Annotated in this window: 57 protein-coding genes (2 of these 57 only partly in view); 26 read left to right on the forward strand and 31 right to left on the reverse strand. The window is 73.4% G+C overall.

What is annotated here, in order from left to right; all coding sequences use genetic code 11:
- The 3 genes from ACH4D3_RS17990 to ACH4D3_RS18000 form a co-directional block, all read right to left on the reverse strand.
- Window positions 1-1276, reverse strand: the 5' portion of a protein-coding gene (locus ACH4D3_RS17990) for an MFS transporter (protein ID WP_398323072.1). The gene continues 179 nt to the left of window position 1, outside the view; the window shows 1276 of its 1455 coding nt (coding positions 1-1276); it begins with the start codon at window positions 1274-1276; the stop codon falls past the left edge of the window.
- A complete protein-coding gene (locus ACH4D3_RS17995; RefSeq protein ID WP_398323074.1) occupies window positions 1269-1715 on the reverse strand; it encodes a MarR family winged helix-turn-helix transcriptional regulator in 447 nt (148 codons plus the stop codon). Before ACH4D3_RS17995 ends, ACH4D3_RS17990 begins: the two co-directional genes overlap by 8 nt.
- A 119-nt stretch (window positions 1716-1834) precedes the next feature.
- Complete coding sequence (locus tag ACH4D3_RS18000; protein ID WP_398323076.1) at window positions 1835-2743, reverse strand: NmrA/HSCARG family protein; 909 nt, start codon at window positions 2741-2743, stop codon at window positions 1835-1837.
- Between the two features lie 104 nt (window positions 2744-2847).
- On the opposite strand from ACH4D3_RS18000, the gene ACH4D3_RS18005 reads away from it, so the two are divergent.
- The 6 genes from ACH4D3_RS18005 (at window position 2848) to ACH4D3_RS18030 (ending at window position 7485) form a co-directional block, all read left to right on the forward strand.
- The gene (locus tag ACH4D3_RS18005) at window positions 2848-3411 is read left to right on the forward strand and encodes a TetR/AcrR family transcriptional regulator (protein ID WP_398323078.1); all 564 of its coding nucleotides are present in this window, start codon (window positions 2848-2850) and stop codon (window positions 3409-3411) included.
- A gap of 209 nt (window positions 3412-3620) precedes the next feature.
- Entirely contained in the window at window positions 3621-4850 is a 1230-nt protein-coding gene (locus tag ACH4D3_RS18010; protein ID WP_398323080.1) for an N-acetylmuramoyl-L-alanine amidase, read from the forward strand.
- Window positions 4844-6139, forward strand: a complete 1296-nt coding sequence (locus ACH4D3_RS18015) for a hypothetical protein (RefSeq protein ID WP_398323082.1) — start codon at window positions 4844-4846, stop codon at window positions 6137-6139. The genes ACH4D3_RS18010 and ACH4D3_RS18015 overlap by 7 nt, the downstream gene beginning before the upstream one ends.
- A 272-nt stretch (window positions 6140-6411) precedes the next feature.
- Entirely contained in the window at window positions 6412-6639 is a 228-nt protein-coding gene (locus tag ACH4D3_RS18020) for a hypothetical protein (protein WP_398323084.1), read from the forward strand.
- 95 nt (window positions 6640-6734) lie between these two features.
- Window positions 6735-7007, forward strand: coding sequence for a hypothetical protein (locus tag ACH4D3_RS18025; RefSeq protein WP_398323085.1), 273 nt, complete (start codon window positions 6735-6737; stop codon window positions 7005-7007).
- 76 nt (window positions 7008-7083) lie between these two features.
- Window positions 7084-7485, forward strand: a complete 402-nt coding sequence (locus tag ACH4D3_RS18030) for a DUF2809 domain-containing protein (protein WP_398323087.1) — start codon at window positions 7084-7086, stop codon at window positions 7483-7485.
- Here the strand turns inward: ACH4D3_RS18030 and ACH4D3_RS18035 are convergent.
- The 3 genes from ACH4D3_RS18035 to ACH4D3_RS18045 are packed head-to-tail and all read right to left on the reverse strand — an operon-like array spanning window position 7472 to window position 9773.
- Window positions 7472-8329, reverse strand: a complete 858-nt coding sequence (locus ACH4D3_RS18035) for a biotin-dependent carboxyltransferase family protein (protein ID WP_398323089.1) — start codon at window positions 8327-8329, stop codon at window positions 7472-7474. The two genes, ACH4D3_RS18030 and ACH4D3_RS18035, sit on opposite strands and share 14 nt — an antisense overlap.
- Window positions 8326-9024 (reverse strand): allophanate hydrolase subunit 1, encoded by a 699-nt coding sequence (locus tag ACH4D3_RS18040; RefSeq protein ID WP_398323091.1) that lies wholly within the window; start codon window positions 9022-9024, stop codon window positions 8326-8328. The genes ACH4D3_RS18035 and ACH4D3_RS18040 overlap by 4 nt, the downstream gene beginning before the upstream one ends.
- On the reverse strand, window positions 9021-9773 hold the full coding sequence (locus tag ACH4D3_RS18045; protein WP_398323093.1) for a LamB/YcsF family protein: 753 nt from the start codon (window positions 9771-9773) through the stop codon (window positions 9021-9023). Before ACH4D3_RS18045 ends, ACH4D3_RS18040 begins: the two co-directional genes overlap by 4 nt.
- A gap of 253 nt (window positions 9774-10026) precedes the next feature.
- Here ACH4D3_RS18045 and ACH4D3_RS18050 point away from each other — a divergent pair, with 253 nt between their 5' ends.
- The 4 genes from ACH4D3_RS18050 to ACH4D3_RS18065 are packed head-to-tail and all read left to right on the forward strand — an operon-like array spanning window position 10027 to window position 13442.
- A complete protein-coding gene (locus tag ACH4D3_RS18050) occupies window positions 10027-10746 on the forward strand; it encodes a DUF969 domain-containing protein (protein WP_398323095.1) in 720 nt (239 codons plus the stop codon).
- Window positions 10743-11717 (forward strand): DUF979 domain-containing protein, encoded by a 975-nt coding sequence (locus ACH4D3_RS18055; protein WP_398323097.1) that lies wholly within the window; start codon window positions 10743-10745, stop codon window positions 11715-11717. Before ACH4D3_RS18050 ends, ACH4D3_RS18055 begins: the two co-directional genes overlap by 4 nt.
- Window positions 11718-11766: 49 nt before the next feature.
- Complete coding sequence (gene pcp / locus ACH4D3_RS18060) at window positions 11767-12417, forward strand: pyroglutamyl-peptidase I (RefSeq protein WP_398323099.1); 651 nt, start codon at window positions 11767-11769, stop codon at window positions 12415-12417.
- The gene (locus tag ACH4D3_RS18065) at window positions 12417-13442 is read left to right on the forward strand and encodes a DUF2891 domain-containing protein (protein WP_398323101.1); all 1026 of its coding nucleotides are present in this window, start codon (window positions 12417-12419) and stop codon (window positions 13440-13442) included. The genes pcp and ACH4D3_RS18065 overlap by 1 nt, the downstream gene beginning before the upstream one ends.
- A gap of 8 nt (window positions 13443-13450) precedes the next feature.
- Here the strand turns inward: ACH4D3_RS18065 and rpmF are convergent, their stop codons facing one another.
- The 5 genes from rpmF to ACH4D3_RS18090 all read right to left on the reverse strand — a co-directional run bounded on the left by rpmF (window position 13451) and on the right by ACH4D3_RS18090 (window position 21626).
- Window positions 13451-13621 carry a 50S ribosomal protein L32 gene (rpmF, locus tag ACH4D3_RS18070; protein WP_356858087.1) on the reverse strand — a complete coding sequence of 57 codons (171 nt, stop codon included), beginning with the start codon at window positions 13619-13621 and terminating at the stop codon, window positions 13451-13453.
- 86 nt (window positions 13622-13707) lie between these two features.
- Window positions 13708-14919 (reverse strand): MalY/PatB family protein, encoded by a 1212-nt coding sequence (locus tag ACH4D3_RS18075; RefSeq protein WP_398323103.1) that lies wholly within the window; start codon window positions 14917-14919, stop codon window positions 13708-13710.
- On the reverse strand, window positions 14916-16568 hold the full coding sequence (gene malX, locus ACH4D3_RS18080) for a maltose/glucose-specific PTS transporter subunit IIBC (RefSeq protein WP_398323105.1): 1653 nt from the start codon (window positions 16566-16568) through the stop codon (window positions 14916-14918). The genes ACH4D3_RS18075 and malX overlap by 4 nt, the downstream gene beginning before the upstream one ends.
- Window positions 16569-16748: 180 nt before the next feature.
- On the reverse strand, window positions 16749-17750 hold the full coding sequence (locus ACH4D3_RS18085) for a helix-turn-helix domain-containing protein (protein WP_398323107.1): 1002 nt from the start codon (window positions 17748-17750) through the stop codon (window positions 16749-16751).
- A 120-nt stretch (window positions 17751-17870) separates the two neighbouring features.
- Complete coding sequence (locus ACH4D3_RS18090; protein WP_398323109.1) at window positions 17871-21626, reverse strand: S8 family serine peptidase; 3756 nt, start codon at window positions 21624-21626, stop codon at window positions 17871-17873.
- A 295-nt stretch (window positions 21627-21921) separates the two neighbouring features.
- On the opposite strand from ACH4D3_RS18090, the gene ACH4D3_RS18095 reads away from it, so the two are divergent.
- On the forward strand, window positions 21922-23250 hold the full coding sequence (locus ACH4D3_RS18095; protein WP_398323111.1) for an SGNH/GDSL hydrolase family protein: 1329 nt from the start codon (window positions 21922-21924) through the stop codon (window positions 23248-23250).
- A 21-nt stretch (window positions 23251-23271) separates the two neighbouring features.
- Here ACH4D3_RS18095 and ACH4D3_RS18100 read toward each other — a convergent pair whose 3' ends face one another.
- The gene (locus ACH4D3_RS18100; protein ID WP_398323113.1) at window positions 23272-23883 is read right to left on the reverse strand and encodes a TetR/AcrR family transcriptional regulator; all 612 of its coding nucleotides are present in this window, start codon (window positions 23881-23883) and stop codon (window positions 23272-23274) included.
- Window positions 23884-23967: 84 nt separating this feature from the next.
- Between ACH4D3_RS18100 and ACH4D3_RS18105 the strand changes: the two genes are divergently transcribed.
- On the forward strand, window positions 23968-24915 hold the full coding sequence (locus ACH4D3_RS18105) for an aldo/keto reductase (RefSeq protein ID WP_398323115.1): 948 nt from the start codon (window positions 23968-23970) through the stop codon (window positions 24913-24915).
- A gap of 12 nt (window positions 24916-24927) precedes the next feature.
- Here the strand turns inward: ACH4D3_RS18105 and ACH4D3_RS18110 are convergent, their stop codons facing one another.
- The 3 genes from ACH4D3_RS18110 to ACH4D3_RS18120 form a co-directional block, all read right to left on the reverse strand.
- Entirely contained in the window at window positions 24928-25461 is a 534-nt protein-coding gene (locus tag ACH4D3_RS18110; protein ID WP_398323605.1) for a TetR/AcrR family transcriptional regulator, read from the reverse strand.
- A 22-nt stretch (window positions 25462-25483) separates the two neighbouring features.
- Complete coding sequence (locus tag ACH4D3_RS18115) at window positions 25484-26320, reverse strand: alpha/beta fold hydrolase (RefSeq protein ID WP_398323117.1); 837 nt, start codon at window positions 26318-26320, stop codon at window positions 25484-25486.
- 102 nt (window positions 26321-26422) lie between these two features.
- Window positions 26423-26653: a hypothetical protein gene (locus ACH4D3_RS18120; RefSeq protein WP_398323119.1), complete on the reverse strand. Its 231-nt coding sequence runs from the start codon at window positions 26651-26653 to the stop codon at window positions 26423-26425.
- 198 nt (window positions 26654-26851) lie between these two features.
- Between ACH4D3_RS18120 and ACH4D3_RS18125 the strand changes: the two genes are divergently transcribed.
- From ACH4D3_RS18125 to ACH4D3_RS18145, 5 genes are all read left to right on the forward strand, one after another.
- A complete protein-coding gene (locus ACH4D3_RS18125) occupies window positions 26852-27820 on the forward strand; it encodes a PmoA family protein (RefSeq protein WP_398323120.1) in 969 nt (322 codons plus the stop codon).
- A gap of 199 nt (window positions 27821-28019) precedes the next feature.
- Entirely contained in the window at window positions 28020-30245 is a 2226-nt protein-coding gene (locus tag ACH4D3_RS18130) for an MMPL family transporter (RefSeq protein ID WP_398323122.1), read from the forward strand.
- Between the two features lie 92 nt (window positions 30246-30337).
- Window positions 30338-31525: a sensor histidine kinase gene (locus tag ACH4D3_RS18135; protein WP_398323124.1), complete on the forward strand. Its 1188-nt coding sequence runs from the start codon at window positions 30338-30340 to the stop codon at window positions 31523-31525.
- Window positions 31522-32193, forward strand: coding sequence for a response regulator (locus ACH4D3_RS18140; RefSeq protein WP_398323126.1), 672 nt, complete (start codon window positions 31522-31524; stop codon window positions 32191-32193). The genes ACH4D3_RS18135 and ACH4D3_RS18140 overlap by 4 nt, the downstream gene beginning before the upstream one ends.
- Before the next feature lie 42 nt (window positions 32194-32235).
- Window positions 32236-33243, forward strand: coding sequence for a homoserine dehydrogenase (locus ACH4D3_RS18145; RefSeq protein WP_398323127.1), 1008 nt, complete (start codon window positions 32236-32238; stop codon window positions 33241-33243).
- Window positions 33244-33276: 33 nt separating this feature from the next.
- On the opposite strand, the gene ACH4D3_RS18150 is transcribed toward ACH4D3_RS18145, so the two are convergent.
- Both ACH4D3_RS18150 and ACH4D3_RS18155 read right to left on the reverse strand, forming a co-directional pair.
- Window positions 33277-34266 (reverse strand): NAD(P)-dependent alcohol dehydrogenase, encoded by a 990-nt coding sequence (locus ACH4D3_RS18150; RefSeq protein WP_398323129.1) that lies wholly within the window; start codon window positions 34264-34266, stop codon window positions 33277-33279.
- A gap of 131 nt (window positions 34267-34397) precedes the next feature.
- Window positions 34398-35012, reverse strand: a complete 615-nt coding sequence (locus ACH4D3_RS18155; RefSeq protein WP_398323131.1) for a dihydrofolate reductase family protein — start codon at window positions 35010-35012, stop codon at window positions 34398-34400.
- A 91-nt stretch (window positions 35013-35103) separates the two neighbouring features.
- Between ACH4D3_RS18155 and ACH4D3_RS18160 the strand changes: the two genes are divergently transcribed.
- Window positions 35104-35850, forward strand: a complete 747-nt coding sequence (locus ACH4D3_RS18160) for a DUF1838 domain-containing protein (protein WP_398323133.1) — start codon at window positions 35104-35106, stop codon at window positions 35848-35850.
- 61 nt (window positions 35851-35911) lie between these two features.
- Entirely contained in the window at window positions 35912-36517 is a 606-nt protein-coding gene (locus ACH4D3_RS18165) for a DUF998 domain-containing protein (protein WP_398323135.1), read from the forward strand.
- Between the two features lie 6 nt (window positions 36518-36523).
- Here the strand turns inward: ACH4D3_RS18165 and ACH4D3_RS18170 are convergent, their stop codons facing one another.
- A complete protein-coding gene (locus ACH4D3_RS18170) occupies window positions 36524-36886 on the reverse strand; it encodes a hypothetical protein (RefSeq protein ID WP_398323137.1) in 363 nt (120 codons plus the stop codon).
- Between the two features lie 101 nt (window positions 36887-36987).
- Between ACH4D3_RS18170 and sigJ the strand changes: the two genes are divergently transcribed.
- Complete coding sequence (sigJ, locus tag ACH4D3_RS18175) at window positions 36988-37893, forward strand: RNA polymerase sigma factor SigJ (protein WP_398323139.1); 906 nt, start codon at window positions 36988-36990, stop codon at window positions 37891-37893.
- 51 nt (window positions 37894-37944) lie between these two features.
- Window positions 37945-38547, forward strand: coding sequence for a GPP34 family phosphoprotein (locus ACH4D3_RS18180; protein ID WP_398323141.1), 603 nt, complete (start codon window positions 37945-37947; stop codon window positions 38545-38547).
- 27 nt (window positions 38548-38574) lie between these two features.
- Here ACH4D3_RS18180 and ACH4D3_RS18185 read toward each other — a convergent pair whose 3' ends face one another.
- Window positions 38575-38958, reverse strand: coding sequence for a toxin Doc (locus ACH4D3_RS18185; RefSeq protein WP_398323143.1), 384 nt, complete (start codon window positions 38956-38958; stop codon window positions 38575-38577).
- Complete coding sequence (locus ACH4D3_RS18190) at window positions 38958-39197, reverse strand: hypothetical protein (protein ID WP_003978454.1); 240 nt, start codon at window positions 39195-39197, stop codon at window positions 38958-38960. Before ACH4D3_RS18190 ends, ACH4D3_RS18185 begins: the two co-directional genes overlap by 1 nt.
- A gap of 149 nt (window positions 39198-39346) precedes the next feature.
- Between ACH4D3_RS18190 and ACH4D3_RS18195 the strand changes: the two genes are divergently transcribed.
- Together ACH4D3_RS18195 and ACH4D3_RS18200 are read left to right on the forward strand one after the other, a co-directional pair.
- On the forward strand, window positions 39347-40417 hold the full coding sequence (locus ACH4D3_RS18195) for an NAD(+)/NADH kinase (protein ID WP_398323145.1): 1071 nt from the start codon (window positions 39347-39349) through the stop codon (window positions 40415-40417).
- A gap of 265 nt (window positions 40418-40682) precedes the next feature.
- Complete coding sequence (locus tag ACH4D3_RS18200) at window positions 40683-41633, forward strand: alpha/beta hydrolase (RefSeq protein WP_398323147.1); 951 nt, start codon at window positions 40683-40685, stop codon at window positions 41631-41633.
- Between the two features lie 59 nt (window positions 41634-41692).
- Here the strand turns inward: ACH4D3_RS18200 and ACH4D3_RS18205 are convergent, their stop codons facing one another.
- From ACH4D3_RS18205 to ACH4D3_RS18215, 3 genes are read right to left on the reverse strand one after another with little or no spacing between them, the layout of a single operon-like run.
- Window positions 41693-42439 carry a class I SAM-dependent DNA methyltransferase gene (locus ACH4D3_RS18205; RefSeq protein ID WP_398323149.1) on the reverse strand — a complete coding sequence of 249 codons (747 nt, stop codon included), beginning with the start codon at window positions 42437-42439 and terminating at the stop codon, window positions 41693-41695.
- A 42-nt stretch (window positions 42440-42481) separates the two neighbouring features.
- Window positions 42482-43486, reverse strand: a complete 1005-nt coding sequence (locus ACH4D3_RS18210; protein ID WP_398323150.1) for a MerR family transcriptional regulator — start codon at window positions 43484-43486, stop codon at window positions 42482-42484.
- 3 nt (window positions 43487-43489) lie between these two features.
- Window positions 43490-44161 carry a HEAT repeat domain-containing protein gene (locus tag ACH4D3_RS18215; protein WP_398323152.1) on the reverse strand — a complete coding sequence of 224 codons (672 nt, stop codon included), beginning with the start codon at window positions 44159-44161 and terminating at the stop codon, window positions 43490-43492.
- 98 nt (window positions 44162-44259) lie between these two features.
- On the opposite strand from ACH4D3_RS18215, the gene ACH4D3_RS18220 reads away from it, so the two are divergent.
- Window positions 44260-45078 (forward strand): SAM-dependent methyltransferase, encoded by an 819-nt coding sequence (locus tag ACH4D3_RS18220; protein WP_398323154.1) that lies wholly within the window; start codon window positions 44260-44262, stop codon window positions 45076-45078.
- Between the two features lie 31 nt (window positions 45079-45109).
- Here the strand turns inward: ACH4D3_RS18220 and ACH4D3_RS18225 are convergent, their stop codons facing one another.
- Complete coding sequence (locus ACH4D3_RS18225) at window positions 45110-45802, reverse strand: haloacid dehalogenase type II (protein WP_398323156.1); 693 nt, start codon at window positions 45800-45802, stop codon at window positions 45110-45112.
- A 117-nt stretch (window positions 45803-45919) separates the two neighbouring features.
- On the opposite strand from ACH4D3_RS18225, the gene ACH4D3_RS18230 reads away from it, so the two are divergent.
- Together ACH4D3_RS18230 and ACH4D3_RS18235 are read left to right on the forward strand one after the other, a co-directional pair.
- Entirely contained in the window at window positions 45920-46468 is a 549-nt protein-coding gene (locus tag ACH4D3_RS18230; protein WP_398323158.1) for a CGNR zinc finger domain-containing protein, read from the forward strand.
- 404 nt (window positions 46469-46872) lie between these two features.
- A complete protein-coding gene (locus ACH4D3_RS18235) occupies window positions 46873-47625 on the forward strand; it encodes a phosphatase PAP2 family protein (RefSeq protein ID WP_398323607.1) in 753 nt (250 codons plus the stop codon).
- A 42-nt stretch (window positions 47626-47667) separates the two neighbouring features.
- On the opposite strand, the gene ACH4D3_RS18240 is transcribed toward ACH4D3_RS18235, so the two are convergent.
- The 7 genes in view from ACH4D3_RS18240 to ACH4D3_RS18270 are tightly spaced (at most 7 nt apart) and all read right to left on the reverse strand, a layout consistent with a single transcriptional unit that may run on beyond the window.
- The gene (locus ACH4D3_RS18240) at window positions 47668-48993 is read right to left on the reverse strand and encodes a glutamate-1-semialdehyde 2,1-aminomutase (protein WP_398323160.1); all 1326 of its coding nucleotides are present in this window, start codon (window positions 48991-48993) and stop codon (window positions 47668-47670) included.
- Between the two features lie 7 nt (window positions 48994-49000).
- Window positions 49001-49552: a dTDP-4-dehydrorhamnose 3,5-epimerase family protein gene (locus tag ACH4D3_RS18245; protein WP_398323161.1), complete on the reverse strand. Its 552-nt coding sequence runs from the start codon at window positions 49550-49552 to the stop codon at window positions 49001-49003.
- Window positions 49549-50784 carry a polysaccharide pyruvyl transferase family protein gene (locus ACH4D3_RS18250; protein WP_398323163.1) on the reverse strand — a complete coding sequence of 412 codons (1236 nt, stop codon included), beginning with the start codon at window positions 50782-50784 and terminating at the stop codon, window positions 49549-49551. Before ACH4D3_RS18250 ends, ACH4D3_RS18245 begins: the two co-directional genes overlap by 4 nt.
- Window positions 50781-51728, reverse strand: coding sequence for a glycosyltransferase family 2 protein (locus ACH4D3_RS18255; protein WP_398323165.1), 948 nt, complete (start codon window positions 51726-51728; stop codon window positions 50781-50783). Before ACH4D3_RS18255 ends, ACH4D3_RS18250 begins: the two co-directional genes overlap by 4 nt.
- Complete coding sequence (locus ACH4D3_RS18260) at window positions 51725-53014, reverse strand: hypothetical protein (protein WP_398323167.1); 1290 nt, start codon at window positions 53012-53014, stop codon at window positions 51725-51727. The genes ACH4D3_RS18255 and ACH4D3_RS18260 overlap by 4 nt, the downstream gene beginning before the upstream one ends.
- Before the next feature lie 5 nt (window positions 53015-53019).
- Window positions 53020-54303: a DUF4910 domain-containing protein gene (locus ACH4D3_RS18265; protein WP_398323169.1), complete on the reverse strand. Its 1284-nt coding sequence runs from the start codon at window positions 54301-54303 to the stop codon at window positions 53020-53022.
- Window positions 54291-54363, reverse strand: partial view of an NAD-dependent epimerase/dehydratase family protein gene (locus ACH4D3_RS18270; RefSeq protein ID WP_398323171.1) — the final stretch only. The gene runs 953 nt beyond the window's last position; 73 of the gene's 1026 nt are visible here — the last part of the coding sequence; the start codon falls outside the window, past its right edge — the gene reads right to left on this strand; its stop codon occupies window positions 54291-54293. The genes ACH4D3_RS18265 and ACH4D3_RS18270 overlap by 13 nt, the downstream gene beginning before the upstream one ends.

Raw genomic sequence — 54363 nt, forward strand, 5'->3', positions numbered from 1 at the left:
CGTAGGCGAAGGTGCGCAGCAGACCGGCGGAGGAGGCGGTGCGCTCCGGATCGGCCTGGAAGTAGACGGAGTTCTGCAGGGCCAGGCTGTTCAGTCCCTGCGGGACGCCGAAGACCAGCGCGACCAGCAGCAGCGTCCACAGCGGGCTGTCCCCGCCCAGCGTGAGGATCACCAGGCACGCGGCGATCTGTCCGACCGCGCCGAGCAGCAGTTTCCCCCGCACGCTCGTGCTGCGCCCCGACACGACGGAGACGCCTGTCGCCAGCAGGAACATGGGGATCTGGGCCAGACCGGCGTGGAAGGGGGTCAGCCCGAAACCCTCCTCGGTCCACTGCGTGAAGCCGTAGAGGAAGGAGTACGAGACGACGTAGGCGACGAGCGCCCGCCCGTAGGTGGCGAGCAGCGGGGGGTTGCCGCCGAGTACCCGCAGGTCGATGAAGGGCGTGGCGGCCCGCAGTTCCCGTGCGGCGAAGGCCGCTCCCGCGGCGGCGGCGAGCGCGAGCAGGTACCAGTCGCGCAGGTGCAGGTTCATCAGGAAGAGCAGCAGCGAGACGAGCATCGCGGCGAACAGCCCCATGCCGGGCAGATCGAGCCGGGCGGCCAGGCTCGCGCGCGGTGTGGATCCGCCCGTGGATCCGCTCGTGGATCCGCCCGAGGGGTCCTCCGCGGGCTCCGCCTTGGGCAGTCGCAGCAGCCCCAGCAGCACGGCCGCGAGGGCCAGCGGCACGTTCAGCGCGAACGTGGCACGCCAGCCGCCCACCGCGATCAGCAGCCCGCCCAGCAGCGGCCCGACGACGGCGACGGTCTGGTTGGCGACCGCCAGCGCGGTCAGCACCCCGCCGGGGCTGTCCCGTCCGGTGCGCTCGGCCTCGCTGCGCACCAGCGCCATGGCCGCGGGGTATCCGGCGCAGGTGCCGAACCCGAGCAGGACCCGCGCGCCGATCAGCACACCCAGGCTGGGCGTCAGGGCGCCCACGACACCGGCGACGCCGACCAGACCGGTGCTGAGCAGGAAGAGCCGGCGCGGCCCGAAGAGGTCGACGAGCCGGCCGACGACCGGCTGCCCGAGCGCCGTGGCCAGGTAGAGGGCGGAGACGAGCCAGGCGGTCTGCGAGGCCGGTGCGCCGAGCGCCCTGCCGATCGGGACGAGGGCGACCGCGATGATCGTCGAGTTGACCGGGTTGAGCACCGAACCCAGCAGCATCGGCGGCAGCAGTCCGCGGTCGAAGCCGGGCTTGTCCGTGCCGAGGGCCGGGCCCGCCTTCGCGTCAGTCACGGGTCAGTCGCCCCAGCACCGCCATCGCCGCGATCACGGTCCGGCGTTCCTCCTCGGTGCAGCGCTCCTGCAGCCGCCCGGCGAGCCATTCGGTCCGGGCCTGCCGGCCCTCCGCCACGCGGCGGACGCCCTCCGCGGTGAGCGTGATCAGCAGGCGCCGTCCGTCGTGCGGGTCGGGGTGCCGCTCCACCAGCCCCATGGAGGCGAGCGCCGCGACCGTCGCCGTCATCGACTGGTGCCTGACCCCTTCGGTCGCGGCGAGTTCACTGGCCGTGACGCGGCCCCGGTCGGACAGCCGGGCCAGCACCGAGGCCTGGCCCAGAGTGAGGTCCTCGACCTCGGAGGCCTTGAGGATGCGCCGGCGCAGCCGGCTGATGACGGCGCGGACCTCCCGCGACGCCTGGACCGCCGAGGGGGAGGGGCTCTCGTTCTCGCTCATGCCTCCAGGCTAATGTCCACAGGATGAGCTGTACAGCTTCACCTGTATATTGCTTCTCCGGTGGCGCCCTGTGGTCCCGTGCCGCCCCGTGGTGCCGTGCCGCCCCGTGTTCCCGTGCGTCAGGCCGAGGCCGGCACGTGCGCCCTCGCCCAGGCCCTGAAGGGGGTGAGGGGAATGCCCAGGTCGCGGGCGAAGCGGGGGAGAGCGGGCTGGGGATGCTCGTTGAGGGACGACTGTCCGAACCCCATGTCGGGCATCCCGGCGGCGACCGCCTCCTCCTCGGTCATGTCGGGCGGGGTCAGGGTCGTGCCAAGGTGCCCGGAGAGGATCTCGGCGATCTCCGTCATCGTCAGCAGGTCGCTCGCCAGCTCCAGTTCGACCCGGTCGAACCGCTCCGGCTCCGCCACCGCGGCCGCGACGGCCGCACCGATGTCGTCGACCGCGACCAGGGACAGCCGGGTCGAGGGCTTCAGGAGGCTCACCAGGCCACCCCGTACGCCCCGCGGGAAGACGATCGCCTCCGAGGGGAGCAGGTTCTCCATGAAGTAGCAGGGCTTGACGATCGTCCAGTGCGCGAACCCCGCCTCGCGCACCCGGTCCTGGATCCCGGCCTTCGCGGAGTAGTAGGGCTCCATCCACTCCCAGCGGTCCTTCACCCAGCTCGTGTGCTGCCCGGCACCGGAGACGGAGGTGTGCACGAACTGGGGCACCCCCGCCTCCCGGGCGGCCTCGATCAGGAGGGCGGCCTGGTCGACCTCCCCCTCGAAGCCGCGCCGGGCGAAGTCGGGCATCTGGACGGAGAAGACGGCGCGGGTCCCGGCGGCGGCCCGGACCATCGAGTCGCGGTCGTCCAGGTCCCCGGCGACCAGCTCGGCGCCGAGTGCCGCGACCGCCGCGGCCCGCTCGGACGAGGGGTTGCGGACCAGGGCGCGGACCGGAACGCCGGAGGCGAGCAGGGCGCGGGCGGTCGCGCCGCCCTGCCGGCCGGTCGCTCCGGTGACCAGGACGGGTGCTGAGGAAAGAGGCATGGGTGAGTCTCCCGGGTGAGGGGCGAATAAGTGGCGGGGTCCGCCATTTAGCTGCGGGGTACGATACGGAGGACCCCGCCGTTTAGCAATGCCGAGAGGACGCCATGCCCCACCACCAGCGCGCGGACGCACGGCGCAACTACGCCCGGATCCTGGCCGTGGCCGAGCGCGAGGTCGCCGCGCACGGCGCCGATGCCTCCCTGGAGCGGATCGCCCGGGTCGCGGGTGTCGGCTCGGCGACGGTGCGCCGGCACTTCCCCGGACGCGGCGCCCTGCTGGAGGCGGTGTTCCGCGAGCGGATCGAGTCGCTGTGCGCCCGCGCGGCCGCGTCGGCGGACGCGGTGGACGCCCGCGCCGCCCTCCTGGACTGGCTGGACGGGTTCACCGAGTACGCCGCGTCCGCGCGGGGCATGGCCGAGGCGCTGGCCCAGGACCGGCTGCTGGAGCCGGAGCGGGTGAGCACCTGCTCGGTGAAGCTCGAAGGGGCGGTCGAGCCCCTGCTGCGGCGCGCCGCCGAGAGCGGGGCGGTAGCGCCGGACGTCACCGCCGCCGACCTGCTCGCACTGGTCACGGGCATCGCCCTGGCCACGGAGGGCCATGCCGACCCCGCCACCGAGGGGCGCCGCCTGCTGGAACTGACCGTCCGGGGCATCAGCCCGGCGAGGTGAGCGCGCCAGCCGGGTCTTTCGCTCCGGCTGCAATGACTTGCTCACGACAAGGTGGGGGTTCATCATGCGACCACCGGTGCGCGGGCAACTTCCGTGCGGGGCAGGCAGGTTCGGCCCGCCCGTCCGGTCGGCCGCGCCGCCCGGTGCCCGCGAGGCCGTCATCGCCCACCCCCCACCTTCGGGCGCCGGAGAGAGCGGAGCGCCCCCACATGTCCTCCGGACACCCCGTCAGACGTGCCCGAACCGCGCTGTGCGCCGCGGCCGTCGCGGCGGCCCTGGCCCTGACCGGCCAGCCGTCCCCGGCCGCCGCCGCACCCACCGCCCCGCCCGGCACCTCCGTCAACGCGGCGTTCGCCCGCGCGGCCGACGCCTACGACGTCCCCCGGGACCTCCTGGTCGCCGTCGGCTACGGCGAGACTCGCCTCGACGACCACGCCGGACTGCCGAGCCAGGACCACGGCTTCGGCATGATGCACCTGGTCAGCAACCCCGAACGGCGGCTCGGCGCCTGGCACCCCGGCACCGCCCGCTACGGCGCCCCCGACGGCAAGGTCGCGGCCCGCCTCTACGCCGACGCGGTCTACGGCCTCCTCGGCGACGGCGTACGGACCCGCGTCGGGAGCGGCGAACCGGTCGCCCTCGCCCCGCGCACCGTACGGCCCGAACGCGGCCCGTACGCCGGGACCGACACCGGCGCGGGGCTCGCCGCGGCCGCCGAGTACCCTTCCGCGCTGTGGAACCCGGCCTACTCCGGCAACTACGCCACGGGCCGCAGCTCGCCGATCACCACCGTGGTCGTGCATGTCACCCAGGGCTCGTACGCGGGGTCCATCAGCTGGTTCCAGAACCCGTCCGCGCAGGTCAGCGCCCACTACGTGGTGCGGTCCTCCGACGGGCTGATCACCCAGGCGGTCCGCGAGGGCGACACCGCCTGGCACGCCCGCTCGGCCACCCCCTACTCCGTCGGTGTGGAGCACAAGGGCTATGTCGACGACCCCGCCTGGTTCGACGCCCTGTACCGCTCGTCGGCGGCGCTGACCCGCCATCTCACCGACAAGTACGGCATCCCGAAGGACCGCGCGCACATCGTCGGGCACAGCGAGGTCCCCGGCAGCGACCACACCGACCCCGGCCCGAACTGGGACTGGGCGTACTGCATGAGCCTGGTCCGGGCCGATGACGGCGCCACCGGTACCCCGTTCCCCACCTGGGGCACGGACGTGAGCGTCCGTCAGCAGCCGACGACCGACTCCGCACGGGTGGCGAGCCTGCCCGGACCGACCTCCGTCCGCGTGGCCTGCCAGGTCCACGGCGGCCTCGTCGAGTACGACGGCTACAGCAACGACGCCTGGTCGTACCTGCCCGACCACGGCGGCTACGTCTCCAACATCTTCATCGACGTCGACGACGCCTGGCTCCCAGGAGTGCCCACATGCTGACCCCTTCGTCCCGGCGCCGCGGATCCGCTCCACGGCGCAGACCCCGCACCGCACGCGCACTGACCGGCACGGTGTGCCTGCTCGCCCTCGCCGGTACGACGCTCGCCGCCGCGCCCGCCCCGGCCGCCGACCCCGTGCCGCCCGCTGAGGTGTCCTGGCGCGCGGACCTGTCCAGGACCGGCGCCGACGACGTCAACGTCCGGTACGACGCGGGCGCCCTGCGGGTGCGGGACGGCTCCCTCAGCCCCGCCTCCCTCGGCCGGGACCGCGGCTATGCCTCCGCCGTACTGGACCCGCACCACGTCGACCGCCCCGTCGACCGGGTCGCCGTGGACCTCGACGCCACGGTGCCCGACGCGGCGGGCGTCGAGGTCGACGTGCGCGGGCGCGCGGCCGACGGCACCTGGACCGAGTGGCGGCGGGCGGCGGCCGGCGCCCCGGCCGAGCTGCCCCGTGACGTGGTCGACGTCCAGGCCCGGCTCACCCTGTGGAACGCCAGGGGCGGGCCCACCGCGGTCGTGCGCGCGGTGACCCTGACGGCCGACGAGGCGGGCACCGCCCCCGCCGAGCCCGCACCGGCCACCAGGGCCGCCGCCTTCTCCGCCCGCGTCTACGCCACCCGCGAGGGCCTGGTCGGGCACACCACCGCCAACGGTCACGTCATCCGGGCGAACGACCACTTCGTGGCCCTCCCCTCCCGCCGGGCCCTGTCGCCGAACGGCAGCGCACAGTACTCGGTACAGGTGTGCGGACCCGCCCGCTGCGAGACGGCGCCGGTGTGGGACGTCGGCCCGTGGAACACGCACGACGACCACTGGAACCCCTCGGCGCAGCGCGAGCAGTGGAAGGACCTGCCGCAGGGGCTGCCCGAGGCGCAGGCCGCCTACGAGGACGGGTACAACGGCGGCCGCGACGAGTTCGGCCGGCAGGTGGCCAACCCGGCCGGCATCGACCTGGCCGACGGCACCTTCTACAACGTCGGCCTGAACGACAACGGCTGGGTGACCGTCACCTACCTGTGGACCGAGGGCGGCGGCGACACCACGTCCTTCCCGACCTGGGGCACCGACGTGAGCGTGCGGCAGCAGGCGACGACCGACTCCACCCGCGTGGCGAGCCTGCCCGGGCCCACGACCGTACGGGTGCGGTGCCAGGTCCACGGCCAAGTCGTGAACTACGACGGCTACAGCAACGACGCCTGGTCCTACCTGCCCGACTACGGCGGCTACGTCTCCAACATCTTCATCGACGTGGCCGACGCCTGGCTCCCGGGCGTCCCCACCTGCTGACCGTCGAGCAGCGCGGACCCCAATGCCCGGCAGCGTGCCGGCTCGTCGTGGCGGGCGCCAGGCGCAGCCGCGGGAGCCGGCGCGAGCGTCACCCGCCCTCTGCCACCCTGGCAATCCAAGGATTTCCAAGCCTTGTTAGGGATATCCGGGGTGGCTAGCCTGACGGCTACGGCCCCGACAACCCCGTCACCGATGCGGCCGTAGAAGCGGGCGCCTGGAAGAAGTGCGACCACTGCGACTACAAGGGCGCCCCCGAAAGCATCCGCAACCACATGGCCAAGGTGCAGAAGGCCGAGAACACCCAGCGAGAGTCCCTGGAGAAGTCCGTTCGCGCGCTCGGCGGAACCTGGGACCCGAGCCGCGGAATGCAGACCCTGCGGGACGCCGATTACCACCCCTCCGAGAAGTACATCCGAGAGGTGTACCGACGACTGGTGGACAGTGGCCTGCTGGAGAAGGTGGATGAGCACCGGGCCATCTACTTCGTCGTCGAGAAGTAGGCCCACGCCGTTGCGTCAACGCTGTGATCTGCGGGACAGACCTCCGAGCGGTGCCAGGTCCCAGTCTCAATGTGTTTCGTCGGCGAGTCCCGCGGATGGACGCCGCGGTGCTGCTGGCCGGGCACGTCCGGAGCATCGCCAAGCAGGCCCGCGCGGCCCGTCCGGGCGGCTCGCCCGAGGCGGACCTGCTGGCCGTCCTCGGCCGCCTGGTGCACCAGCACGCCGACCGCTTCCCCGCGCTCGCCGAGGCCATTGCCTCGCAGGACGGCCGGGATCAGGCGCTGGACTTCGGCCTGGAGCGGATCCTGGACGGTCTGGAGGCACTGATCACGCGCCGCGCCGGGCAACTTGGGGAAGATCAGCCTTGACCCGTGCCCGAGGTCCACGCGCGTCCGCCACCTGCCGTGGTGAATCGGCGACGGTACCCGACCGCACAATGGGCGCATGGTTTCCTCTTCTCGGGCCCGCGTCGTCGTGCGGGACGATCCGCGGCGGACGCGGTCGGCGGCGGCGGTGTCCGCGGCGTTGATCGTCGGCGCCGGACTGGCGCTCAGGGCCTTGGCGGCGGGCGAGGTGGCCAAGTACGGCGGAGACGCGCTGTACACCCTGCTGCTGTTCGCCCTCGTGTTCGTGGCGGCGCCGAGGACGGCACCGGTGAAGGCCGCCGCCCTGGCTCTGGCGGTGAGTTGGGGCGTGGAGTTCCTCCAGCTCAGCGATGTGCCGGCGTACCTCGCCCGGGAGAGCACGGCGGCCCGTCTGGTGCTGGGCTCCACCTTCAACGCACCGGATCTGTTCTGGTACGCGGTGGGCGCGGCGGCCGGCCTGCTGGCCCTCAGACGAGCGTGAAGCGCACCGGAGTTCCGGCCACGGCCTGGGCGGCCGCGGCCAGAGCCGGCTCCGGGACGACCGCGACGACCGGGTAGCCGCCCGTCGTCGGGTGGTCGTGCAGGAAGATCACCGGCCGGCCGTCCGGCGGGACCTGCACGGCGCCCAGGACCATGCCCTCGCTGGGCAGTTCGTCCGTGGACAGGCGCTGGAGCGGCGGGCCCTCGGTGCGCAGGCCGATGCGGTTGCTGTGCGGGGAGACGCGGTAGGCGGCCGAGGTGAGCGTGCGCAGCGCGGCCGGGGTGAACCAGTCGGCGCGCGGGCCGGGGCGGACCGGCAGGACCAGTTCGGCCGGCGGTCCCGGCCAGGGGGCGGCGAGGGGCGGCGGCGCGGGCCGCGCGGGTGTGCCGACCGCCAGGACGTCCCCGTCCCGCAGGGGCTGCGGACCCAGCCCGGACAGCAGGTCCGTCGAGCGGCTGCCCAGGACGGGTTCGGCGGCGATGCCGCCCGCGACGGCCACGTACGAGCGGACGCCCGCGGTCGCGGCTCCCACGTTCAGGACCGCACCCGCCGGTACCCGCACCGGCGCGCCCCAGGCGGCCGGGCCACCGTCGACCGTCACCGCGCAGGGCGCCCCGCCGACCACGGCGGTGACGTCCCGGTCGGGCCGCAGGGCGCAGCCGGTCAGGGTGGTCTCCAGGACGGCGGTGTCCGGGTCGTTGCCCAGGAGGCGGTTGGCGAGCCGCATCGCGGGCGCGTCCAGCGCACCGGAGCGGGGCACGCCCAGGTGGGCGTGGCCGGGCCGGCCCGCGTCCTGCACCGTCGTGAGCGCCCCGGAGCGCACCGTCGTGAGTCTGGTGGTCATGCCCCGGCCTCCGGGCTCGTCCTGTCCGCCGGGCCGTCGCCGGTCCCGCTCCCGGTGCCGTCCGCCGTGACAAATCGCACACGTGTCCCCGGCGTGAGGAGCGCCGCCCGCTCCCGCGCCGGGTCCCACAGCGGCCGTGGGTCGGGCATGGTGCCGATCAGCTGCCAGCCGCCCGGCGTGGCACGGGGGTAGACCGCGCTGTAGGGACCGGCGAGGGCCACCGCGCCGGCCGGGACGCGGGTCCTGGGCGTGGACCGGCGGGGGACGTGCAGCCGAGGGGGCAGTCCGGTGAGATAGCCGAACCCGGGGGCGAAGCCGCAGAACGCGACCCGGTAGGTGTGCGAGCGGTGGAGGGCACCGACCTCGTCGGGACCGACGCCCCACAGCGCCGCCACGTCGGCCAGGTCCGGCCCGTCGTAGCGCACGGGTATCTCCACCACGGCGCCCGTGTCGTCCGCGACCGGCGGCACCTGCCAGTCGGCGACCCGGCGGGCCAGCGCGTCCGGGTCCGGCACTCCGTCCAGCAGGACGGTCCGCGCGCCCGGCACGACCTCGGTGACCGGCGGCAGGGCCCCGGTGGCGCGACGGCGCAGCACTTCCGCGTGGAAGGCCGCGGTGTGCTCGGCGTCGCGCAACTCGACCAGGAGGGCGTGCTGGCCCGCCGGGCGCGCCGTGAGGGACCGTCCGTCCGTCATGCGAACGCCCCGATCCCCACCCCGGCCGTCTCCAGCGCCTCGCGCACCCGGGCCGCGATCCGGGCGGCGTTCGGTGTGTCGCCGTGCACGCACAGGGAGCGGGCGGCGACCGCGACGGCCGTACCGTCCACGGCCTCGACGGAGCCCTCCACGGCGAACGCCAGCGCGCGGCGCACCACCGCGCCCTCGTCCGTCACCACCGAGCCCGCCTCGCTACGGGGGACCAAGCTCCCCCCGGGGGTGTACGCGCGGTCCGCGAAGGCCTCCGGGACGCCGGTGAGGCCCGCCTCCGCGGCGGCCGCGAGCAGCCGCGAGCCCGGGAGGCCGAGCACGGGCAGCGCGCCGCCCGCCAGCCGCACCCCGGCCACGACGGCTCGGGCCTGACCCTCGTCGTGGACGGTGCGGTTGTACAGCGCGCCGTGCGGCTTCACGTAGGCCACCGGGGCGCCGGCGGCCTCGGCGAACACCCGGAGGGCGCCGATCTGGTACGCCACCTCGGCCGCCAGCTCGTCGGAGGGCACGTCCATGGCGCGTCGGCCGAAGCCCGCCAGGTCCCGGTAGGACACCTGCGCCCCGATCCGCACCCCGCGCTCCGCGGCGAGGCCGCAGACGCGGCGCATCACCGAGGGGTCGCCCGCGTGGAAGCCGCACGCGACGTTGGCGCTGGTGACGACGGAGAGCAGGGCGTCGTCGTCGGTGAGGGTCCAGCGGCCGAAGCCCTCACCGAGATCTGCGTTGAGGTCGATCACACCTTGAAACTAGACGATCGTTGAACGATCCGACAAGGGACACTCGCTCGACCGCCCGCTCGACCGCCCGCTCGACCGGGCTCTGGCCCGCGCCCGGCGACGAAGAGGATTCACCTCTTGTTAGATCGTTCAACGATCGCTAGTGTCCGTGCATCTGCCACACATCTGGAGCTATGGTCCCCGGGACCCATGAGTCACGTTCCGAAGCTCCGGATCCGTGCCCTGCCCCCTCATGCCTGAAGAAGGCCACCGAATGATCGTTCTCCTCGGTGTGGTCGTGGTGATCCTCGGATTCGTCACGCGCCGCAACCCCGTCCTCGTGGTGGGCGTCGCCGGTATCGTCACCGGACTGCTCGGCAAGATGAACCCGCTGGAGGTCCTCGCGGCCTTCGGCCGGTCCTTCGCCGACAGCCGCTCGGTCACCGTCTACGCCATCGTGCTCCCGGTGATCGGGCTGCTCGAGCGCTACGGCCTGCGCGAGCAGGCCCGCAACCTCATCGGCCGCCTGGGCAAGCTCAGCGCCGGCCGGTTCCTCACCGTCTACCTGCTGGTCCGGCAGGTCACCGCGGCCTTCGGCCTCAACAGCATCGGCGGCCCCGCACAGACCGTGCGGCCGCTGGTGGCACCGATGGCCGAGGCCGCCGCCGAACGCTCCACCGGGGCCAGACTGCCGGACAGGCTGCGCGAGAAGGTCCGCTCCTACTCGGCCTCGGCCGACACCGTGGGCGTCTTCTTCGGCGAGGACTGCTTCATCGCGATCGGCTCCATCCTGCTGATCACCGGCTTCGTGAACTCCACGTACCACCAGGACATCGAGCCGACCCAGCTCGCCCTGTGGGCGATCCCGCTGGCCGTCTGCGCCTTCCTCATCCACGGCGCCCGGCTGCTGCTCATGGACAAGCAGCTCGAACGCGAGATGGCGCAGGCCGCCGCCGAACACGACCTGCCGCTTCCCGAGGGGGCCGACAAGTGATCAAGGTCGAATGGCTGTACTGGCTGATAGGCCTCGTCTTCGTCGTCATGGCTGTACAGATGGCCACCGACCGCAGCAACCCCAAGCGGTGGACGTCCGCCGCCTTCTGGGGCCTGCTCGGACTCACCTTCCCCTACGGCACCGGCGTCGCCAACGCCACCGCCGGCAACGGCGGCTGGACGCTGCCCGCCGAGCCGCTCGGCGTCGCCGTCCTCGCCCTGATCGTGCTCGCCGGTTTCAACTTCCTCGGCAAGGGCGTCCCGGTCACCACCACCGGCGAGCAGCGCGAGGCCGCCGCCGCCCGGCTCGGCAACAAGATCTTCGTCCCCGCGCTGACCATCCCGCTCGTCGCCATCGTCTGCGCCTCCGTGCTCGACGAGTCCGGGCTCTTCGAGTCGGGCAAGGCCACGCTCCTCGGGCTCGGCGTCGGCTGCATCGCCGCGCTCGTCGTCGGCATGCTCGTCACCGGCGAGAAGAAGGTCTCCGTCCCGATCCACTCGGGCCGCTCCATGCTGGAGGCGATGGGCGCCGCCCTGCTGCTGCCCCAGCTCCTGGCCGTGCTCGGCTCGATCTTCGCCGCCGCCGGGGTCGGGGACCAGGTCGGCGACATCATGAACAAGGTCCTGCCCGACGACTCGAAGTACTTCGCGGTCGTCGCGTACTGCGTGGGCATGTTCCTGTTCACCGTCATCATGGGCAACGCCTTCGCCGCCTTCCCGGTGATGACGGCGGCGATCGGCTGGCCCGTACTCATCCAGCAGATGCACGGCAACGAGCCCGCCGTCCTCGCGATCGGCATGCTGGCCGGCTTCGCCGGCACCCTGTGCACCCCGATGGCCGCCAACTTCAACATCGTCCCGGCCACCCTGCTCGAACTGAAGGACCAGTACGGGCCGATCAAGGCACAGCTCCCGACGGGCATCGCACTGCTCGGCTGCTGCACGGTGATCATGGCGCTCTTCGCCTTCTGACCCCCGCCCCCTCGCGCCCGCCATCCGACCCGCACGGCAAGGAACGCCCATGACCCGTGTCCTCATCACCGGCTTCGCCCCCTTCGGCGGGGAGCGGGTGAACCCCTCCTGGCAGGCGGCCTCCCTGGTGGCCGCCGAACCGCCCGCCGGGCTCGCGGTCACCGCCGCCGAACTGCCCTGTGTCTTCGGCAAGTCCCTCGACGCACTGCGCGACGCCATCCTGGCGGACAGCCCCGACCTGGTGCTCTGCCTGGGGCAGGCGGGCGGACGCCCCGGGGTCACCGTCGAGCGCGTCGGCATCAACGTCGACGACGCACGCATCCCCGACAACTCCGGCGGGCAGCCCATCGACGAACCCGTGGTCCCGGACGGCCCCGCCGCCTACTTCTCCACCCTCCCCGTCAAGGCGTGCGTCGCCGCGATGCGCGAGGCGGGGGTCCCGGCCGCCGTCTCCAACACGGCCGGCACCTTCGTCTGCAACCACGTCGCCTACGGCCTCGGCCACCTCATCGCCACCGAGTTCCCGCACATACGGGGCGGCTTCGCGCACGTGCCCTGGGCGCCGGAACAGGTACCCGACGGCACCGCGCCCGCCCTCCCGCCCGCCACCGTCGCCCACGGCCTGCGCGCCCTGCTGGCCACCGCCGCCCGCACCCCCGACGGGCAGGACCTGAAGGTCACCGAAGGAGCCACCCACTGATGCCGCTCAGCACCCACGCGGCCGCCTTCGCCCAGCTCGCCCTGGCGAACATCACCCGCGAGTACCCCAACTTCCCCGCCCACCTGATCACTTCCGCCGACGAGCGGCTCGAACCCCGCTCGCTGCACCCCGCCTTCTACGGCGCCTACGACTGGCACTCCTCGGTGCACATGCACTGGCTGCTGGTCCGCCTGCTGCGCCGGCACGGCGGCACCCCCGCGCTGCCCGGCACCGAGCAGGCCGTCGCCGCGCTCGACCGGCACCTCACCCCGGGCAACCTCTCCACCGAGGCCGCCTACCTGCGCGAGCACCCCTCCTTCGAGCGCCCGTACGGCTGGGCATGGCTGCTCGCGCTCGCCGCCGAGTGCCGGGCGCACGGGGACGCGGCGGGCCAACGGTGGGCCGGGGCACTGGAACCGGCCGTGGACGCCGTCGACGCGCTGCTGGCCGACTGGCTGCCCAAGGCCACCTATCCCGTCCGCCACGGCAATCACCCCAACAGCGCCTTCGCGCTGGGCCTCGCCCTCGACTCGGGCGAACTGTCGGCCGGGACCGAACGGGCCGTACGGGAACGCCTGCTGAGCTGGTTCGCCGACGACCACGACGCGCCCGCGCACTGGGAACCGTCCGGGCAGGACTTCCTGTCCCCGGCGCTCACCGAGGCCGACGCGATGCGCAGGGTCCTCGCGCCGGAAGGGCTCGCGCGGTGGCTCGACCGCTTCCTGCCCGGGCTCGGGACCGGCGCCCGCTGCGCACTGCTGGAGGTGCCGGTCGTCTCCGACCACGCCGACCCGCAGATCGGTCATCTGCTCGGACTGACGCTCAGCAGGGCCGCCGCGCTGCGTGCCCTGGCCGACGCCCTGCCCGACGGCCCGGTCCGGGCCCGCCTGGACGAGGCGGCCGGGGCGCATCTCACGGCCGGCCTGCCGGCGGTGGAACGCGGTGACTTCACCACCGACCACTGGCTGGCGACCTTCGCCGCACTGGCCCTCGACCCATTGGCCCCACCGGCTGTACGTCACTGACGTCCGCCTCAGTCCTCCGGGCGCAGGAGGCCGCGGCGGTAGGCGGGCACCAGGTGCCGCGGAACCCGCAGGGTCACCCCGTCCACCGTCACGGGCACCAGATTCGGCGTACTCGCCTTCCACTGGGCCCGGCGGTGACGGGTGTTGCTGCGGGACATCTTGCGCTTGGGAACGGCCATGGTGAGGCTCCTTTCGGGCGTGGAACCCCGACTCTACATGAAAACGATGTTCATGTTGACCGTGTCATGTCCCGGAACGCCCCTGCTCATCGCCGCTCCGTGCGGGTGAGGCGGCCCAGCGCCCGCACCAACGCCCCGACGCCCGCCTCCGCCTTCGACCGGGGACACCCGACGTTGAGCCGTACCCGTCCCGGGGAGCCGTAGGCGGCCCCGGGCATGACCGCCACCTTCTCGACCTCCACCAGTTCGCGTTGCAGCTCCTCGTCGTCGACGCCCAGCGGGCGCAGGTCGATCCACGCCAGGTAACCCGCCTGCGGGGGCCGCCAGTCGAGCTCCGGGAACGCCTCCCGGAGGCGGACGGCGACCATCGCGAGGTTGCCCGCGAGATACGTCCGCAGCGCGTCCAGCCAGGGCGCCCCCTCGCGGTACGCGGCGATGTGGCCGACCAGCGACAGCACCGCGGGGGAGGAGAGCCCGTCCGCGTCCTTGAGCTGCCGCAGGTAGGCCTCGCGCGACGCCGGGTCGCCGATGATGCCGTAACTGCCGGTCAGTGCAGGAATGTTGAAGGACTTGGACGCCGAGGTGAGCACGGCCCAGCGGCCGTCGCCGCCGTGGCGGACCCAGGGACGGTGGAGGTGCGGAGCGTGGGCCAGGTCGGAATGGATCTCGTCGCTCACGACCGCCACGCCGTGTCGTGCGCACAGCCCGGCCATCCGGTCCAGCTCCGCGGCCGACCACACCCTGCCCGTCGGGTTGTGCGGCGAACACAGCAGCAGCACGGCCGTGTCGGGGAGCGCCAGCAGCCGTTCCAGCTCCGGCCAGTCGTCCAGGTGGCACTCCAGGAGCCGCCGGCCGCTCGCCGCGACCGTCCTCGGGAACGCGTCGTACATCGGGGTGTGCGCGACCACCCCGTCACCCGGCCGCGACCACAGGTGCAGCAACCGCGAGACCTGGTAGATCACGGAGGGCGCGTAGACGACCGACCCGGGGTCCACGGCCGTGCCGTGCCGTGTCGCGTACCAGTGGACGACCGCGGACAGGAAGTCGTCCTGGCGCCAGCGGGAGTAGCCGAGCACCCCGTGGTCCAGACGGCCGCGCAGCGCCGCCAGTACCTCGGGGGCGGTCTCGAAGTCCATGTCGGAGATCGTGAACGGCAGCAGGTCCGGCACACCGAACCGGTCCTGCACGTAGTCCCACTGCGTGCACCAGGTGCCGCGCCGGTCCACCGGAGTGTCGAAGTCGTACGGCGCGGACGCGGGTGCGGGCCCCGGTGCGGCGCGGGACGAGTGCGCGGTCACGGCCGGCCCGCCGGGACCATCGTCGCGATGGCGTCCTTCACGGACTGCACCTGCGGACCGATGATGACCTGGACGTTGTGCCCGTCGAGCTTGATGACGCCCACGGCGCCCAGCTTCTTCAGCCGTGCCTCGTCCACGACTTCGGCGTCCGCCACCGTCATGCGCAGGCGGGTGATGCAGTTGTCCAGGGACCGGATGTTGCCGGCGCCGCCGATCGCGTCGAGCATGGCGGCCGCGTCGTACTTCCCGGCGACCAGCTCACGCACCGGCTCGGGAGCCGCTCCGCCGCCCCGGTCCTCCTCGTGTGCCGCGTCCTGCGCCCCGTCGTGCTTGTCGTGCTCGTCCCGCTCGTCGTCCGCCGGCGGGTCCTCCCGGCCGGGCGTCTTGAGGTCGAAGCGGGTGATGGCCCAGCGGAACAGGAAGTAGTACGCGGCGAACCACACCGCCGCGATCACCGGCACCAGATACCACTTGGTCGTCGAGCCCTGGAGCACACCGAAGACGAGCCAGTCGATGACGTTGCCGTCCGTGTTGCCGATGAACACGCCGAGCACGGCCGCCGTGAGGAAGCCCAGTCCCACCAGGACCGCGTGGATGAGGTACAGCCACGGGGCGACGAACAGGAACAGGAACTCCAGCGGCTCCGTGATGCCGCCGACCACGCAGGCCACCACACCGGACACGAGCAGGGCCTTGATCTCCGGCCGCATCTCGCGCCTCGCGCAGTGGTACATCGCGAGCGCGGCGCCCGGCAGGCCGCCCAGGTAGGCCGCCATCTTGCCCTGGGAGAGGAAGTGCGTGGCGTCGGTGACGGCCGAGCCCGGCGCCGCCGAGCAGTCCAGCTGGGCGTAGAACAGGTTCAGCGCGCCGGAGACGTGGTCGCCGCACACGGTTCCCGAACCGCCGACGTCCGTGAACCGGAACATGGCGACGAGGATGTGGTGCAGGCCGATCGGGCGCAGCAGCACCTCGCCCATGCCGAAGAAGAACGGTCCGAAGACGCCCGTGTGCCCGATGCCCCGTCCGACCGCGCTGATCCAGCCGTTGAAGGTCGGCCACACCAGCGGGATGAGCAGGCCGAGCACGCTCAGGACCAGGGCCGAGACGATCGGGACGAAGCGCAGCCCGCCGAAGAAGGCCAGTGCGTCGGGCATCCGCTGGGTGCGAAAGCGCCGGTGGAGCAGGCTGACAACGATGCCAACGGCCACGGCGCCGAGCAGTCCGGTGTCGATGGACTGCACGCCCAGCACGTCGGCTATGCCGTAGTGCGCGATCGCCTTCTCGTCCTCGAAGTCGACGCCCTTGGCGGTGAGGTAGAAGTTCACCGCGAGGTTCATGGCGACGAATCCGACGAAACCGGAGAAGGCGGCCACACCCTTGTCCTCGCGGGCGAGGCCGAGCGGGATCGCCATGGCGAAGAGGACGGGCAGGAAGGTGAAGGCGACCAGGCCCGTGTTGGCCATCCAGGTGAAGACGAGGTGGAAGCCCTCGCCCTTCAGGAAGGCAACGTTGTCAGTGACCGCGTCACTCGACAGCGAGGAGCCGATGCCCAGCATGATGCCGCAGAACGCGAGCAGGGCCACCGGGAGCATGAACGTCTTGCCGAGCCCCTGGAGGAATTCCCAGAGTGCGGCCTTGGTCTTCTGCATGTGTACGGAACTTTCGGGCCTGGGGGACGGACCCGTCCGCTCGTCGTGACGACGCGGCGCGGGCCGGCGGGCGGAACGGGCGGCTGGGGAGGAGACGCCGCCGCAGGGATCACATCACAGCGGGTCGGTGACTGTCCACGGTGTCCCGTCGCCCATGCCTGCGCCCCATGCCTTTGCCCGTCACAACCATCCCCGCCGCGCCGCCTGCCAGGCGAGCTGCATGCGGGTGGCGGCGTTGGCGCGTTCCATCATGCCCTGGATACGGCGCTGGACCGTGCGGCGGCTGAGCTGCATCTGGGAGGCGATCGCCTTGTCGGCCACGCCCGCCACCAGCAGCGACAGCAGCCTGCGGTCGGTGGGGGCCAGCGCGTCGGGCGCTGCGGGGCCGTCGGTCCCGGAGAGTTCGCCCGAGTCGTCGACGTCCAGCGGGACGGCGTCCTCCCAGTACCGCTCGAACAGCGCGACCAGGGCCGCCAGTAGATTGCTGTCCCTGACCAGCGCCGTCGTGGGTTCCTCCGGACTGCCGTGCGGCCCGCCGGCGACGAGCGGGAAGACGGCCACCGCGCGGTCCGCGATCGCCAGGCGCAGCGGCAGATGGGGCACGGCACGGGCGACCTCACCGGCCCGCACGCCCGCCACGACGTTGTCGACCGCGCCCTCGTCGTCGAAGAACGCCTTCTCGTACAGCACCCGGTAGCGCACGCCCCGGGCCAGCGCCTCGAACTCCTCGGTGTTGCTGCCCGAGGGCATGGCCACGTACTGCGCCTTGCAGAACCAGAGCATCTCCTCGCGCACGCTGGTCTGGATCTGCCGCAGGTGCTGGCGCAGCGCCTCGGCACCGGTGATGACCTCCAGGAGCTGCCCCGCGTCCCGCCTGCGCATGGTGTCCCGGTAGGACTCGATCAGCCGGGCCGCCTCGTGCTGGGCGAGGTCCAGGTCCTCGGCACTGCGCTTGAGCCGGGGCAGCAGCGCGACGTCGGGCGGCGCCGCCTGGTAGAGCCGCGGGACGCCGTCGGTGGGGCTGGCGAAACCCTTCGCGGTGAGCGACTCCAGGACGCGGTCCATCCGCTCGACCGGCACGCCGTCACGCTCCGCCAGGTCGGCGGCGCCGGCCCGGCCGAAGGCCACGAGCAGCGCGTACACCGACTCCTCGTCGGGCGACAGCCCAGCGATCTCCAGCACCGCGAACGCCCTCCCCGGATCCTGGGCCGTAACGGTTGAACACCGTACTGCACAGGTGGGGAGGGCGCGGCGGGGGTGTGCGGCGTCACCTGCCGCACACCCTTCGTGCCGGACGGGCCGCTACCGGCGTACCGCGTAGGCGCGTTGCACCGTCTGCCGGACCGAGTCGCCCGCCGAGTCGCGCGCCGTGACGCGGAGCGTGACCCACGACTCCCCGTGGGCGGGCGGCGTGAGCGAGGCCCGGAACGCGTTGTGGCCGTGCGCGTGGGTGCGCGCCGCCGACCAGGTGCGCCCGTCGTCGTAGGACGCCTCGACCCGGACGCTCACACCGCGCGGAACGGGCAGCCCTTCCTGGGCGCGCACCCGCACGTCGACGTGGTGCGAACGGGTGCCGCGCACGGAATTGCGCACGTCGACCGGTACGTCGTAGTCCAGTTGCAGCAGCGACAGCGGTGCGGCGGCGTCCGTGCGACCCGACTCGAAGGACCAGGAGGTACTGGTGGCCACGCCCCTCGTCCAGGCCTCGGAGTCGCGTGCGGTCTCCATGTCCAGCCGGTAGCGCGCCCGTTCGGCCGGCACGGCCACGTTCTGCCAGGCGCTGTCGACCCCGTCGACCCGCTCGCCGTCCCGGTACAGCACGGCGCTCGCGGTGTCACCGCCGGAGCTGGGCGACCAGTGCCCGGCCTGCGAGTCGGTGAACTCCGGGACCCTCAGCCGCAGTACGTTGCCGTCCCGCACGGTCGGCGTCGTGGTGCCGGCCGGGATCGACGGCCGGACGACCGCGCCCTGCCAGGTCTCCCCGGGCTGTCCGCCGGCCCGGTAGGTGCGCGGATCGTCCCGCATACCGGCGATGAGCGGCTGGTCCACGTCGAACGTCGTGGTGTGGTGCACCCGGTGCTGCCAGGTGGTGTCGCCCGCGCTCACGTACTCGGTGCGCTCGAAACCGAGCGGCACGAACCGGGTGTACTGCAGCCAGGCCGTGTCCTGGTACGGCCGCCAGCCGAAGCGCTGCTCGCTCGCCCACCCCGTGACACCGTTGTCGGCGTATGTGGTGCGGACGACCGCGCTGTTGCGCGCGGACACCGTGTGCACGACCTTCCGGGGCACCTGCTGCTCGGACACCTGCATCACGTCGTACAGGTACGGGCTGCGCGCGGTTCCGGTGAACCGCACCGAGGTCGAGCCGCGGGCGATGCGCGCGAGCAGCTCGGCGCCCGTGTCCTTGCCGATGCGCAGCGTGGGCAGGGCGTTGCGGTCGCCCGTCGGCCGCCAGCGCGTCCAGCCGGTGTCGTTGAAGTGGACGAGGATCACCGCGCGGACCCCGGCCGCGGCCGCCCGTTCGACCAGGGCGCGCTCGCCGGCTCCCGTCGGGTTGTCCACCACCGCGACCTTGCCGCGGGCGCGGGTGAAGTCGGCGTCCGCCGCGTCACCGGCGTCGACCGCGGTCAGGGTCGCGCCCCGCTCGGGGAAGAGCGGCGACGCGGGCATGTAGTACGCGCCCAGGTCGAACCGGGTGCGGGACACCTTCGCCTCGATGAGCGGGGCGACGAGCTGCCAGCGGGAGGCGAACTCGAAGGTGCCCTCGGTGACCTTGGCCGTGGGACTGATGTACAGCCGCTTGGCGATGTCGAAGTACATCGTGCCCTGTGTCAGGCTGCGGCCCCCGATCTCACGGTAGGTCTGGTAGCTCAGGATCCCGCGCTGCTCCGCGGGCCGGGGCGTTCGGATCTCCACGGGAACCGTCTTGCGGGCGTCCAGGGTGACGGTCATGTCCTTGGTGACCTTGACCTCGGGCAGCACCACGTGGCGCAGCTCCTGGCCGTCGTCGGCCGACGTGGTCCAGCTGGTGTTGAGCTGGTACACGCCCTCCTCGACCTCGGCGACGGCGGCCGCGGGGTCGCTGTAGCCGACGAAGCCCTCGGCACCCCAGATGGTGGGCAGGCCGTCGACCTGCCGGCCGTCCTTGTCGATCGTCTTCACGGTGATCCGGTGCGTCGGCCCGTGCACCACCAGGCTCAGCGTGGTGTGCGCGGCCACCGAGCCGTCGGCGGCCGTCGCGGTGACGTAGCCGTAGAACTTGCCCTGTCCGGCGCGGGCGGGATCGACGGTCAGCGGCACCTCGGCCGAGGCACCGGCGGGCACGCGCACGGAGTCGGAGCCGAGCCGCGCCGATCCCTCGGCAGGCGCCTTGCCGCCTTCCGTGGCCAGCTCGACGGCGAGCGAGAGCGTGACGTCCCGGTCCGAGGAGTTGGTGTACCTGACCCCCGACGTCACGGGCTCGGTGTCCTGCGAGGTGAACGGCCCCATGACGAGGGTGCCGGTGGCGGTCACCGCGCCCAGTCCCGCGGCGCGCACGTCGATCCGTCCGCCGCCCTGTTCGGTGACCTTCTGGCCGTCCACCGTGACCGCCGTGCTGATCAGCGCGTCCTTCAACTGCGCGCCGGTCCACTCGGGATGGCGCTGGGCGAGGAGCGCGGCCGCGCCCGCCACATGGGGGGTGGCCATCGAGGTGCCCGAGGCGGCGGTGTAGTGCTCGTCGACCGGGTCGCCCATCGCCGACCCGGCCGCGCGGGCCGCCACGATGCCCACACCGGGGGCCGTGACGTCCGGCTTCACCGCGTCGTCACCGAGGCGCGGGCCGCGGCTGGAGAACGGGGCGAGGGAATCGTCCCGGTCGACGGCCCCGACGGTGAGCGCGGCGTCCGCGGCCCCGGGCGAGCCGACCGTGCGGGGACCCTGCTCGCCCTCGTTGCCGGCCGCGACCACGAACAGTGTGCCGGTGCGCCGGCTGAGGTCGTTGAGCGCCTGGCTCATCGGATCGGTGCCGTCGGTGGCCCCGGCGGAGCCGAGGCTCATGTTGACGACGTCGGCGCCCTGGTCCGCCGCCCACTCCATGCCCGCGATCACCTGCGACTCGCTGCCGAAGCCGTCGTCGCCGAGCACCTTGCCCACCAGCAACTGCGCGGCGGGCGCGACACCTCGGCGGCTCCCGCCGGAGGCGGCGCCGCTGCCGCCGACGATGGAGGCGACGTGGGTGCCGTGCCCGAAGACGTCGTTGGTGCCGGAGCTGCCGGAGAAGTCCTTGGCCGCCGCGACCCGGCCGGCGAGATCGGGATGGCTCTGGTCGGCACCGGTGTCCAGGACGGCGACCTTGACGCCGTCGCCCCGGTAACCGGCCGACCACACGTCCGGAGCGCCGATCTGGGCCGTGCTGCGGTCCAGGGACGCGGCCACCCGGCCGTCCAGCCACACCCGCGGAGTGGTGGCCGCGGCCTTGGCGCGCTGCCCGCCGGCCGGGACGAGCCGCTTCCAGAACCGGCCGAGGTCCGCCTCGTCGACCCGCACGGCGCGTGCGTCGATGCTGTCGAGTTCACGGACCGACGCGTCCCGCCCCAGGTCGGTCAACGCGTTCACGGAGGAGGCCGCCACGCCTTCGGCCTGCTCCACGATGAGCGGCAGCGCGTCGGTGTGCGCGGTGTCGTACCGCTGCGCCAGGAGCGCCGTCACGTCGAACAGGTCCCGGTCCAGGCGTCCGGCGGCGACCAGGGCGTCGGCGTCGGACGGGAGGACCGTCACATGGCCGTCCTGCTCAAGGGTGCGGAAAAGGATGCCCCGTCTCCCGGGCCCCGGCGTGACGGACGCCGCCTGGCGTCCGTCCGCGGCCCGGGTGACGGTCACGCTGTCACCGGTGATCAGCTTGACCGTCGCGGTGCCCCGGTCCGTCGCGGTGCCCCGGTCCGTCGCGGTGCCCCGGTCCGTCGCAGGCGCGACGGCGTCCTGACGCGGGGTGCCCGCGAGTGCGGGTACGGGGGCCACGGCGCCGGCGGCCAGCGCCAGACCGGCCGATATCGCGGCCAACAGGCGGATCCGTCTCATCAGTGCGCTGCCTTCCCATGCGTTCGATGCGAGTTGGTGCGTTGGCCAGAATGAGCTTGGCGAAGACGGGGTGTCATGCGATTCGGGTGGCACAGGTGGGACATGTCGCAAGGGCGACACCGGGGCGCCGCCGCGGTGTACGGCGGATGCAATCGGGTCTCGGGGGCGCGGGGTTGGCGTGCCGGGCGGTGCGCGGGGCACCGCGAGGCACCGCCGGGCCGCGAGTGGCGTGAGCCGGGGAACGGCCGGGGAGGATCCAGCCCTGCACCCCGTCACGTCGGAAAGGCAGGTACCGATGCGCCGTCTCCTTGCCCGAGTACTCGACCCCGCCCGCGCGCCCCTGGCCAGAGGCGTTGCGGCCGCCCTGGCACTCACCCTGGCGTCCTCCGTCCTGGCCGCGTCCACCAGCACCGCCGCCGCTCCCGCCGGTACCGGGCAGGCCGGCCGGCCGGGCGGCAACGCCTGGTTCACGTCCTGGGCCGCCTCACAGCAGAACGCCGCGCCCACACCGCTGCGCGACCAGTCGATGCGCATGATCACCCACCTGAGCCAGGGAGGTGACGCGGTCCGGATACGCGTCCAGAACACCTTCGGCGGGACGCCGCTCACCGTCGACGCGGCGACGGTGGCCCACAGCGACGGCAAGGACGCCGCGACGGAGGGGCGCCCGCGTCCCGTGACGTTCGACGGCCGGCGCCGGGTCGTCGTCCCGCCCGGCGGTGAGGTGTGGAGCGACAGCACCGGGCTCCGCACCGCCGCCCAGGACGACATCGCGGTGTCGCTCTCCGTCTCCGGCACGGTGGCTCCGGGGCGCCACGACAGCGCCTTCCGCACCAACTACCTGACCCCGCCCGGCTCCGGCGACCACACCGCCGACCGGGACGGCACCGCGTTCACCGAAACGACCGGCTCCACGCTCCTGGTCAGCGCGGTCGACGTACGCAACCCGCGCCTGCGGGGGAGCCTGGTCGCCTACGGCAGTTCGGTGGTCGACGGAACCGGGTCGACGAACTGCGGACCGGGCTGCAGCCGCCCGGGCGCCGATCTGAGGTGGACCGACGACCTCGCCCGGCGGATCGCCTCCGAACTGCCCCCCACCCGGCAGTTCGCCGTCGCCAACGCGGGCATCGGCGGCACCACGAGCGCCGCGACCTGCCCGGGCATCGGTGAGTCCGTCCGCGGTCTGGACGCCGCCGCCCGGCTGGAGCGCGACGTGCTGTCGCTGCACGGGGTCACGGGAGTCCTCTACTACTACGGGACCAACGACCTCCCGGCCGGCTGCGACGCCGCCCGGATCGAGGCGAGTTACCGGGAGGTCTTCCAGCGACTGCGCGCGGCGGGCATCAAGGTGTACGTCACGCCCATCACCCCTCGCCCCGGCTACACCGACCAGCACAACCGCGACCGGCACGCCGTCGGCACGTTCGTCTCGAAGTGGAACAGCTGCGGCGGCACCTGCGACGGGATCCTCCCCTTCGACCAGGTGCTCGAAGACCCGGTACGGCCGAACAGCATCAACCCGCCGTACGACACCGGCGACGGCGTCCACGCGAACATCGCCGGCCAGCAGGCCCTCGCCGACATCGTTTCCCTCCCGATGCTGGCGGCCTCGGCCCGCCGGTGACCGGTGACCCGCCGGCGCGGGTCATGAACTCCCCGGCGGCCTGAGGGCGTCGACGACGAGATCGAGCAGGCGCTCCGTGCGCTCCGGCTCGTCGTCGACCGTCGAGAGGAACACGCCGATCAGCATCGCGGTGACGTCGTCGGGTGCCACGTCCCCGCGCAGCGAGCCCTCCTGTGCCCCCTGCGCGAGCATGGTGCCGATCGCGGCCGTGATGCGCTCGCGGGTGGCGGGCGTCGCGAGGCGACCCGAGGCCCAGCCGCTGTGGAGGGTGTTGAGCATGGAGCGTTTCGCCGCGACGAACGCCGCGTAGCGCTCCATCCACGCGCGCAGCGCCCGCTCGGGCGGCAGCGTGTCCAGCAGCGCGGCGGCACTGGCCGTGACGTCGTCCAGTTCGGCGGCGTACACGGCCTCGACCAGCGCCTCGCGGGTGGGGAAGTGGCGGTAGAGCGTGCCGATGCCGACACCCGCCGCACGGGCGATGCCGTCCAACGGGACGGTGTCGTCCGCGGCCGTGAACGCGGCCCGCGCGGCGGCGACGAGCTTCTCGCGGTTGCGCCGCGCATGCGCGCGCAGCGGGCGTTCGGCGCCGCCCGGCCGGTCGGGGGCGGCGCTCGGTTGCTGGTCCGGACTCAAAGCGGAGGATCCTCCGGTAGTGCTACAGTCATGGAAGCGGAGGGTCCTCCGCTTCTGTCATCATCGCACGAGGACGGACTTCCCATGACGTCAACCGGCACCCCCTCCTCCACCCGTGCCACGCACGGCGGCACCCCCCGCCCCGGCGGGGCCGGAGTGCTCGCCGGCCGCACCGTCTCCCGCATCGGCTACGGCGCGATGCAGCTCGAACGCCTGCACGCCGACCGGGCCGCCGCCGTCGCCCTCGTGCGCCGCGCGGTGGAACACGGCGTCGACCACCTCGACACCGCACAGTTCTACGGCGACGGATTCGTCAACGAGGTCATCCGCGAGGCGCTGCGTCCCGCGGACGACGTCGTGGTGGTGAGCAAGGTCGGCGCCGACCCCGACCCCGGCGGCCCCCTCCCGCTGCGCCCCGCACAGCGACCGGAGGAACTGCGGGCGAGCGTCGAGGACAACCTCAGGAGCCTCGGCACCGACCGGATCGCGGTCGTCAACCTGCGCCGCCTCGACACCGGCCCCGGCCTCCGCGCGGAGGGCGACCAGGTGGTCGACCTCGACGACCAGCTCGCCGTGCTGACGGCGCTGCGCGACGAGGGCAAGATCGGTGCGATCGGTCTGAGCAGCGTGACGCCGGACGGACTGCGCCGGGCCCTGACGGCGGGCATCGTCTGCGTGCAGAACGCCTACAGCGTCGTGAGCCGGGACGACGAGGAGATGCTCGCGCTGTGCTCCGCCGAGGGCGTCGCCTGGGTGCCGTACTTCCCGCTCGGCGGCGCGTTCCCCGCCATGCCCAAGGTCGCCGACGAGCCCGCCGTGCACACCGTGGCCGGGGCGCTCGGCGTGACACCGGCCCAGGTGGGTCTCGCCTGGCTGCTCCACCACGCCCCGAACGTGCTGCTCATCCCCGGCACCGCCGACGCCGGTCATCTGGACGCGAACCTCGCCGTGGGCGGGATCGCCCTGGACGCGTCGTCCCTCGCCGCGCTCGACGCCGTACGCAGCCGCTCCGCGGACGTGCCGCTCGGCTGACGCCCGCCGGTGTCACAGGGTGCGCAGGCCCCGGTCGGCGAAGGCGATGAGCCACTCGAAGCTGTCGTCGACGTCGGTGCTCCACTGGAAGCCGTCCGAGGCCTGCAGCGTGGCGAAGCCGTGGAAGAGGCTGCGCAGCAGGCGCAGCGCGTGGTTCACGTCGCCGTCCTTGAGGTCGTAGCCGCGCAGGACCGCGGTGAACGCGCCGAGCAGCCGCTGCCCGGCGACGGCCAGCGGATCGTCCGGCCCCGAGGGTTCCGGGCCGATCGTCGCGGCGTACCGGCCGGGGTGCTCCAGGACGAAGGCGCGGAACGCGCGCGCGGCGGCCGCCAGGGCGTCCCGCCCCGCGTACCCCTGGACGGCGCCGCCGACGGCGTCCGCGGCCTCGTTCAGGGCGCGGACCGCGATCCGCCGGGCGAGGTCGTCCTGGCCGCCCACGTGCTTGTACAGGGACGGGGTGCGTACGCCGACCCGCTCGGCCAGCAGGCCCATCGTGAGGTTGGCGAAGCCCACTTCGTCGGCCAGCGCGGCACCGGCCGCGACCACGGCATCCGGATCCAGGCCCGCCCTAGGCACGGGCGGCGTCCGAGCGGAGGAAGGCGAGCACGAGCGCGGCCACCTCGTCGGGGAACTGGTCGTGCGGGTAGTGTCCGGCGCCCTCGATCATCTCCAGGCGGCCGAGCCCGGAGGGCAGGGCCGCGACGACGGCCGACCCCTCCGCGTGCGGGTCGGCCCAGTCCGGGTCGAGGGTGCCCATCACCACCAGGACCGGGCAGCGGACGTTGCCGAGTTGGGCGCCGGCGTCCGTCGGCGCGCTGCGGCCCATGGCCTGCATCGCCTTCATCCGGCCCGGCTCGCGCAGCAGGGACTCGATGCGGCCGAGCCGCTCGCTCCAGTGGGCCGGCTTCACGCCCGGGTACGCGAGGTCGAGGTACGAGCGCCACATGGGCAGGCTGCCGAACACGCCCGCGCCGAGCAGCCGGAGCATGCCCCGCCGGAACCGCTTCACCCGCAGGTCGCCGAGCCGCACCGACTGCTTGCGGGTGAACGGTGCCAGCTCGACGACCGCCGTGATCAGGGAGGGCTCCCGGGCCGCGGCGATGGTGGCGGCGCCCCCCGAGGCCGAGTGGCCGACCAGTACGGCGGGGCCGCCCAGGTGGCGGATCAGGGCGATCAGGTCGCCGGCCATGGCGGTGCGGCTCCACTCCGGCCAGTCGACGCTCGACTCGCCGCAGCCGCGCAGGTCCACCGCGGCGACCCGGTGACCCGCCGCCACCAACTGGGGGACGATGGCGCGGTAGGCGGCGCGGCTGTCGCCCATGCCGTGCGCGAGCACGATCAGCGGGCCTGACCCGGTCACTTCGTACGCGATCGTGCCGCCGTCGACGGCAAGGTGCTCGGTCATGTCACTCCCCGGTGTGGCTAACGGCATTAACTAAAAGCTACTGCCATTAGCCTTCACTGTCAACGGCCCGTCAATGGCCCGCCAACGGCCCACCGGGAGGGTTTACTGCGCAGGGGTGCGTCGTCCCGTCGCGCGTTGTACGGCCAGCTCCACCTCGCGGTGCGGTACGCCGGTCTCGTCGGCGTAGGCGGCGATGCCCCGGGCGAGTGCGGCGGTGGCGTCGGACCAGACCGCCAGGGCGACCGTGGCGTTCTCGCCCCTGTTGCTGCGGTAGCGGTTGTCCGCCGCCTCGACGGCGCGCCGGAGTTCGATGAGGTGTCTCGGGATTTCCATGGTCAAAAAGCCTAGGGCGGCACGAGGCGCGCCCCAGTGTCTCGCCGAGCGAGAGTGCTCTCGACGAGGGCACTCGTCCTTGCCCCCGTCGGTGCCCAAGTGGCCAGGCGGCGCGGCGAGCCGCCTTGTGGCAAGCGCTTGCTATCTTGGTTGCCCGACGGTGCAGCGGCATATGTCCGCCGGGAGGAAGAGGACCCCATGAAGCTCTCACTCACCCACGTCCACGGCGACCGCGTCACCGTGGCCCACGGGGCGGCCGGAACCGAGCTGTTCTCCTACGTGTACCGCCCCGAGGCCGCGTGGGAGGCGCCCAAGCCGTACCTCCACCCGGTCCGGACCCTGTCCGGCGCAATCGTCACGGACTACCGCCCCAACGACCACCGCTGGCACAAGGGGCTCCAACTGACCGCCTCCCACCTGTCCGGACAGAACCTGTGGGGCGGCAACACCTATGTGCACGGCGAGGGTTACCGCGCGCTGCCGGAGCGGGTCGGCTCGATGGCCCACGTGTCCTTCGAGGAGGTCGGCGCCGAGGCGGACCGCGCCGTCATCGCCGAGCAGCTGACCTGGCACCCGCACGGCGGCGAGCTGTGGGCCGAGGAGAGGCGCCGCATCGAGGTCCGCGACGTCGACCCGGACACCGGCAGCTGGACGCTCACCTGGACGTCCGCGGTGACCAACCGGCGCGCCGAACCACTGCGGTTCGGCAGCCCCACCACCCACGGACGCCCCGCCGCCGGTTACACCGGGCTGTTCTGGCGCGGGCCCCGCGCCTTCCGCGGCGGCCGGGTCTTCACGGCGGAGTCCCCCGCTTGCGCGGAGCCCCTCGCCGGCGCGGAGTCCGGCGAGCCCGCCCACGCCGACCCGATGGGCTCCAGCGCCCGCTGGCTGGCCTACGTCGGCGAGCACGACGGACGGGACGGCCACGCCACGCTCGTCTTCGAACACGCCCCCTCCAACGACCACTCGGGCAAGAAGGGCACCCACCCGGCCCACTGGTTCGTGCGCAGCGACCCCTTCGCCGCGGTCGCACCCTCCTGGGCCTTCCACGAGGAACTGGTCCTGCCACCGGGCGAGACCCTCGCTCGGGCCTACCGCGTGGTCGTCGCCGACGGCGCCTGGGACCGCGCGCGGGTCGCCGCGCACCTGGCGGGCCTCGCGTGGTGAGCCCGGCGTAGGGCGCGACGTACTGCGCGGCCGGGACGGCGGACACCTGAGGGCCGCCCGGGTCTCACCGTCCGGGCGTCCGACCACTGCCGCGGTACTCGAAAGTGAGTACACGCGACGGTCGGTGCGGACGACGACGGGACGGTGGCCGCCCGGTGAGTCTGGAGAGGTTCCCCAGATCAGATGCGGAGACCTCTCCATGGCAACTTTGCTGTACCGGTTGGGCCGTGGCGCCTTTCGACGGCGCCGGTGGGTGACCCTGGCGTGGGCGGCCGTCGTCCTCGGCGTCGTGCTCGGCGCCATGAGCGCCGGCGAGGCGGCCGACGACTCGGACTCGATGCCGGGGATCGAGTCCCAGCACGCCTTCGACCTCATCAACGAGCGGTTCCCGGGCGCCGAGGCGGAGAGTTCGAGTGCCCGGATCGTCCTCGTCGCACCGGACGGCGGCAAGGTCACGGCGACCGAGTACCGGACGGCGATCGACGCCCTGGTGGCCGAGGTGGCCGACGGGCCGCAGGTCGCTTCGGTGTCGGCCCCCCTCGACGCGTCGACGGTCAGCGAGGACGCGTCCACGGCCTACACCACCGTCACCTACAAGGTGACCGACGACAACGTCACCGACGCCAGCAGGGAAGATCTCACGGAAGCGGTGGAGAAGGCCCGGCAGGCCGGCCTGACCGTCGAGGCCGGGGGCGGCGCCCTGGCGGGCGAGCCGTCCACCGGGATCGGTGAGTTCCTGGGCATCGGCATCGCCGCGCTGGTTCTCCTGATCACCTTCGGGTCGCTCGCCGCCGCCGGGGTGCCGCTCATCACCGCGGTCGTCGGCGTGGCCCTCACGCTCGCCTCGATCATCGCGCTGGGCGGCGCCCTCGGCCTGTCCGCGACCGACAGCGACCTCGCGACGATGATCGGCATCGCGGTGGGTGTCGACTACGCCCTGCTCGTCGTCTCCCGCTACCGCGAGGAGCGGGCGAAGGGGCACCCGGCCCAGGAGGCCGCGGGGCTGGCCGTGGGCACGGCCGGATCCGCGGTCGTCTTCGCCGGACTCACCGTGGTCATCGCGCTGGCCGGTCTGTCGGTGATCGGAGTCCCGTCCCTGACGAGGATGGGCCTGGCCGCCGCCGGCGCGGTCGTCTGCGCGGTGCTGATCACACTGACCCTGGTGCCCGCGCTGTTCGGCTTCTGGCCCGACGCCGTGCTGGCCCGCCGCGTACGCAAGGGGGCGAAACCCGGTGCCGCCCGGCCGGTTGGGGAGAGCGGGCAGTGGGCCGCCCGGTGGGCCCGGTTCGTCCGGCGCCGCCCGGTACCCGTGCTGCTCGGCTCGGTGGCCGTACTGGGCGCTCTCGCCGTACCGGCGCTGGACCTGCGGCTCGGCATGCCCGGTGACGAGGCCAAGCCCACGTCCACCACCGAACGCCGGGCGTACGACGCCCTCGCGGACGGCTTCGGTCCCGGGTTCAACGGCCCGCTGACCATCGTCGTGGACGCCCGGCGGGCCGACGACCCGCGCTCCGCAGTCACAGCGGTCTCCGAGAAGATCGCCGGTACCGAGGGAGTCGTCTCCGTGTCGCCGCCCCGGTTCAACGCCGCGAAGGACACCGCGGTGATCCGGGCGGTCCCCTCCACCGCGCCGACCAGCGAGCGAACGAAGGAGCTCGTCCACACCATCCGCGACGAGCGCCTCGCGACGGAGTCCGCCACCGGCACGACCTTCGAGGTGACCGGCACCACCGCGCTCAACATCGACGTCGCCCAGAAGATGACGGACGCCCTGATCCCGTACCTGCTGGTCGTCGTCGGCCTGGCCTTCCTCCTGCTGCTGGTGGTCTTCCGGTCCGTACTCGTACCGCTCAAGGCCGCCCTCGGCTTCCTGCTGTCGGTGGGGGCGTCCTTCGGCGTACTCGTCACCGTCTTCCAGAACGGCCACGGCGCGGGACTCCTGGGCATCGACGAGACCGGACCGATCATGAGCACGATGCCGCTCATGCTGGTGGGCATCGTCTTCGGACTCGCCATGGACTACCAGGTGTTCCTCGTGTCGCGGATGCGGGAGGCCGTCATCCACGGGGAGCGGCCGGCGGAGGCCGTCGCCACCGGGTTCCGCCACAGCGGCCGGGTCGTCACCGCCGCGGCGGTCATCATGATGTCCGTCTTCGCGGGCTTCATGACCGGCGGTGAGACCCTGCTCAAGATGGTCGGCTTCGGCCTGGCCGCCGCCGTCCTGTTCGACGCCTTCGTCGTCCGTATGGCCTTCGTGCCCGCCGTCCTCGTCCTGCTCGGCAAGCGGGCGTGGTGGCTGCCACGACCGCTGGACCGGCTGCTCCCGCGGGTCGACGTGGAGGGCGAGGCCCTCAGCCGCAGGAGCCCCGCCCCGACGCTCGCGGCCCGTCCCGGCGTCGAGGAGCAGGACCCGGTGCGCCTCTGAACCGCGCCCGGGGAGGGCCGCCCGTGTCTGCCGCGGGCGGCCCTTGCGACGTGCGCGGGCCGCATCGGCGATCCTGGTCCGAGGAGGAACTCATGCTCAGCAGTTGGCGACGGTACGCCGACGGTCACCCGCACCTCGTCGAGGCGGCCTTCCTGCTGCTGGTGCTCGTTGCCACGAGCCGGCAGTACGTGGAGTCAGACCCCGGCTGGTGGGCGGGCCAGCCCCTGGCACTCGCGGCCACCGCCGGCCTGTTCCGGCGCCGCGACCACCCGCGAGCGGCGGTCCTGATGACCGCCGCCTGCGCCGCCGTGTCCGTGGCGGTGGGCTATCCGGTCCTGGTGCTGTTGCTGACGCCGGTGCTGGTGGCGCTGTACGAGGCGGCGGTCCGCACCCCGCAGCGAGCGGCCTACGCCTCGTATCTCGGAGCCGTCGCGCTGATCGTTCCGGCCGCGCTGCTCGCCGGGCGCGACGGTCAGCCGTGGGCCGCCGAGAGCCTGCCCCCGGTCGCCTGGATGCTGTTTCCCGTTCTGGCCGGCACGTCGGTCCGAAGCCGCCGCGCGTACCTCCACGCCGTCCACACCCGGGCCGAGCACGCCGAACGCACCCGCGAGGAGGAGGCCCGGCACCGCGTCGCCGAGGAACGCATCCGCATCGCCCGCGAACTGCACGACGTCGTCGCCCACCACATGGCGCTGGCCAACGCCCAGGCCGGCACCGCCGCCCACCTCGCCCGCAGCCACCCCGAGCAGGCCCACGAGATCCTCACGCACCTCACCGGCACCACCGCGTCGGCACTGCGCGAACTGAAGGCCACCGTGGGCCTCCTGCGCAGGCCGGACGACGCCGACGACCCCGAAGACGACCTGCGACCGCCCCCGGGGCTCGGCCGACTCCCCGAACTGGTCTCCGCGTTCGGCTCCGCCGGACTCCACGTCACCGTCACCGTCCGGGGCACACGGCGCCCCCTGCCGCCCGGAGTCGACCTGACCGCCTTCCGGATCGTGCAGGAGGCCCTCACCAACGTCACCAAGCACACCGACGCCGGCACGGCCGACGTGCACCTCGCCTACGCCCACGACCGCCTCACCCTCACGGTCACCGACGACGGCGGCGCCACCCCGCGCCCGCCGGGCCCCGGCGGCGGCTTCGGCCTCCTCGGCATGCGGGAACGCGCCGAGACCTCCGGCGGACGACTGAGCGCGGGCTCCCTCGCGGACGGCGGCTTCGCCGTCACCGCCGAACTCCCCGCCCCGCCACCACCAAGGGAACAGCCCTCATGACGATCCGCGTGCTGCTCGCCGACGACCAGGCCCTGCTGCGGGCGACCTTCCGCATCCTGATCGACTCCAGCGAGGACATGGACGTGGTCGCCGAAGCCGCCGACGGCCGGGACGCCGTCGAGCTGACCCGCACCCACCGACCCGACATCGTCCTCATGGACATCCGCATGCCCGGCACCGACGGCCTCGCCGCCACCGCCGAGATCTGCGCCGACCCGGCCCTCCGGGGCACCCGGGTCCTCATCCTCACCACCTTCGAGACCGACGAACACGTCGCCCGGGCGCTGCGCATCGGGGCGAGCGGGTTCCTCGGCAAGGACGTCACGGCCGAGGAACTCCTCGACGGCATCCGCACGGTGGCCGCCGGCGACGCCCTCCTGTCCGCCGCGGCCACCCGCAGCCTCATCACCCGGTTCCTCGATTCCCCCGACCCCGGGGCGTCCCCCGTGCCGCCCGAGGACCTGGCCGCCCTCACCGCCCGCGAGCGAGAGGTGACCGCCATGGTCGCGGACGGCAAGTCCGACAAGGAGATCGCGGCGGAGCTCTTCCTCAGCCCGCTGACCGTGCGCACCCACGTCCAGCGCGCCAAGACCAAGCTCGGCGCCCGGGACCGGGCTCAGCTCGTCGTCCACGCCTACCGCTCCGGCCTCGTACGACCGCCCCGCTGACGGGCCCTTTCCCGGCCGGTCGTGTGAGAGGATCCCGAATCCATGGATGAAGCGACTCCGACCGCTGTGGTCCTCGCCGGGTACGGCCCGGTCGGGCAGGCCTTCGCCGACCGGCTGGCCCGGGACGGAGAGGCGCTCGCACGCCGTCACGGCGTACGACCGCGGGTGGCCGCCGTACGCGCGAGCGCGGCCCAGTGCCGGCCGGACGCGGACGGGTCGGTGCCGCCGCGCTCGCGGTGGGGTCCCGCGAGGCCGCTGGACGAGACCTTCGACCGCACCGGCGCGCGGGTGTTCGTCCAGGCCGTCCCGTCCTCGCCCGGACTGCGGGAGCGGGCCGCCGAGGAGGCCCTGGCCGCACTGCGCCGGGGCATCCACGTGGTGACGGCCACCAAGAGCCATCTGCTCACGCACTGGCAAGACCTCGACGCGGCCGCCAGGGCGGGCGGCAGCATGATCAGGATCTCCGGGGCCACCGGGGCGGCCCTCCCGGCGGGCGACCTGTCGCGCACGTCCCTGCGCGGGCTGGACTGCCGGACGATCCGCGCCTGCCCCAACGGCACCGCCACCTTCGTGCTCGACCGCCTGGCCGAGGGCGAGACGCTGGGCGACGCGATCCGCGCCGCCGGGCTGCGGGGCATCGCGGAGGCGGATCCCTCGGCGGACCTGTCGGGCGAGGACGCCGCCACCAAGGTGCGGCTGCTGGCCGCGCTGGCCTGGGGCTGGGACCCCGCCGGGGTGCGGGTGCGGGCGGAGCCGGTGGACGGGAGCACGGCGAGCCGTGCCCTGGCAGCGGCCGCCCGGTCCCATCGGCTGCGGGCGGTCGCCGGCGCGTCGCTGGCCGAGCCCGGCGTCGTGCGCGTACGGCTCGAGGAGACCGAACCGGGCGACCCGCTGCACGCACTGACCGGGCCCGAGAAGGCCGTGGTGTTCGGTTGTCCGGACGCGGGGGACGTGACGGTGAGCGGTGGGCGGTCGAGCCCGGTGGGGGCGGCACTGGCCCTGGTGAAGGACACCGTCGAGGTCACGGCCGCGCGTACCGGCTTCCACTGACGCAGGGGTACGGCGACTCGGCCCGGGGGAGGCCTACGCCACGGTGACGACGGTCTTGCCGCGCGCGTGGCCCTCCTCGACGTGCCGCACCGCCCGCGCGGTGTCGGCCAGGGCGAAGGTCCGGCCGACCACGGGCGTGACCTGCCCGGCGTCGACGAGCGCGGCGACGGCGAGAAGGTCCTCGTGGACCGGCCCGTCCGGGGTCGCCGGCAGGATCGGACGCAGCCTCTGCCGCGTGACCGCGTTGGCCGCCGCCAGTTTCAGCATGGCGCCGATCGCCCCGAACACCCGGCCGGGGGAGCCGCCGCCGTTGGCCACCAGGACGCCCGCCGGGGTGAGCACCTGGCGCAACCGGCCCAGCGGGTGGTTGCCCACGTTGTCCAGCACGACGTCGTAGCGCTCGCGCCCGTCGGTGAAGTCCTCCCTGGCGTAGTCCAGGACGTGGGCGGCGCCCAGGGAACGCACCAGGTCGGCGCCGGCGGCGCTGCACACCCCGGTGACCTCCGCGTCCAGGACCGCCGCGATCTGCACCGCGAAGGTGCCCACGCCGCCGCCCGCCCCGTTGACCAGTACCCGCTGCCCGGACCGTACGCGACCGACGGTCCGGATGCCGCGCAGGGCGGTCACCGCCGCCATCGGCAGTGCCGCGGCCTGCTCGAAGGTCAGGCCCTCGGGCACGGGCACCAGCATCGGTGCGGTGGTGCACGCGTACTCGGCGAAGGCTCCCGGGCAGAACCCCATGACCCGGTCGCCGGGGACGAGCCCCCGCACGTCCGCGCCGACCCGCTCCACCACCCCCGCCGCGTCGATGCCGCCCACCCGGTGCTTCGGCCGGGTCAGTCCCATGCCGCCCAGCATCCGTGCCGCGTACGGGTCTCCGCGCAGCATGTGCCAGTCGTAGGGGTTCACCGCGGCGGCGTGCACCCGCACCAGCACCTGGCCGGCACCGGCGTGAGGCCGGTCCACGTCCCGCAGCCGCAGGCTGTCCGGGGGACCGAACCGCTCCTGGACCACTGCCTTCATCGCCCTGCCACCATCCCCTCGGGGACCCCCGGCACCGAGCGCGGGTCGCGCGGTGAGGGCACCGTAGGGGCCGGGCCCGTCCCCGTCAACAGGCCGCCGGGCTCGGCGGTGCGGGTCCGTCGCGGCGCACGTCAGAGGAGTTCGTAGAGCAGGTGCGTGGCGTTCGGTGTGGGGTTGGCGCTCCGCCGGACGAGCGTGTGCGGTGTTTTGCCGGTGAACAGCGGCGTTCCGGAGCCCAGCACGACGGGAGCCAGGTGCAGGGACAGCATCTCGACCAGCCCGGCGTCGAGCGCGGAGCCGATCAGGGCCCCGCCGCCCATCAGGACGACGTCGAGGTCCCGGCCGAGGTCCGCGGAAGCCGCCTCGGCGCGCTCGCGCGCCGCGGTGACGGCGTCGGGCAGACCGGTCGTGACGAACGTCCAGTCGAGGCCGGTGAGCCGGACCGACTCCGGTGGCGAGGCCGTCACGACGACGAACGGCGGCCTGCCGACCTCCGCGGCGCCGTAGCCGACCGTGTCGTCCCAGCCGCCCGGCCCGTCCACCAGGTCGAAGAGCCGGCGGCCGAGGACGACGGCGCCCGACCGGGCGGTCGTCTCGCGCACGATCCGGCGCTCCTCGGGATCGTCGGAGAACGCCCAGGTGTGCAGGGCCTCGCCGCCGGTGCCCAGACCGTTGCCCGGGCCGGGATCGGGCCCGGTGACACGGCCGTCGAGGGAGATCGAGATGTCCGCGATGATGCGAGTCATACAGGGGAGACCCGATCGGCCGCCCGAATTCATCGGGCGGGCCGCCCCGATTCCCGGCCTGCGGGGGCGGCGGTCGCGCAGAGTACGTCCCATGACGACACCCGCGCAGTCGCTCCGCTCCCTCGCCCGAACCCGGGCCTCCCTCGACGGCGAGGAGGTCACGTACTGGTGGTCCGGAAGTGTGTTCGCATGGGCGCCCGACGAGCCCTACGAGCGCCTCTTCGGCTTCGAAGGCGTCAACGTCGCCCGCCTCGTCCACGACGCCGAGGACGGCCCGGACTCCTACCGGCTGCTCACCCGTGAGGCCGCGTTCTACCTGGACCCCGGCACCGGCGACATCCTGGAGACCTGGCGGGACCTGCCGGTGGTGCACGTCTGGAACGACCCGGCGAACCAGAAGTGGCGCCCCTTCCCGGTCCCGACGACCGACCTCGGCGACCAGGTCTGCTTCAGCCTGGAGATCCCGCTCGCCCACCCCTCGCCCCTGCCGGCGGCCCAGTACCCCCGTCACTCGGCCGGTGACACGTACCGGGCCCTGGAACTCTTCCAGTTCTTCGCCCGCCGCGAGGACCTGGCCGGCCCGGACCCCGGCGTCCCGGCGACCATGTCGTGGACCCGGATGTCCCCGTGGGTCCCGTGGATGGCCCGCGGCGCGCGGCCCGGCGGCCTCACCTACCACTGCCGGGGCCGCAAGCTCGGCTCGTACACGGAGGTGCCCGAGCGCACCCGTGCCCACATCGCCGACCACCACCCGCGGTTCGCACGGGCCCCGGAGAAGTGGAGCGAGCCGAACGAGACCAGCTGGACGTACTTCCGCGCACTCGACCCGCCCGTGTGAGGTCCGGGAGCACGGCGGTGCATGCGGTGCACCCCATGGTCACCCGCTTTATGGTGGCCCGATGCGATTTGTTCCCAGATGGGTCCTGCTCTCGTCGGGATGCGCACCCGTACTGCTGATCGCAGGCTGGACCGGCGCCGCGTATGCCGAAGGGGCTTCCTACGACCCCGTCACGCAGACCATCAGCGTTCTGGGGTCGTACGGAGCCGCCGGATTCTGGGTGATGACGGCGGCGTTCCTGGCCCTGGGCGTCTGCCACCTGCTGACCGCCTGGGGGCTGCGGCCCGCCGCCACCGCCGGACGCGTGGCGCTGGGCGGTGGCGGACTCGCCGCGCTGGTCCTGGTGGCGCTCCCCGCGCCCAGCAGCGGGGGCTCCCTGCGGCACGGCGCGGTGGTGGTGGTCGGGTTCACGCTCCTGGCGGTCTGGCCCCTGCTGGCCGTCAACGGAGGTCCGGCCGCTCCCTGGGCGCTGCGCCTGGCACCCTCGATCGTCGTGACGACCCTGATGGCCGCCGGTGGAGTGTGGTTCCTGATCGAGATGCGGCGACACGGTGACGCCGGCGTCGCCGAACGCGTCGTGACGTCTCTCCAGTCGCTGTGGCCCTTCGTGGTGGCCGCCTCCTGCCTCCGCCACGCCCGGCGACCGGGGACGACCCCGCAGGCGTGAGTGCGCTCAACGCCGCGCCAGGGCCAGCACGCTCAGTCCGAACATCAGGACCCCCAGGGGCAGATGGACCGACGGAACGTGCGCGATGCCGAGCACGACCTGGACCGAGGCGAGGAAGAGGAAGCCGCAGGCGTGCCGGACCGGCCGCAGCGAGCCGCCGCCCGGCCTCCACGCCAGCACCGCCGCGAGCACGTACAGCATCGACGCCCCGTACATCACCCGGGCTCCGACGCTGTGCAGCGTCTCCCCGTAGGACGCGGTCAGCAGCAGTCCGGCGGAGACCGCCTGGAGGAAGATGGTCAGTGTCTGCAGGGCGATCGCGATCCGCAGGAACGAGAGTCGGTGCTGCGCCGTCGCCTGGGTTGCCATGCCGCGGTCCCCATTTCCGCCCCCGGGGGCAGTGGATCGGTAAGGTCTCACCAGTCCGACGACGCGGGCCGGTGAAAGGTAAGGCGAGGGGGCGCTCGGGTATGGGGACGGCTGGGACGAGTACCGACGCGACGGTCGGGGAACGGCGTCAACTGATCAATGTCGCCTACCGGTTGCTCGGTTCGCTGGCCGAGGCCGAGGACGCCGTGCAGGAGGCCTACGCCCGCTGGTACGCGCTGCCCCGGAGCCGGCGGGAGGAGATCGCGTCCCCGGGGGCGTGGCTGACGACCGTGACGGGCCGGGTCTGTCTGGACGCGCTCGGTTCGGCGCGGGCCCGGCGTGAGCGCTACGTCGGCGCGTGGCTGCCGGATCCGCTCCCCGCCCACGCCGAGCGGGGCCACGGGCACGGCGCCGATTCCGCCGACCCCGCCGACCAGATGGTCCTGGACGAGTCGGTGACCATGGCCTTCCTCGTCGTCCTGGAGTCGATGACCCCGGCGGAGCGGGTCGCTTTCGTCCTCCACGACGTCTTCCGCTACCCCTTTGCCGACATCGCGGGCATCCTCCGCCGGACCCCCGCGGCCTGCAAGCAGCTCGCGGCCTCGGCCCGGCGCCGGGTGCGCGTCGCGCCGGCTCCGCAGACGCCGGCCGCGGTGCGGGCCGACGTGGTGCGGCAGGTCAAGGAGGCGTGGCAGACCAAGGACATCGCGGCCCTCGTCGACCTCCTCGACCCGGCCGCGGTCATGACCGCCGACGGCGGCGGCACGGTCGGCACCGTCCTGCGCCCGATCGAGGGCGGCGCCCGGATCGCCCAGTACATGGCCGCCATCGCCGACAAGGCCCCGGGACTCGAACTCCTGGAGCGCTCGGTCAACGGGCTGCCGGGTCTGGTGGCCCGGCGCGACGGTGCCGTCATGACCGTCGCGGCCTTCGACGTCGCCGACGGCCGCGTCACCCGCATCTGGGCGGTCCGCAACCCCGAGAAACTGGGGCCGTGGGTAGGCTGACGGGATCGCGGCCGGTGTGTCGCAGCAGATCTGACAGATGTGGAGATCCGCATGACCATGGCGCACGACCTGACGATCGTCTCTCTCGAGGTCCCCTCCGACTATCCGGTCGAGCGCGGCGACCTGTCGCTGGCCCTGGCCGGAGCGGAACTGATCGACCTGATGGAGGCGGGGACGGTCGCGCTGGACGGCGTCCTGTTGCGGCCGGGGTCGCGGGCCGCGTCCGGTGACCGGCTGCTCGACGCGGCGGCGTCCCTGCTCGGCGGGGACCCGGCCGAGTCCGTGACGGACTGGCTGTGGCGCCGGGGCGACGGCCTGGCGGCGCAGTACCTCGCGGCCGCGGGAGCGGACGAGGGCGGCAAGAGCCGCCTGCGACGGAAAGCACGCGGCGGCACCGGCCGTCCGGCCCCGGCCGATCCGGCGGCCCGTCGGCGCGCCACGGACCGCTGGTCCGGTGGAGACCCCGTACTGGCGGGCCTCGCGGCCGCGGTGGGCGTCCGGCACGAGTCGGCCGACGAGGTGGCGGACCCCGAGGACGACCGGGTCGCGACGGTACTCGCCGCGGTGAACGACGCCGTGGTGGAACTGGCCGCGATCCGGCAGCGCCGCAGCATCGAGGAAGCGGCGTTCGACAACATCTGGCGCGGGATGTGACGTCCCCGGCTCCGGCGGCGCCCGCGGTCAGATGCGCCAGGAACGGAGCACGCCGGCGATGTCGTAGATGCTCAGCCGGGTCTCGCGGACCTTTCTGATCAGGTCGGACAGTGCCCCGTAGGGCGGGTCGATTCCCTCTCCGGACTGGTCCATGTACTGACCGGTGACGAAGGCCGCGAAGAGGCTGTTGCGGTGGGGGAGCGGTTCGAGCCGCACCACCGTGTGCAGGAGCGCGGCGGCGCGCCAGGCGCTGTCGGGGTTGGACGCGGCCAGGGTAGGCATCCGGGTCCTGTGGCGGGCCACCGCCGCGACCAGGGCCGAATAGTCCGTGACCGACACGTCCTCGTTGTCCAGAGCGGCGTCCTGGACGTCCAGGAGCCAGGGGACATCGATGTACAGGGGCTCGCTCATCAGGCGGCGGTGACTCCCTCGCCGCGCTGGGACGGGGGGATCTCGTCCGGGAAGGCCTCGTCGAACTCGGCGCGCAGCCGGTCCGCCCACGAGACGGCCCCGGCGACGAACCGCTTGCGCTGCATCTCGCGGACACCGAGGTCGTGCATGTACTGCTTGAGGCTCTTGCCCTCCGCCGCGGCGGCGGCGCGGACGCCTTCCATCTCTTCCTCGGTGAAGGTCACGTTCAGTGATGGCATACGGGCATGGTACCTACTCGGTACCTGATGCGCGACTCACCGGACGGGAGAGAGTGCCCCGGCATGTCGCGGCCCGCCCGGCCACGAGGGTCGGCGAGGATTTCGCCGATCGCGGTTCCAGGAGCACGGCCCGGCGGCAGGAGGCAGCGGTGACGATCGAGCGGGTCGGACTCGTGGTCCACGGCGGTCGCGAGGGCGCCGCCGAAGCGGCACGGGAGGTCCGGGAGTGGTGCGACGAGAACGCCGTCGCCTGCACGGACATCGACGTGTGGAGCGATGCCGGGCGGCACAGCGCCCGCGAGGAGGTGGACGCGGCCGGCGGCCCGGACCTCGTCGTGACCCTGGGCGGTGACGGCACCTTCCTGCGCGGCGCACGGCTGGCGGCGGAGAACGACGCCCTGATCCTGGGCGTGGACCTGGGACGAGTGGGGTTCCTGACCGAGGTCCCCGCCCCGGCGGTGCGCTCCGCCCTGGACGCCGTCCGGGACGGCGGGCTGGAGCCGGAGAGCCGCATGCTGCTCACTCTGCGTGCCTCCCGGCTCCTGGAGATCCCCTCGGAGATGGAGGCGCTCCTGCGGTACGGGCGCGGTCCCCTGCTGCCGCCCCCGCGGGTGCGGACCGACTGCGAGAGCGGCGACGAGTGGGGCATCGCCCTGAACGTCACGGCCCTCAACGACGTCGTGCTGGAGAAGCTGGCCCGGGACCGGCAGATCTCCGTCGGCGTCTACATCGCGGGCCGGCTGCTCGCCTCGTACTCCGCCGACGCGCTGCTCGTCGCGACCCCGACGGGATCCACCGCCTACAGCTTCGCCGCGGGCGGCCCGGTCGTCTCGCCCCGCGCCGAAGCGCTCGTCTTCACCGCGGTGGCCCCGCACATGGCGTTCGACCGCTCCGTGGTCACCGCACCGGACGAGCCCGTCGGGCTGCGGATCCTCGAACGGTCGGGCCGGGCCGCCGTGAGCATCGACGGACAGCTGCGGGGCGTGCTCGATCCCGGTGACTGGCTCGGCGTCTACGCCGCTCCCCGGCGGCTGCGGGCGGTGCGGCTGGGGCCCATGGACTTCTACGGCCGCCTGCGCGAGCGCATGCGGCTCACCGACGCCCCGGCCGCGGTCGCCGACGGCACGCCCGCCCCGCTGTGGCCGGTGAGCACGCCGCCACCGGGAGACCTCGACCATCTGGCGCTGCCGGTGCCGGGTGCCGACGGGACCCTCCGGTGATCTTCTCCGCGAAAAGCCGTAAACATCTGCCAACGGCGTACAACCCCCGAAGGGGTGCGCCGAGGTGACTACCGGTCGTACGCCGGGCCGGTGTACGTGTCCGCACGCGGCGCCGGACCGGGCGGGGGTTCCGCCGTACGGCGGAGCCCCTTTCGCCCGATGGGGAGGCAACGGCCGCCTCCTTGCGCGACGCGTCACACATCGGTTCGCGACTCGGTCTCATGGGTGGAAGGTCTCCGCAGCCCACCCCCCGAAGGAGCACGACGTGAGCGACATCGTCCTCGAACCCGCCGCGCAGGAATTCGCCGACGCGACCGCCAAGCCGCCGCTGCTGTACGAACTCGGCGTCGACGGCGCCCGCAAGCTGCTCGACGACGTACAGGCGCAGCCCGTCGAGAAGCCCGAGGTGGACGAGGAGTGGACCACCGTCCCGGCCGGCGTCGGCGATGTACGGGTCCGCATCATCAGGCCCGCGGGCCGCACCGGCACCCTGCCCGTGATCCTCTACATGCACGGCGGCGGCTGGATCCTCGGCAACGCCGGCACCCACGACCGCCTGGTGCGCGAGCTGGCGGTGGGCGCCGATGCGGCCCTGGTCTTCGTCGAGTACGACCGCTCCCCGGAGGCGAAGTACCCCGTCGCCGTCGAGCAGGGCTACGCCACCGCCCGGTGGATCACCGCGGAGGGCGCCGGAAAGGGCCTCGACGCCTCCCGCATGGTGGTCGCCGGTGACTCGGTCGGCGGCAACATGAGCGCCGCGCTCACCCACCTGGCCAAGCGGCGGGGCGACGTGACCTTCCTGCACCAGTCGCTGTACTACCCCGTCACCGACGCGGCCCAGGACACCGAGAGCTACCGGACCTTCGCCCACGGACCGCATCTGACGGCCAAGGCCATGGAGTGGTTCTGGGACGCCTACACCACCGACCCCGCCGAGCGCGCCGAGATCACCGCCTCGCCCCTGCGCGCCACCGAGGAGGAACTCCGGGGCCTGCCCCCGGCGTTCGTCGTCGTCGACGAGAACGACGTGCTGCGCGACGAGGGCGAGGCCTACGCGCGCAAGCTGGTCCGGGCCGGTGTGCCGACCACGAGCGTGCGCTACAACGCCGTCCTGCACGACTTCATGATGCTGAACCCGGTGCGCGGCACCCGGGCGGCCGGCGCGGCCGTGGAGCAGGCGGTCCACGTGCTGCGCAAGGCCCTGGGAACCGACTGAGCACGGCGCGAGCCGCCCGGAGCACCGCCGGACGCGGACGACCCCGTCCCCACCCCGCCTCAGGCCGGCTTGCGCCACACGGAGATGTGCTTCGCCGAGTCCTCGGTGAACGCGGACCCGTCCCAGTCCGCGACGCGTCGCTCCAGCTCGAGTCCGGCGATCCGGGCCATCAGGTCCAGCTCCGCCGGCCAGGCGTACCGGTGCCGGGAGTTGTCCCGGCGGTAGGAGCCGTCGCCGGGGTCGCGGGTGAAGTGGTTGGAGACGAGGATCTGCTCGACCAGGTCGAAGGTGTCGAAGCCGAGGTGCCGCTCGGAGACGTCGAACGGCACCGCGACCTGCCCGGGCGGCAGGAACCGCAGCGGTGGCACGCCCAGCTCGATGACGAATCGGCCGCCGGGGCTCAGATGCCGGGCCGCGTTGCGGAAGCACTCGACCTGTTCGTCCTGCGTGAGCAGGTTGGAGATGGTGTTGTACACGAGATAGACCAGGGTGAACTCGCCGGGCACCACGGTCGTGGCCATGTCCCCGAGGGTCACCGGCAGCGTCTCCTCGGCGGCCTTGCGCCGCAGGACCGCCGCCATGTGCTCGGAGAGCTCGATGCCCGCCACCGGCACGCCGCGTTCGCGCAGCGGGACGCCCACGCGTCCGGTCCCGATGGCGAACTCCAGTGCCCGGCCGTCCCCGGCGAGCCCGGCGAGGAAGTCGAGGGTCGGTCCCAGCACGGCGGCGGAGCCCATCCCGGTCTCCGCCTCCTCGGCGTCGTAGCGGTCGGCGGTCTCACGGGTCCACAGCTGGCTGCTCGTCACGGGCGGCCATGTTGCCCGGCGCGAGGCGCGCTGTCGAAGCATTTACGGCTCCGCGCGCAGCCGCAGCAGATACGTCGCGGTGAGCGCGACGGCGCGGTCCCCGTCCCGGGACAGCTCCGCCAGGGCACTGGACGCCCGCGTGCCCGGGATGCCCGCGAGCGCCTGCGTCAGCCGGCCGCGCGCGGCCGCGTCGGTGGTGTCGTCGGCGAGACGGCCGACGAGCCCGGCGGCGATCCGGTCCGCCGTCGCGGTGTCGCTCGCCAGCACGCTCAGCGCGTCGGCCGCGTCGGTGTCGTTCCGTCCCGCCACGATCATGTCGAGCAGCGTCGGCACCGCCTCGCCCACCCCGCGCGACCCGAGCGCCAGGGCCGCGTACCCGCGGACCGCGGCGTCGCCTCCGTCGAGGGCGTGCCGCAGCCGCGCGGTGGCCTCGGCGCCGGACAGCTCGGCGAGTGCCCGCACGGCACGCGCCCGCACCTCGGCCACCGGTGAGTCCAGGCCCCGGGCCAGCAGTGCCGCGGCGTCGTCGCCCGATCGCGCCAGCGCCCAGCGAAGGGCTCCGGCGACATTGGTGTCCGTCTCGCTCAGCGCCGCCTCGACCAGGGCCTCCACCGGCACCGCGGCCTCCTGGACCGCGGAGAGGGCCGCCCGCTGGCGTGCGTCCGCGCTCTTCGAGCCCAGTGCCTGGAGGAGCGCGACGGCCTGCAGGACGTCCTCCCAGCCGGCCGGGCCCGCCGCGTCGATCCGGCGCAGCCGGGTGAGCAACTCCGTCTCCGCCGCGATCCGTTCACGCGTGCGGTGGATGAGGTCGTCCACGAGCGCCGCGGGAGCGAACCCGGGTTCGTCGAGCGCGCGGCCGATCTCGCGCAGCGACAGTCCCAGCGACCGCAGGCTCTCGATGTGGAAGATCCGCCGGATGTCCGCACGCGAGTACTCCCGGTACCCCGAGCCCGTGCGGCCCGAGGGCCGCACCAGGCCGAGCGACTCGTAGTGCCTGAGCATGCGGGCACTGACCCCGGACCGTCGCGCCACCTCACCGATCAACACGTTCTATCGTCCCTCGTGACCGGACCCGCCGAGGGCCACGACGCGCTTCGCCTCCTCGATCGCCGCCTCGAACCCGGAGTCCGGGTCGCGCAGCAGCCGCCGCGTGGCCAGGGCGTGCGCACTCACGTGCGGGGCGGGGGCGGTCGCCGCGGCCTCCAGAGCCGACCCCGCCGCCTCGCCCAGCGCGACCAGCGCCCGGCTGAGACTCAGCTGCGTCTCCCGGTCGCCGCGCCCCAACTGCGTGGCCAGCGACCGGGCCAGAGCCTGCTCCTCGCCCTCGGGGACGAGGACGACCGCGGCCCGCCAGGCGCTGCGCGCCACCTCGTCGTCGGCGTCGGACAGCACCGCCCCGGTGACCGCCGGCCACGCCCGCCGGTCCCCGATCTTGGACAGCGTGTGCAGCGCCTGGCTGCGCGCCTGCGGGAGCTCCGAGCCCACCTCACGGACCAGCGGGGGAAGCGTCGCGGCCACCGGATGACGGGTGAGCGCCCAGGTCAGCATGTCGCGGACGAAGAACTCCGGCTCGACCGCGGACCGCTCGACGAGCCCGTCCACGAAGCGCGGGTCCGGTGCCGTGCCGACCGCGAGGGCCGCCCGCAGCCGCACGGACGCACGCGGGTCGGCCAGCCTCTCGAATCCTCGCAGGGCATCCGTGTCCTGTCTCGCCATGGTCATCGGGACCACCTCCTGGGCAGCCAGTGAAGACCTTGTCACGGTGTCAAGGTCAAAGAAGTGGTGGTAGGGGTGCCCCCGTGCGGGAGAGGATGGGTGCCATGACGGGAGAGAGTTCCTCCATCGACAGCACCAGGCCGAGCATCGCCCGGGTCTACGACTACCTGCTCGGCGGCAAGGACAACTACGCGGCGGACCGCGAGATCGGTGACGTGTTCAAGCGCGACCTCCCGGGTTCGGCGGCGATCGCCTTCGCCAATCGCGCGGCGCTGACGCGGGCGGTGGGGGAGATCGTGACGAGCACCGGGGTGCGCCAGTTCATCGACCTCGGCAGCGGCCTGCCCACTGCCGACAACGTGCACCAGGTCGCGCAACGGCGGGCACCCGAGGCCCGGGTGGTGTACGTCGACACCGATCCCCAGGTCCTCGTCCACGGACGGGCGCTGCTGGAGGAGAACGACCGCACCCGGTTCGTACCCGTCGACGTGCGCGACCCCGAGGGGATCCGCAGGCACCCGGACACCCGGGAGCTGATCGACTTCGACCGTCCGGTCGCCGTCATGTTCAGCGCCATCCTCCACCACGTCAACGACGACGAGGACCCCGCCGCGATCGTCCGCTACTGGCGCGGCCAAGTGCCGTCCGGGAGCCTCTTCTTCGTCAGCCACTTCCGCTCCGGGAACAACCCGGAGACGGCGGAGGCCGAGAAGGTCCTCCAGGCGACGTTCGGCCGGGGCCGGTGGCGGACGGACGCGGAGATCGAGGCCCTGCTGGACGGACTGGAGATCCTGGAGCCGGGGATAGTGCCGGCGTCCTTGTGGCGTCCCGAGGCGGCCGGCGGTACGCACGACGGCGGCGGGGAACGGGAGTTGACCGTCTGGGAGCGTCTCATCGCCGCCGGGATGGCCCGCAAGCCGTAGACCCGGCCGCCCGGTTCCCACGCTCACGGGCTCACACGCCGAGCGCGTCGGCCAGTTCGTCCAGCGCCTCGAATCGTCCGTCGAAGTTGTCGGAGGCCGTCGGCGGATCTCCGCCGGGACGGTGCACGTACGCGGTCCGCATGCCCTGTGCCCGGGCGCCGCGGAGGTCCCAGGCGTGGGCGGCCACCATGAGCACACGGTCCGGCGGGCACCCCGCGGTGGCGACGGCGAGCCGGTAGACCTCCGGCGCCGGCTTGTAGGCGCGGACGCTCTCGCCCGACAGGGCTCCGTGCCAGCGCAGCCCGGCGTGCGCGGCGATCCGCGGCACGGCGGTGCGACCGGCGTTGGAGAGACCCAGCACCACCAGGCGCCGCGCCAGCCGGTCCAGCCCGGCGGCGGAGTCGCCCCAGGGCAGCAGGCGCCGGCCCGCCCCGGCCAGCCGGTCGACGGCCGCCGGATCGCCGACTCCCGCACGGTCGGCCACCAGCCGGGCGGCCTCCGCGTCGATGATCCCGCTGTCGGCGTACGGGCGCTGCCCCCGCGCGATGCGCCGCTGCTCCCGCTCCACGTGCCCCTGCCACAGGGCGAGCAACTCGTCGACGGACGCGTCGTCGGCCGCGGGCACCGCCTCCCGGATCCCCGCGCGAAGCCCGCCGGGCTCGTCCACCAGTGTGCCGAGGACGTCGAAGACGACGACCTCGATGCCGCGGATCCCACCAGCCATGCCCGCCCTCACTCCTTCTCGCGCGCGCTCGCGCCCTCTCGCCGTCGAGTCACCACCTCAACAGGTGACGACGGGATCCACCTTGCCGACCATGCCGTCACCGGTCAAGATGGTGACGTGGACTTCGCCTTCGTGAGTGGCAACCCGGCCCTCGACCTGGCCGGTACCGTGCTGTCCCGCCGGGACGAGCCGGTCGACCTGCTGACAGTGCCCGCGGACCTCGAGCGGTGGGTGGCCGCCTGCGACGGGCTGCCCGACCGTGTCACCGCCACGCCCTCGGCCTTCGACGCGGCACTGACCCTGCGGGAAGCCGTCTACCGTCTCGCGCTCGACCGCGTCCTCGACCGCCGCTTCGACACCCCCAGCCTCGCGGTCGTCAACGACGCGGCCGCCGGGCCGCTGCCCACCGTCCGGCTCGGCGACGCGGGGGTGCGGATGTCCGGGGACCTACCCGCCGTACTGACCCACGTGGCCAGGAGCGGTATCGCCGTGCTCGCCGACCCCGGCGCCCGCCTCAAGGAGTGCGGCCGCACCGACTGCACCCGCGTCTATCTCGACCGTTCGCGCGGCGCCCGGCGCGCCTGGTGCGGGATGGAGGAGTGCGGCAACCGCGTCAAGGCCGCGGCCTACAGAGCCCGCAGACGCACGTCGGGGGAGCGTGCGTGAGCGGACCGGAGACGCCCTCGTCGACCCGGCCCGCCTCGACCGCCTGCCGCGGTGATGTCAGCTTTTCCGTGTGGCAGGTGTCGTAGCGGTATGTACGCCTGCCACCTCACGATCACGATCATGGCGGCGCTGATGAACGGCCGCGGCCGCGGGCCTCACGCTGTACTTCGTCGGCGCCGTCTGCGCGCACGTCAGGTGAGCGGGGCGGGGAGCTCCGGGACAGCTCCGAACGAATCGCGGCACCCTTTGCGCAATGGCGCGAATCGGCTGTTATCCGGCCCGCGGGAGCGACTACGGTGGCCTCGACGCGAGTCCGACCGGCGCGACCGGCGGCGAGCCGGGCGAAGCGGGGGAGTGGACGAGGACGTGGGACAGTGCCGCAGGCCGCCCGGGGCGGTGGGCGGGTGACCGGCCGCCCGGGGCCCGCGGTGCTGCCGCCGTGGCTGCGCGTGTGGCTCGGGCTGATCGCCTGCCTCGCCGCGCCGGCGGTCCTCGTCCTCGGGGTCGTGTACGCCGACGAGAGCGAGCCGCGCGAGTGGGACATGCGGATCTTCGCGGCGGTGGACGGGGTGGGGCCGCCGTGGCGGCACGTCGCCGTGGTCACGGACTTCCTCGGGGAGCCCGCGGGAGCGGTGCTGCTGGTCGCGGCCGTCGTGACCGGCTGCCTGCTGCTTCGGCACCCGCGCGCGGCGGTGTTCGTCGTGACCGGGGCGGGCCTGACCGTGGGGACGACGACACTGCTCAAGCCCGTGGTGGGGCGCACCATCCACGGCGACAACCTCTCCTACCCGAGCGGGCACACCGCCTTCCTCACCGCGATCGCCCTCATGGTGTCGCTGCTCGCGGCCGGACGCCTCGGTCTCGGCAGGGTGGCCGGCACGGCCTTCGTGTTCGCGGCGGGGCTGGTGGCCGGTGCGACCATGGGCTGGGCGCAGGTCGCCCTGGGCTCCCACTACGCGACCGACACCCTCGGCGGCTGGTGCACCGCGCTGGCGGTGCTCCCGGTCACCGCGTGGCTGGTCGACCGCACGGCTGACCGGCTGACCGACCGGTGGGCCGGCCTCCCGGCCCACCCGCCCGACGAGTGGACGGCCGGCCCGCCCTCCGACCGGCGGGCCGAGCGGAGGGCCGACGCCGGTCGGCAGCAGGGCCGCTGACGTCACGCCGGCCCGCGTCGCCCCTCCACAGTTCACCCGGCCTCACACCAGGGGGCGGAACACCGGCTTCACCGGCCGTCCGGCCATCCAGGGCGTGGGGTCGGCCGCGTCCAGCGCCTTGCGGTACACCGCACACGCCTCGGCCACCACGTCCACGGTGCGGTCGAGGTCGGCGTCGCCGAGCGCGCTGCTCACCACGAAGGACGGGGCCAGCACCCCGCCCGCCAGAAGTTGGCGCAGGAACAGGGTGCGGTAGGGCTGCGACGGCTTCCCTTCCTCGTCGAGGGTGGCGAAGACCAGGTTGCTGGCCCGGCCCCGGACGACGACGTGCTCGCCGACGCCCATGCTCGCCGCGGCCTCCCGGAGACCGGCGGCCAGCCGGTCGCCGAGGGCGTGCAGCCGCGCGGTGACGCCCTCCTCGACGTAGGTGGCCTGCACGGCCATCGCGGCGGCCAGCGCGTGCGTCTCCGCCCCGTGGGTGGTGGACAGCAGGAAGACCCGGTCGCCGGAGTGCCGCAGTCCGCCGAGCTCCATCAGCTCCCGGCGCCCGGCCAGCGCGGCGACGGCGAACCCGTTGCCCAGCGCCTTTCCGAACGTGGAGAGGTCGGGGACGACGCCGTACAGGCCCTGCGCGCCCGCCTCCGACCAGCGGAACCCGGTGATCATCTCGTCGAAGACCAGGACGCACCCGTGCCGGTCGGCCAGCTCGCGCAGACCGGCGAGGTAGCCGGGCGGCGGCTCGGTGTGGGTGGCGGGCTCCAGGATCAGACAGGCCACCTCGCCCTCGTGCCGGGCGAGCAGTTCCTCCGTGGCGGCCAGGTCGCCGTAGGGGAACGCCACGGTCAGCTCGCTGGTCGCCGCCGGAATCCCGGCGGACATCGGCGTGGTGCCGATGAACCAGTCGTCGACCGAGAAGAACGGATGGTCGGCGCAGACGGCCACCCGGGGCCGTCCGGTGGCGGCGCGGGCCAGACGCACCGCCGCCGTGGTGGCGTCGGAGCCGTTCTTCGCGAACTTCACCATCTCCGCGGTCGGCACCGTGGCCAGGAAGCGTTCCGCGGCCTCGACCTCCACGATGGACGGCCGGACGAAGTTGCTGCCCCGGTCGAGCTCCCGTCGTACGGCCTCGGTCACGCGCGGGTGGGCGTGGCCGAGGCTGACCGACCGCAGGCCGGAGCCGTACTCGACGTAGCGGTTGCCGTCGACGTCCCACACGTGGGCACCCCGGCCGTGGCTGATCACCGGGGCCAGGTTCTCCGGGTACTGGTCGTCGCCCTTGGCGTAGGTGTGCGCGCCGCCGGGGACCATGGCGTGCAGCCGCTCGTTGGCATGCCGCGACCGGGGCAGGCCGAACTCTTCGGCGTTCACTTCGCTCTCACCCTTCCCGGTGCTTGAGGAAGTCGGCGAGGCTCGCCGCCTCCCGGTCCCGGGCGGACACCGAGGTGACCGGCAGTGGCCAGTCGATGGCGAGGTCCGGGTCGTCGAAGGCGATCGTCACGTCCTCGGCCGGGTCGTGCGGGCGGTCGATCCGGTACGAGACGTCGGAAGTCTCCGTCAGCGACTGGAAGCCGTGCGCGCACCCCGCGGGGATGTACAGGGTCGTCTGCGTCTCGCCGGACAGCTCGAAGAACGCCCGGCCCAGGTAGGTCGGCGAGTCCGGCCGCAGGTCCACGACGACGTCGAAGATCCTCCCGTTGGAGCACCGCACCAGCTTGGCCTCACCGGCGCCGGAGCGCAGGTGCAGGCCGCGCAGCACGCCCCGGACCGAGCGCGACACGCTGTCCTGGACGAAGGCGGCCGGGTCGAGACCCACCGAGCGGACGACATCGGCGTCGAAGGTGCGGCAGAAGAATCCGCGTGCGTCCGCGTGCGGCGTCGCCCGGAACAGGTACGCGCCGGAGATCTCCGGCACTTCGGTCGCCTTCATGGTGCCTCCCGCAGGGCGTGGGCGTGGTCGGTCGCCGGGAACAGCGCCGTGGTCAGAGCCGCGAACTGGTCCTCGACGCGCCGGGCGACGACGAGGTTCCGCTCGTAGAGGGTGCGCCGCACCGGGCCCGACCGCCGTTCCAGCTCGCGGAACTGTTCGAGCAGCCGGTCGGCGTCGGCCTCGCGGGCCGGGTGGCAGTAGTCACCCATCCCCATCTCGGCCATCAGGGCGTCGCTCTTGGCCGAGTAGCTGAGCGCGAGGGTCGGTGTGCCGACCTTCAGGGCGCAGACCAGGTTGTGGTACCGGGTCGCCACCACGCTGTCGGCACAGGCCGTCTCCTTCATCAGGTCGGCCAGTGAGGCCGCCTCGGCGACGGTGACCAGCGGAGAGCCCACCGCGTCGACGATCGCGGCGGCCACCGGCCGGTCGAGCTCGTCGCCGGTGAGCAGCCGGACCGGTCGGCCCTCCTCGGCCAGCGCGCGGACGAACCGCGTCGTCCCGTCGAGGTAGCGCCGGTGGATCTCCTCGGCCACGTCCCGCTCGTCGTTGCTGCCGTGGAAGTCCATCACGCCGACGCAGACCGGGCCCCGCGTCTCCCCGGGCTGGCTCGCGGACGGCCGCCCCGGCAGGGCGAAGACCAGGTCCGCGTAGACCCCGTCCCGCGCGGTGCCCACGCCCATCGCCCGCATCGCCTCGCGCGACTGCGTGTCCCGGTACGAGCGGTACGCGGCCAGCCGCGTCGACCAGCGCGTCAGGACCCGGGTGGCCCGGTTGCCGATCGGGCCCGCGCCGACGCTGACCAGCGCCACGCGGGCGCCGGTCAACCGGCCCGTCAGGCACAGCAGGAACAGCGAGTACGGGAAGCCCCAGGGCCTGAGCGGCAGCGTGGTCTCCAGGACTCCGGTGCCCGGCACGATCACCGCGTCGTGCCGGCGCACCCAGGCGGCGGTGCGGAAGACGTCGACGAGCTTGCCCAGGGCCTTGGCGGCGATCGCGCTCGCCCGTGAAGCGGTCCGGTACTCCCCGCGGTACCAGTTGAGCCGTGTCGCGGGAACCCCGTACCGGGTCGCGACGGTTTCGGGTCCGCCGCACATCGCGTCCACGACCGCGTCGGGATGCGCGGCCCTCAGGTGGTCGAGCACGGCTTCCAGCGACCCGTCGTTGCCGCTGTTACCGGCACCGAACAGGCCGAACACGCCAATGCGTAAGGGCTTTTCGCGCATGGAGGTCATGCCTGCCTTCCCTCGCGGCCGGCGACCAGGTCGTCGACGGAGACGGTGAGCCGGTCCGGGTCCACGGGAGCACGGTCCTCGACCCGCTCGCCGGCGCCCGGCCGGACGCGGCTGGTCATCCACGCCGCCAGATGGCGGTGGCAGGCACGCCGGTCGGCCGAGGACAACGGCGCCCGCCCGATGGCCGAGGCGAAGCCCCAGACGTACTCCGCGAGCAGCCGGGGAGTCGGGTGCAGCCGGCCGGCCCGGCGCGGGTCCAGGTTGACGCACCGGGAGCGCTTGGAGGGGTTCGCCCGCTCGGCACGGGTGGGATGGTCGCGGCGGAAGTACAGCAGCTCCGGCACCTGGTGGAAGGGGCCGTGCAGGGTGATCTCGGCGACGAAGGTGCGGTCCGCGTGGTGGTAGCTGTCGTGCGGCTTCACGCGGCGCAGCATCGCGGACCGCATCACCCCGTAGAAGTCGTCGCCCCCGGGCTCGAAGAGCAGGCTGCGGAAGCGCTCCGGAGCGCGCGGGGAGTCGGTGGCGAGCCCGTACTCGTAGGGGACCTTCACCTTGCCGTCGCCGTCGATGACCGCCTGGCCGGCGTGCGCGAGGACCACCTCCGGCCGCTCGTCCAGCGCCGCCACACAACTGCGCAGCAGGTCCCGGGCGTAGAGGTCGTCGTGCGAGGCCCACTTGAACAGCTCGCCGCGGCACTCGGTGAACACGTAGTTGTGGTTCGGCGCGGCGCCGATGTTGCGGGGCAGCCGGATGTACCGGATGCGCGAGTCCTGCGCGGCGTACCGGCGGCAGATGTCCTGGGTGCCGTCGGCCGACGCGTTGTCGGAGATCACCAGTTCGAAGTCCTCGTAGGTCTGCCCCAGGAGGGCGTCCAGCGACTCGGCCAGATACTCCTCGCCGTTGTAGACGGGAAGGCCGATGCTCAGCCGGGGGTGGGGGGTCATGTGGTCCTCACTTCGGGAATGGGATGGTGGTCGCGCTCGCGCAGGGCGGCCCGCAACTGCAGCCACCACACGACCGAACCGCAGACGGACGCGGCGGCGGCGCCCCAGGCCGAACCGACCGTGCCGCCCGCGACCGCACCGCCGAGCCCGCCCGTGACGTAGCAGGCGGAGGCGAACAACTGGCAGCGCAGACTGCGCCGGGCCGCCGCCAGCGCGCGCAGCCCGGCCGCCGCGCCGGTGCCGAGCCCGGCGCCCGCGACGCTGAGCGTGACCGGCACGATGAGCTCCGCGGAGGCGCTCCAGACGTCACCGAGAACCAGCTCGCCGAGCCGGTCCGGCACCAGCAGCAGCGCCGCGCCCCACAGCACCGCGGCGACGGTCTGCCCGGCGCCCAGCAGGAAGCAGAACTTCCCGAGCCGCCGCGGGGCCTGCCTGAGGACCCGTGCCGCCTCCGCGACGGTGACCAGCGACAGCCCCATCAGCACGGCGAGGAACGGGCCGAGCAGCAGTTCGGCGCCCCGGATCACACCCACGGCGCCGACCCCGACGATCGCGCCGAGGCCGTACGCCCGTATCTGGCCGGCGCCGCTGACGCCCACGTTCTCGACCAGGTACCGGTAGCCGAGGTCGCGGTGGTCGCGATGCCACTCGCGCGCCCCGGCCGGCTTCGGCCTGATGCCGGACTGGAACCAGCCGTACACCCCGGCCACCGCGGCGGATCCGCCCCAGGCGAGGAGGAAGGCGGGCACGCTGCCCACGCGGGCCGCCACCACCATGGCCGGGACGAGCGCGACGGCCCACACGACGTCGTTGACGAACGCCTTACGGCCGACGCCGGCGGCGAAGAACGAGTACCGCCAGGCGTCCTGGAGCAGCAGCCCCGGCAGTACGACGCCGAGCGCGGCGAACGCGGCCCCCACCTGCCCGCCGATGGCCAGCCCGGCGACCAGGGACACCGTGCCGATGCCGGCGCCGACCAGCAGCGCGGCACCCGACGCCCGGGTCACCGCGCCGCGCCAGGACGACTCCGGCACGCCGCTGAAGCGCACCACCAGCGGGTCGGTGGCCAGCCCGCGGGAGACGTTGAGGACCACGCCGTAGGTCACCCAGGCCAGGCTGAAGACGCCGAACGCGGTCAGCCCCAGGGAGCGCGCCACGTAGATGCCCACCACGAAGTTGGACAGGCTGGAGGCCGCCTGGTCGGCCAGCCCCCAGGACAGCCTGCCGACGACGCCCCGCCGGGCGGGTTCCGCCGGTGTCGTCGTCTTCTCCCCTTCGACGGTCATCGGCGTCACGCCTTGACGAGTCCGGCGCCGTGCAGGGCGTCGGCCGCCTGGGCGACGGTCTCGAACGGCAGCCCGGACCGCTCGGCGACGTCGAGCAGGCTGCGCTCGCCGTCGGCGAGGCTGAGCACCCAGAGCATGGCCATCTGGGCCTGCTTGGCGTCGCTGCGGCCGCCGAGCGAGTCGTACAGCCCACGCCTTCCCAACTGCGGCTCCCCGTACGGACTGAGGTTGACGTACCGGCGGTTGCGGTCGAGGACCAGGAACGCCTCGCGGCACACGGCGAGTGTGTCCGCCATCGCCGCCGGGGACACGAAGTCCAGGTTGTCCGCGGACGTGTGGTACTCGGGATAGCCCGCGTAGGGAGTCCGGGTGAGCGAGCCCACACCGAGGTCGAAGCCGGGCGAGCAGTACTGCCGCTCGTCGTAGCCGTAGGGCGTGAACTCCACGACCCGGTGCGGTCGTTCGGAGTCGGTCAGCACATGGCGAAGCACCCGGTCGATCTCCGCGTCGCCACGCCGGCTCTGCTTGTACGTCACCTGCCCAGGGTCACCCGCGCAGGCCAGCACCAGGCCGTGCTTGACCCGGTCCACCCGCTCCCGGTTGCGGGCCAGCCAGGTGATCGCCCCGATGGTCCCGGGCGCGAAGACGAACCGGTAGGTGTAGTACGGGTTCCGCTCCGCCAGCTCCCGGGCCAGGAACGTGGCCACCGCGATGCCGGCCAGGTTGTCGTTGGCCAGCGACGGGTGGCAGACGTGGCAGGAGACGATCACCTCGTCGGACACCTGGCCGGGGACCACGTGCTCGGCGTAGGTGAGATGGCCGTCCGCCAGGGTGGAGTCGATGCGGACCTCGTAGTCGCCCTCCGGCAGCGCGTCGAGTGTCTCCTGGGCCAGGCAGAAGCCCCACTCCGGCCGGTAGTAGCTCGTGCGGTACGGCACCCAGGACGGCCGGTCCGGCAGGGTGTGCAGGTGCGGACGCAGCTCGGCCAGCGGCATCGTCGCCGACACCGGCACGCTGTAGCCGAGCACATGGAGGCTGGACGCGGCGAAGTCGACGACCCGGCGGCCGGTGGCGTCGGCGACGTACGCGTCCCGGATGTTCCACTCCTGCGGCACCGTCCAGTCCAGCACCTGCGTCCCGGTCGGCACCTCGTGCATGTGCAGGGGGATGTACTCGTCGACGATGCCCAGGGTCGCGCGCACACCGTCGCCCGTGATGCTCCGGCACAGCGGGTACAACCGCTCCACCAGGGCGTACATCTCCCCTCCGGCCTGGGTCATCGGCGCCACCGCAGGGTGTCGTCGACGGAGCCGGTCCCGGCGGCCGCGCGCAGCACGGCCAGGCGGGTG

The organism is Streptomyces sp. NPDC018026, from assembly GCF_044327745.1.
Taxonomy (GTDB): domain Bacteria; phylum Actinomycetota; class Actinomycetes; order Streptomycetales; family Streptomycetaceae; genus Streptomyces; species Streptomyces rubrogriseus.

What these genes read in the sequence shown, in the direction of transcription:
- ACH4D3_RS17995 (WP_398323074.1), bottom strand. Translation starts at nt 1,715, where the DNA reads ATGAGCGAGAACGAGAGCCCCTCCCCCTCGGCGGTCCAGGCGTCGCGG.
- ACH4D3_RS18000 (WP_398323076.1), bottom strand. Translation starts at nt 2,743, where the DNA reads ATGCCTCTTTCCTCAGCACCCGTCCTGGTCACCGGAGCGACCGGCCGG.
- ACH4D3_RS18005 (WP_398323078.1), top strand. Translation starts at nt 2,848, where the DNA reads ATGCCCCACCACCAGCGCGCGGACGCACGGCGCAACTACGCCCGGATC.
- ACH4D3_RS18010 (WP_398323080.1), top strand. Translation starts at nt 3,621, where the DNA reads ATGTCCTCCGGACACCCCGTCAGACGTGCCCGAACCGCGCTGTGCGCC.
- ACH4D3_RS18015 (WP_398323082.1), top strand. Translation starts at nt 4,844, where the DNA reads ATGCTGACCCCTTCGTCCCGGCGCCGCGGATCCGCTCCACGGCGCAGA.
- ACH4D3_RS18020 (WP_398323084.1), top strand. Translation starts at nt 6,412, where the DNA reads ATGGCCAAGGTGCAGAAGGCCGAGAACACCCAGCGAGAGTCCCTGGAG.
- ACH4D3_RS18025 (WP_398323085.1), top strand. Translation starts at nt 6,735, where the DNA reads ATGGACGCCGCGGTGCTGCTGGCCGGGCACGTCCGGAGCATCGCCAAG.
- ACH4D3_RS18030 (WP_398323087.1), top strand. Translation starts at nt 7,084, where the DNA reads ATGGTTTCCTCTTCTCGGGCCCGCGTCGTCGTGCGGGACGATCCGCGG.
- ACH4D3_RS18035 (WP_398323089.1), bottom strand. Translation starts at nt 8,329, where the DNA reads ATGACCACCAGACTCACGACGGTGCGCTCCGGGGCGCTCACGACGGTG.
- ACH4D3_RS18040 (WP_398323091.1), bottom strand. Translation starts at nt 9,024, where the DNA reads ATGACGGACGGACGGTCCCTCACGGCGCGCCCGGCGGGCCAGCACGCC.
- ACH4D3_RS18050 (WP_398323095.1), top strand. Translation starts at nt 10,027, where the DNA reads ATGATCGTTCTCCTCGGTGTGGTCGTGGTGATCCTCGGATTCGTCACG.
- pcp (WP_398323099.1), top strand. Translation starts at nt 11,767, where the DNA reads ATGACCCGTGTCCTCATCACCGGCTTCGCCCCCTTCGGCGGGGAGCGG.
- ACH4D3_RS18065 (WP_398323101.1), top strand. Translation starts at nt 12,417, where the DNA reads ATGCCGCTCAGCACCCACGCGGCCGCCTTCGCCCAGCTCGCCCTGGCG.
- rpmF (WP_356858087.1), bottom strand. Translation starts at nt 13,621, where the DNA reads ATGGCCGTTCCCAAGCGCAAGATGTCCCGCAGCAACACCCGTCACCGC.
- malX (WP_398323105.1), bottom strand. Translation starts at nt 16,568, where the DNA reads ATGCAGAAGACCAAGGCCGCACTCTGGGAATTCCTCCAGGGGCTCGGC.
- ACH4D3_RS18090 (WP_398323109.1), bottom strand. Translation starts at nt 21,626, where the DNA reads ATGAGACGGATCCGCCTGTTGGCCGCGATATCGGCCGGTCTGGCGCTG.
- ACH4D3_RS18095 (WP_398323111.1), top strand. Translation starts at nt 21,922, where the DNA reads ATGCGCCGTCTCCTTGCCCGAGTACTCGACCCCGCCCGCGCGCCCCTG.
- ACH4D3_RS18105 (WP_398323115.1), top strand. Translation starts at nt 23,968, where the DNA reads ATGACGTCAACCGGCACCCCCTCCTCCACCCGTGCCACGCACGGCGGC.
- ACH4D3_RS18115 (WP_398323117.1), bottom strand. Translation starts at nt 26,320, where the DNA reads ATGACCGAGCACCTTGCCGTCGACGGCGGCACGATCGCGTACGAAGTG.
- ACH4D3_RS18120 (WP_398323119.1), bottom strand. Translation starts at nt 26,653, where the DNA reads ATGGAAATCCCGAGACACCTCATCGAACTCCGGCGCGCCGTCGAGGCG.
- ACH4D3_RS18125 (WP_398323120.1), top strand. Translation starts at nt 26,852, where the DNA reads ATGAAGCTCTCACTCACCCACGTCCACGGCGACCGCGTCACCGTGGCC.
- ACH4D3_RS18130 (WP_398323122.1), top strand. Translation starts at nt 28,020, where the DNA reads ATGGCAACTTTGCTGTACCGGTTGGGCCGTGGCGCCTTTCGACGGCGC.
- ACH4D3_RS18135 (WP_398323124.1), top strand. Translation starts at nt 30,338, where the DNA reads ATGCTCAGCAGTTGGCGACGGTACGCCGACGGTCACCCGCACCTCGTC.
- ACH4D3_RS18140 (WP_398323126.1), top strand. Translation starts at nt 31,522, where the DNA reads ATGACGATCCGCGTGCTGCTCGCCGACGACCAGGCCCTGCTGCGGGCG.
- ACH4D3_RS18145 (WP_398323127.1), top strand. Translation starts at nt 32,236, where the DNA reads ATGGATGAAGCGACTCCGACCGCTGTGGTCCTCGCCGGGTACGGCCCG.
- ACH4D3_RS18150 (WP_398323129.1), bottom strand. Translation starts at nt 34,266, where the DNA reads ATGAAGGCAGTGGTCCAGGAGCGGTTCGGTCCCCCGGACAGCCTGCGG.
- ACH4D3_RS18155 (WP_398323131.1), bottom strand. Translation starts at nt 35,012, where the DNA reads ATGACTCGCATCATCGCGGACATCTCGATCTCCCTCGACGGCCGTGTC.
- ACH4D3_RS18160 (WP_398323133.1), top strand. Translation starts at nt 35,104, where the DNA reads ATGACGACACCCGCGCAGTCGCTCCGCTCCCTCGCCCGAACCCGGGCC.
- ACH4D3_RS18165 (WP_398323135.1), top strand. Translation starts at nt 35,912, where the DNA reads ATGCGATTTGTTCCCAGATGGGTCCTGCTCTCGTCGGGATGCGCACCC.
- ACH4D3_RS18170 (WP_398323137.1), bottom strand. Translation starts at nt 36,886, where the DNA reads ATGGCAACCCAGGCGACGGCGCAGCACCGACTCTCGTTCCTGCGGATC.
- sigJ (WP_398323139.1), top strand. Translation starts at nt 36,988, where the DNA reads ATGGGGACGGCTGGGACGAGTACCGACGCGACGGTCGGGGAACGGCGT.
- ACH4D3_RS18180 (WP_398323141.1), top strand. Translation starts at nt 37,945, where the DNA reads ATGACCATGGCGCACGACCTGACGATCGTCTCTCTCGAGGTCCCCTCC.
- ACH4D3_RS18185 (WP_398323143.1), bottom strand. Translation starts at nt 38,958, where the DNA reads ATGAGCGAGCCCCTGTACATCGATGTCCCCTGGCTCCTGGACGTCCAG.
- ACH4D3_RS18190 (WP_003978454.1), bottom strand. Translation starts at nt 39,197, where the DNA reads ATGCCATCACTGAACGTGACCTTCACCGAGGAAGAGATGGAAGGCGTC.
- ACH4D3_RS18215 (WP_398323152.1), bottom strand. Translation starts at nt 44,161, where the DNA reads ATGACCATGGCGAGACAGGACACGGATGCCCTGCGAGGATTCGAGAGG.
- ACH4D3_RS18220 (WP_398323154.1), top strand. Translation starts at nt 44,260, where the DNA reads ATGACGGGAGAGAGTTCCTCCATCGACAGCACCAGGCCGAGCATCGCC.
- ACH4D3_RS18225 (WP_398323156.1), bottom strand. Translation starts at nt 45,802, where the DNA reads ATGGCTGGTGGGATCCGCGGCATCGAGGTCGTCGTCTTCGACGTCCTC.
- ACH4D3_RS18245 (WP_398323161.1), bottom strand. Translation starts at nt 49,552, where the DNA reads ATGAAGGCGACCGAAGTGCCGGAGATCTCCGGCGCGTACCTGTTCCGG.
- ACH4D3_RS18250 (WP_398323163.1), bottom strand. Translation starts at nt 50,784, where the DNA reads ATGACCTCCATGCGCGAAAAGCCCTTACGCATTGGCGTGTTCGGCCTG.
- ACH4D3_RS18255 (WP_398323165.1), bottom strand. Translation starts at nt 51,728, where the DNA reads ATGACCCCCCACCCCCGGCTGAGCATCGGCCTTCCCGTCTACAACGGC.
- ACH4D3_RS18260 (WP_398323167.1), bottom strand. Translation starts at nt 53,014, where the DNA reads ATGACCGTCGAAGGGGAGAAGACGACGACACCGGCGGAACCCGCCCGG.